The sequence below is a fragment of the Ohessyouella blattaphilus genome (assembly GCF_024721265.1).
Lineage (GTDB): Bacteria > Bacillota > Clostridia > Lachnospirales > Lachnospiraceae > Aequitasia > Aequitasia blattaphilus_A.
In genome coordinates this window covers 1-57671 of the sequence record NZ_JAMXOC010000009.1, presented here as the reverse complement: position 1 = coordinate 57671, position 57671 = coordinate 1, and the positions used below count along the sequence as shown (strand labels likewise).

Genomic DNA, 57671 nt, shown 5'->3' with positions numbered 1-57671 from the left:
CCTTTACGTAAAGGTTAAGAAGTGTACCAAAGAGGATAAAGTGTCCCTCTTTCAGATTGCGGATACCTTTAAGGCCCGAGTAATCGACTACGGCAAAGATAGCTTACTATTAGAGTTTGTGCAGACGGGGGCGAAGAACGACGCCGTTATCAAATTGATGAAGGAAGAGTATAAGACGATTGAAGTGGTACGCGGTGGTAGCGTCGGCATTGAATCGATTAGTGTAATGGAAAGATAAACAGACAGCTTGTAAGGAGAAGGAGTGTAGGAATGGAAAAGAAGCAATTAGACTGGGCAAATATCGGCTTTACTTATATACCGACCGATTATCGTTATGTAAGTAATTATAAAGATGGGGCATGGGATAAAGGGGCGCTTAGCACAGAGGCGAATATCGTTTTAAGCGAGTGCGCTGGGGTTCTGCAGTACGCGCAGACGGCCTTTGAAGGGTTAAAGGCGTATACCACTAAGGATGGCAGAATCGTGACCTTTCGGCCAGATCTCAATGCGGAGCGGATTAATAATTCGGCTAAGAGACTAGAGATGCCGCCATTGCCAGAAGGTCAGTTTCTTAACGCGGTCGATCAAGTGGTCAGTAGCAATGGGGCCTACGTACCTCCTTTTGGCTCGGGAGCGACTCTTTATTTAAGACCGTATATGTTTGGCAGTAGCCCGGTAATCGGGGTAAAGCCAGCCGAAGAGTATCAGTTCCGGGTGTTTGCCACCCCAGTTGGCCCGTATTTTAAGGGCGGGGTTAGGCCTCTTACATTAAGAATTTGTGATGAAGACCGGGCGGCACCAAACGGCACGGGGCACGTGAAAGCAGGACTTAACTACGCTATGAGTCTTCATGCGATTGTAGAAGCTCATACCTTAGGCTTTGATGAGAATATGTATCTTGATGCGGCTACAAAGTCGATGGTAGAAGAGACGGGCGGAGCGAACTTTATCTTTATTACGAAGGATAAAAAGGTGGTTACACCTAAGTCTAATACCATTTTACCGTCGATTACGAGACGTTCTCTAATGGAGGTGGCCGAAAAGTATTTAGGTCTTACTGTAGAAGAACGAGAGGTTCCAGTCTCTGAATTAGGAGAATTTGCAGAATGTGGTCTTTGTGGCACCGCAGCGGTGATTTCACCGGTAGGTAAAATCGTTGACCACGGTAAGGAGATTCTGTTGCCCAGTGGCATGGAAGGCATGGGAGAAGTAACCAAGCAGCTATACGATACGTTAACGGGTATCCAGATGGGTGAGATTGAAGCTCCAAAAGGCTGGATTCATGAGATAAAGGCATAATTAGAAGTGGTAAAATAGAATTTGCGTTCCGCAAATTCTTGCGCCTTCGGCGTGTGCTGTTGCACAAAGTTCCTATCGCCGAAGTGCGCATCCTTAGCGGAGCGCTTTTTATGTAATAGGAAAGTTCAAAGAACTTTCCTATTACACAAAAAAGGAAGGCGGTTGCCTTCTTTTTTCATTTACAAATCTGTGGTACAATATGGGGATGAACGAATATACTGACTTTGCGACAGTCTACGATCTTTTTATGGATAATGTTCCATATGAGGACTGGGCTGGGTTTATTACGAGACAATTACATAATGAGGATATAAGGCGCGGCGTAGTGGTCGATCTTGGCTGTGGAACGGGAGTTTTGACGAGGCTTATGAAAGCGCAAGGCTACCAGATGATGGGCGTTGAGGTATCGCCAGAGATGCTGAGTATTGCGGCTGGGAAAGCAGCGTCGATTCTGTATCTGAATCAGGATTTGCGGGAGCTAGAGCTTCCTGATAAGGTAGAGGCCTTTATCAGCACCTGTGATACGCTTAATTACCTGCTAAGCCCTGCCGAGCTTAAAGAGGTTTTTGCAAGAGCGTATCGGTATCTTAAAAAGGGTGGTGTGTTCTTTTTTGATTTTAATACGGTTCATAAATACCGGGATATTATTGGGGAAGAGACCATCGCTGAGAGTCGCGAGGATGGGGCTTTTATCTGGGATAATTACTACGACGAGGAAGAGCGCTTAAACGAATACGAGGTAACGTTTTTTCTTCAGGAAGAGGGGGAACTCTTTCGGCGACACCGGGAAGTCCATACCCAGAGAGCTTATGAGCTCGGGGAGATACGGTTCCTTTTAGAAGAGGTAGGGTTTACCATAAAGGGTGAGTTTGACGATTATCAGGAAGTAGAACCAAATGTTGAAAGCGAACGGATCTGCCTACTGGCACAAAAGATAAATGATAAGGAGTAGATAATAATGAACGATTATATGATTAGAGGAACTGCAGCAGGTGGCGAGATTCGCGTGTTTGCCGCTTACACCAAAGCAACGGTAGAAGAAGCTAGAGAACGTCACGGTCTAAGTCCAGTAGCGACAGCGGCGTTAGGTCGCTTGATGACAGGAGCGCTTATGATGGGCAGTATGATGAAGAATGATAGCGATGTGTTGACGCTTCAGATTCATGCAGATGGTCCTATCAATGGGCTGACGGTAACGGCAAATGCCAGAGGCGAGGTTAAGGGCTACGTAGGTAATCCAGAAGTTATGCTTCCGCCAAAGAACGGCAAATTAGACGTAGGTGGTGCCGTTGGTATTGGGCTTTTATCGGTAGTGAAGGATTTGGGACTGAAAGAGCCTTATTCGGGACAGACGATTCTCGTCAGCAGCGAAATCGGTGATGATTTGACGTATTATTTTGCCAATTCTGAGCAAGTACCTTCTTCAGTGGGCTTAGGCGTCTTAATGAATAAGGATAACACGGTTCGCCACGCCGGTGGCTTTATCATTCAGCTAATGCCTTTTGCTTCAGAAGAGACCATCAGTACCTTAGAAGCGAATATCGGCAAGATGAATTCGGTTACTCAGTACTTAGATGAGGGAATGACGCCGGTGGAACTAGCCCAGCAGGTATTAGGAGAGCTAGAGCTAGTGGTGCAAGGAGAGATGCCTGTAAAGTTCTACTGCGACTGTAATAAGGAAAAAGTAGCCGCGGCAGTAGCGAGTATTGCCAGAGAAGATATTGAAGAAATGATTGCAGATGATGAAGATATTGAAGTGAAGTGTCATTTTTGTAATACGGCTTATACCTATACTCCGGAAGACCTCCAGGGAATTTTGGATTATAGCGATAAGGAGGCGTAAGAGATGAAGGATGGATTTGTAAAAGTAGCCTGCGTCACTCCAGAAGTGAGGGTGGCAGATGTTGGTTTTAACGTAGAAGAAACGATTAAAAGAACCTTAGAAGCCGGAGCGGCGGGCGCCAAGGTAATCGTCTTTCCCGAGCTTAATTTAACTTCTTATACCTGTGGCGATCTATTCTTTCAGGAGCGGTTATTACGAAATGCTAGAGAAGGGCTTATGCGGGTAGCCGAAGCGACGAAGTCAGTAGATGCGTTAATCTTTGTGGGGCTACCTTTAGCCGTAGAAGGGGAGCTCTATAATGTGGCGGCGGCTCTTAATCACGGCCGTATTTTAGGCTTTGTGACCAAGTCTTTTCTACCGAATTACGGCGAGTTTTATGAGATGCGCCAGTTTGCCGAAGGCCCTAGTGAACCTCGTGAGATTCCCTTTGAAGGGGAAGTGGTACCTTTTGGGGCTAAGCTTTTGTTTTGCGCGTCTAAAATAGAGGGTTTGATTGTTGGGGCCGAAATATGCGAGGATTTGTGGTCGCCGATTCCCCCTAGTATTGAAATGGCCTTAGAAGGGGCTACGGTAATTGCGAATCTATCGGCTAGTAATGAGTTGGTGGGAAAAGAGGCCTACCGTGAAGAGCTAGTAAAGGGACAGGCGGCTCGGATTATCTGTGGGTATCTCTATGCTAACGCTGGTAATGGTGAGTCTACGACAGATGTGGTCTTTGGTGGACATAACTTAATTGCGGAAAACGGCAGTCTTTTAGCAGAAGGCGAGCGTTTTGTAGAAGGGATTACTTATACAGAAATCGATACGAAGCGGATACTAACAGAGCGCCAGAAGAATACGACTTTTCAAATGAGTGGTCAGAGGGTGTTAAAGCGCATTCCTTTTGAGATTGAGTTTACAGAAACGGTGCTTAGCCGTACGTTTAAGCGCTTGCCCTTTGTACCGATGGACCAGACGGAAATGAATTGTCGCTGTGAAGAGATTTTGGAGCTTCAAGCTCGTGGTCTTTGTAAGCGGCTACGTCATATCGGCGGCAAAAAGGTGGTCTTAGGGATTTCTGGTGGCCTTGACTCCACCTTAGCGCTAATGGTAGTAGCGAAAGCCTTTGATTACCTAGAGTTAGATAAAAAAGGGATTATCGCCATTACCATGCCAGCCTTTGGAACTACGGATCGCACCTATCAGAATGCCTGTGAACTGGTAAAAGGAATGGGAGCGACCTTACGGGAAATCAATATTAAGGAGGCGGTTCTTCAGCACTTTGCAGATATTAATCAGGACCCTGAGCTTCACGATGTAACCTATGAGAACTCTCAGGCCAGAGAACGGACCCAGGTCTTGATGGATGTGGCCAATCAAGAAGGTGGCTTAGTAATCGGTACTGGCGATATGTCAGAGCTTGCTCTTGGCTGGGCGACCTATAACGGGGATCATATGTCGATGTATGGGGTAAATGCTAGTATTCCCAAAACCTTAGTGCGGCATTTGGTGACGTATTATGCGGGTGTCTGGGAGGATGAGAAGATGGCGAAGGTACTCCTTGATATCGTGGATACTCCGGTTAGTCCAGAGCTGATTCCGGCAAAAGATGGTGAAATAGTCCAGAAGACCGAGGATTTAGTTGGCCCTTATGAGCTTCATGATTTCTTTCTCTATTATTTCTTGCGCTTTGGGTATGATACGGAGAAAATCCTGCGCATCGCTAAACTAGCCTTTGCCGGTGAATATGAAGAAGAAACTATCCGGAAGTGGCTTAAAATCTTTACAAGAAGATTTTTTAGCCAGCAGTTTAAGCGGTCTTGCTTACCAGATGGGGTAAAAGTGGGAAGTGTGGCCTTGTCTCCAAGAGGAGACTGGCGAATGCCTAGTGATGCAGTAAGCGATGGGTTTAGTATATAAAGAAAAAAAGAGAATTCCGGGCGGAATTCTCTTTTTTGACTAGTCTAATTTAATATCTTTAAATAAATCGCCCATGTTAAGGCTAATGTCTTCGGCTTTCGGGATATCTACTTTAAAGTTTTCTTCTCGTTCGTAACCGTCATCACCGCCTGGCTCAAGAGCCTTCATGCTTAAGCTGATTTTGCCATCTTTAATGCCGATGATTTTAACGTCTACCTTGTCGCCCTTTTTCAGAACGTCAGCTGGTGATTTCACCCGCTTACGGCTGATTTGAGAAACGTGGACGAGGCCAGAGAGACCGTTTTCTAAGACAACGAAAGCGCCGTATGTCTGAAGGCTGTCGACGGTTCCAGTGGTTACGGAACCAACTTTTACGTCTTCAAGCTTTTTCGCTTGCTCTTCTTGTTTTTTCTTTTTAAGAATCTCCACTGCCGATAAGACTAAGCGATTTTCTGCTTGGTTTACATCGATTACTTGGACTTCCATCTCTTTAAGGAGATACGTTTCTAAATCTTCCACATAGGAAAGTGAGAGCTTGGAAGCCGGGATAAAGCCGCGAATTCCTTCAACGTGAGCGATCACGCCGCCGTTTACAACACCTTCAACTTTGATATTTAGGACCGTTTTGTCCTCCATATATTTCTGTAGACGATTCCAAGGATTTGCATCATCGAAATGATCCTCTAAGTCCGCCATTGTGGTTGTTTCTTCATTTAATTCTTCGTTTTTGATTTCATCACTCATGGTTTTTATTACCTCTCTTCGTTTATCTTTATAGCGTATATTTTAATAGTATATCATATAATTGCAAAATGTGGTTGACGAAAATAATAAAAAAAGGCAAACTTATAAGGTAACCTTGAAAGAATAAGGAGTTAGACAGGAAATGAGTAAAGTAATATACGTAGTTGGTCATAAGAATCCGGATACCGATTCTATCTGCTCGGCAATCGCTTATGCCAACTTAAAGAACTTAATTAGCGACAATGAATACCTGCCCAAAAAGGCCGGTCACATTAATGATGAGACGGCTTACGTACTAAACAAATTTAAGGTGAAGGCACCGTCTACTTTGGCGAATGTACGCTTGCAGGTAAAGGATATTGATATTCACGATATCACCGGAGTGTCTCCCAGAGTTTCCATTAGAGAAGCATGGCAGCAAATGAAGCAGGAAAATGTCAAGGCCTTACCGGTTCTTGAAGGTGAAGAATTGGTAGGGATTATCTCTACAGGAGATATTGCCAGATCGTATATGGATGTATATGAAAATTCGTCTTTGGCAGATGCCGGCACTCAGTATAAAACGATTGCTCAGACCCTAGACGGAGAAGTGTTAACGGGAAACCCCCACGGGAAGTTTATGGCAGGTAAGGTGGCAATCGGGACTTCGGATACAGAACGCATTGCCGAGTTTGTGGAGAAGGATGATTTGGTGATTGTGGGCAACCGTGAAGATGCCCAGCGCTGTGCGGTAGAAGAGGATGTAAGCTGTATGGTGGTTTGTGGCAACGCTCAGGTCTCGGAAGAGGTCCGAGCCCTAGCGGAAGAGAAGTGCATTGTCATTATTCGGACCGCTTTTGATAGCTTCAATGCGGTTCGTCTGATTAACCAGAGTATTCCGGTAAAGCAATTTATGAGTAAGGGTCCCTTTGTCAGCTTTCGAATGAATGAATATGTCGATGACATTAAGGAAGTGATGGCCAGCAAAAAGTTTCGAGACTTTCCAATACTTGATAAGTCAGGGCGTTTTAAGGGCTTTATTTCCCGGAGACGCTTTATGAACTCTCGGAAAAAGAAAGTGATTCTTGTGGATCATAATGAAAAATCCCAAGCAATCGAAGGAATTGGCGAAGCGGAGATTCTAGAAATTATCGATCATCACCGTTTGGCCAGTATTGAAACTATGAATCCGGTCTATTTTCGGAATCAGCCAGTAGGCTGTACGGCGACTATCGTCTCCCAGATGTACGATGAGCACGGAATCGTTCCGGATCAAACCACGGCAGGACTTCTCTGCGCCGCTATCATCTCCGACACCTTGCTCTTTCGTTCGCCGACCTGTACACCGGTAGATGAACTGACGGCGAAAAGACTCGCTGGTCTTGCAGGAATCGATATGGCAGAGATGGCAAAGGCGATGTTTAAAGCTGGTAGCGCCTTAAATGACAAGAGCCCAGAAGAGATTGTCACGTTAGACTTTAAGCAGTTTACTGTAGATAAGACAACCTTTGGCATCGGTCAGTGTAGCTCTATGAGTTCGGAAGAGTTAGCGGATATTCGCCAGAAGGTGGAGCCGATAATGGAGAAGGTCTTAGAGAAGAAGAAACTGTCCTTATTGTACCTGATGTTAACCAATATTGTGGAGGAGACCTCCCTTGTTATCTGTGCCGGTAAAGGCGCGAAAGAGCTTTTGATCGCTTCTTTTGAGCTAGCCGAAGATGCGGAAGACGTCATCTTAAAGGGTGTGGTTTCCCGGAAGAAGCAAGTGACGCCAGCGGTTATCGAGGCGTTACAACAGTAGGGGGTATAAGTGATGAAAAAAGAATTATGGAAGCCGGGCAATATGGTCTATCCTTTGCCGGCGGTTATGGTGAGTACCGCTGATAAGGCGGGAAACGATAATATAATTACCATCGCCTGGACGGGAACGGTGTGTACGAATCCGCCATATGCGTATATTTCTGTCAGGCCAGAGCGATATTCCTATAACCTGATAAAGGAAAGTGGAGAGTTTGTGATTAACCTGACTACGGAAGCGCTTGCCATAGCTACAGACTGGTGCGGCGTACGTTCTGGCCGAGACTTCGATAAGTTTGCCGAGATGGGGCTGACTAGAGGGAAGGCCGAGAATCTAAGCTATGCGCCTACGATTGGCGAATCTCCCGTTAATATCGAGTGTAAAGTGACGGAGATTAAGGAGTTAGGATCGCACCATATGTTCTTAGCAGAGGTGGTCGGAGTACAGATTGACCCTCGGTATATGGAAGAGAGCGGTCGCTTTGCCTTAAATGAGACGGGACTAATCGCTTATTCCCACGGAGAGTACTATACCTTGGGAGAAAAGCTGGGTGGTTTTGGCCACAGTGTGAAAAAGAAATAAAATAGCGACCAACTTCTTAGAAGATAAAGAAGTGGTCGCTTTTTTGACTATTTTTGTGGTTCTTCTAAAGGCTTAATCTGTAACCGGAAGACCCGTTTTAGTAAAAAGGTACACATTATTACCGATACGATTTCCGCTAGGGGAATCGACCACCAAACGGCGCTTAGACCGATAAGCTTGGCAAAGATATAAGCCATAGGGAGAATGAAAATTAGCTGTCTAACGAAGGATATCAGCAGACTGTACAGTCCATTTCCTAGTGCTTGGAAAGTGGCGGAAGTAATAATACAAAAACCAGCAAAGATAAAACTGATACTGATCGTCCGCAGAGCAGGAACACCGATTTCTAACATTTGGTCAGAAGCGAAGAATAAGTTGGTCAAAATTGGCTCGGTACCAAACTGGAAGGCTAAAATACCGATCAACATAATCGTGATCGCAATCATTGCGCTGATTTTAATGGTTTCTTTGATACGCTTTGGATTGCGGGCACCGTAATTGTAGGCGATGATGGGAATCATACCGTTATTCAGTCCAAAGATCGGCATAAAGATAAAGCTCTGAAGCTTAAAGTAAATTCCTAGTACCGCAGCGGCGGTAGAAGAGAAGAGTAACAGGATCTTGTTTAGGCCAAAGGTCATGACAGAGCCGATGGACTGCATAATAATGGAAGGCAGACCAACTTTGTAGATATTGAGAATCGTTTGACCGTGAGGACGAAACTTGCGCATGTTTAGGTTTAGTTCTTTATTCTTAGCGAGGTTAAAGTAGATAGCTAAGCAAGCGGCGATAATCTGTCCAATAATGGTGGCAATAGCAGCACCGGATACCCCTAATTTAGGAAAGCCGAAGTAACCGAAGATTAAAATGGGGTCGAGAATGATGTTAATAATGGCCCCTATTCCCTGAGTAATCATGGTATAAAAGGTTCGTCCTGTTGACTGGAGTAAGCGCTCAAAGGTAATCTCTAAGAAGATACCAATGGAAAAGACAGAGATATAACGCATGTATGTGCTTCCCATCTCCACAATGCCTTCATGGTTAGTCTGAGTACTGAGAAAGAAGTTGGCTCCTAGTCCACAGATAACGGCGAAGGCCACAAAGCTTAAAAACCCAAGAAAGATACCGTTTCTTGCAGTTACATTGGCTTTTTCTGCTTGTTTTTCACCTAAGTGTCTAGATAAGAGAGCGTTGATACCTACACCGGTACCGGCGGCCACCGCAATCATTAGGTTCTGAATGGGGAAGACTAAGGATACCGCTGTCAGTGCATCTTCGCTTAAGCGGGCAACAAACATACTATCGACGATGTTATAGAGCGCTTGAACGAGCATGGAAAGCATAATCGGTAACGACATGCTGACTAGTAATTTGGGGATGGGCATAGTTCCCATCTTATTTTCTTTTTGTATTTCTTGTGACATTTCATTTCCTCCTGCCATATAGCATGAATAACCAACTCGGGGTGTCTATGCTTGGAAGTGGTATCTTGTGCACCGAAGTGCAAACAAGGATGTAAGTCTTCGACTTACTTTACTAGCCGTAACACTTTCGTCTTTCGAACCTGTATTGTACAGGCTGTTCGTGCCATGAAGGCGGTCTCATGCCGCCACTATCCGTTTGACCGGAATACTTTTACAGTTTAAATCTCGAAGATTAATAACCTTAGGCGATTCTAATGTTTCTCGTTTTAGCTCTAGAGAAGATGTTGGAATCGCTTTTCTCATTATGTTAGCCGCAGCGTTTACATCCGCATTTAAAATGACACCTGAACCAGAAGCATATAACCCCCTTTTGATTCGCTTACCGCTAAAAATCGTCAAAGGACTATCTGCCTGCCTTTGGGAATATACGGGCATGACATCACTCGACAGAAAATCTGCTTTTGATGTATAAGATTCTTCCTGTTCGTACACAGAGATTCCTGCCCACTCGGCTTTGTAGCGTATCATTTCTTTAAGTATGCCTAGAGGAATCTGGGTAAAGGACTGATTCATTGCCTTTCCTAGATTTGCTTCTTGCTTCCATCCCTGATTAACTCCAAGAATTAGCGTTCCTACGCCATCCTTTACACAGGCGTTGACGATATCCCTACTTACTTTGTGAAAGTAGTCTTGGATAAATAAATGGCGATCTTTACTTAACCTCGTAAGTCGCCTTGAGGACACTCTTTGCTTTACTTGATGTCCTTTTGTCATAATGGATGTAAGCCTAGCTCGTTCTTTATTAAACCATTGATTCTTTGATTTGATAATCCCGCCCTTGTATACTTGGCAAATATCACCTGTGGATACTATGGTTGCAAGATTGTTAATCCCAAAATCAATGGCTGCCACTCTTTCGCCGGTACAGACTTCTAGTACTGGAAATTCTAGTACAATGCCAAGCTTATAAGAATCGTAACACCGAGAAACCTGAACCATCTTTAGCTTGGCATCTAATGGCAAACTTGCCAGAAGATAATGTCCTTTCTTCTTAGGGAACTTAAGGTTAGCGCCTTCGGTGCAATCTTCCCTGGCGTAAAGAACACAGTCTTGATTTGTAAAAAGAAAGGAGCAGAACTCTCCCTTCTTATATCTTGGCATCTGCGGCTCCCCTAAGTATTTATGGGAATTATTCCCGTAGTCCTTCTTAGCTGCTAACCAGTTATTAAAATCCGTAACAGCTTGCTTAACTACCGCCTGCGCACTTTGCATGGGAAGTCCTGCAAAGAAATCTGGATTCTCGGTTACTCGCATTAACTTCTCAAGGAAGGTATAAGTAAGTACAGACTTAGGCTTTTGCAGATGGGGATAACGACTTAAGACTTGCCTGATTTCTTCTGCTACAAACTCTTCATTTTCTGAAAGAACTTCTTTCCTTCTGCCGGTGAAGTTTTGTCGTATACGAAACAAAGACGCATTGTAAAGACTCTTAGCAAGAAATCCTAAGTCTTCAAGGTAAGTATATAGTTCTGGCTCTTTCCTCTTAGATATTAATATTTGCTTTGATTTATACATATGGTTGAACCTCTTGATAACCCTTTGTTTCTATAGTGTAATTGTACCATTATCACAAGCGGACGCAAAGGGGAAAAGAGAACGTATGTTCAGAAATAATAATCAACCTTATTACACGAATCGGCTCGGGTTTTCTTCTTCAATATCATCTTGTTCTGGTTGCAAGGTACCGATACTTTTTGAAGTGACTCCAGGGATGGCGCCGACGGAATTTATGAATCTGCTAAAAACCAAGACAGCAAGATTTGCCAGGCGAGATTATCCTACAGAAGTAGGGAGGTTTTACTGGAAACCTTACTTTTGGTCGAGTAGTTATTTTGTTGCTACTGTTAGCGAGCAAAGCCTCTCTCTAGTACAAGAATATATTAAAAATCAGTAGCATTCACCTGCGCCCATGCAAGTTTTATGGACGTGGTACTCTGCTTTACTTTATAGCCTTTCTATCTTAACAGAGGTAATAGGGGGATGTAAAGAGAAAAGAAATCTTGTTATTTTTAAGGGAAATGATATAATAAGAACAAATGTTCAATGGAGGCAAGAAAAGATGCATGAATTTTCCCGAACGGAGCTCTTGATCGGCGAAGAAGGAATTGAGAAGTTACGAAAGGCAACGGTAATGGTTTTTGGTGTGGGAGGAGTAGGCTCTCACTGTATTGAAGCCCTAGCCAGAAGTGGGATAGGAAGGCTTATCCTGATTGATAATGATGTAGTGTCGCTGACGAATATCAATCGCCAGTCCATCGCTTATCACAGTACCATTGGCCAGCAAAAGACCTTATTAATGAAAGAACGCATTGCTGACATTTGTAAAGAGACGTGGGTTTCAACTCATGAAGTCTTTGTGTTGCCGGAAAATGTCCAGGAGCTTTTTGCCGGAGAGGACCAAGTAGACTATATTGTCGATGCTATTGATACGGTGACGGCGAAGCTCGCCTTAGTAGAGGTCGCTAAGGAAAGAAACATACCGATTATCTCTAGCATGGGTACCGGTAATAAGCTTTCGGCCCAGAACTTTCAGATTACAGACATTAGTAAGACGAGCATGGATCCTTTAGCCAAGGTGATGCGCAGAGAGTTAAAAAAGCGGGGGATTTATCATTTAAAGGTGCTTTATTCAGATGAGAAGCAGATAGACACGTCCGGACGTAGTACGGGAGAAGATAGCGGTACGCGCAGAAGTATTCCTGGTAGTTGTGCCTTTGTACCTCCGGTAGCTGGATTATTGATTGCCGGTGAAGTGGTAAGAGAGATTATAAAGAGGTGAGTATAGATGGATTTATTTGATTACGCTGCTCAGCAGAAAAAGGAAAAGGAGTCGCCCTTAGCCGCTAGGTTAAGGCCGACCACCCTTGAAGAGGTAGTAGGGCAAAGCCATATTATCGGTAAGGATAAGCTGCTCTATCGGGCGATTAAAGCGGATAAGCTTAGTTCAGTTATCTTTTACGGGCCACCAGGGACAGGAAAGACGACGCTAGCTAAGGTGATTGCAAATACTACCAGTGCCGAATTTGTCCAGATTAATGCCACGATTTCCGGGAAAAAGGAGATGGAAGGAGTGGTTGCGGGAGCCAAGGAAACCCTGGGGATGTACCAGAAGCGGACGATTCTTTTTGTGGATGAGATTCACCGTTTTAATAAGGCACAGCAGGACTATCTCTTGCCCTTTGTGGAAGACGGCACCATTATTTTGATTGGGGCGACAACGGAAAACCCTTATTTTGAGGTAAACGGGGCCCTTCTTTCAAGATCAAGTATTTTTGAACTACAGCCTTTAGATAAGGAAGATATTAAGGAACTTATTCGCCGAGCAGTCTATGATAAGGAAAAAGGACTGGGAAGCTACGACGGGGTTATCGATGAAGAGGCCTTGGATTTTTTAGCGGATATGGCTGGTGGGGATGCTAGAAGTGCTCTTAACGGTATCGAGCTAGGGATTATGACTACTGAGCGTAGCAGTGATGGCAAAATTCATATCACTCTAGATGTGGCGGCAGAATGTATTCAGAAGCGAGTGGTTCACTATGATAAGCAAGGGGATAATCACTACGATACCATTTCCGCTTTTATTAAAAGTATGCGGGGGTCGGATCCAGATGCGGCAGTGTATTATTTGGCCAAAATGCTAGCGGCCGGCGAGGACATTAAGTTTATCGCGAGAAGGATGATGATCTGTGCGTCAGAAGATGTAGGAAATGCTGACCCTATGGCTCTTAATGTGGCTGTCTCGGCTAGCCTAGCAGTAGAACGGGTTGGCATGCCAGAGGCTCAGATTATTCTCTCTCAGGCGGTACTTTATATCGCTTGTGCGCCGAAAAGCAATGCGGCAAATAACGCGATCTTTGCCGCAAATGCCAGTGTTCGTACGAAGAAGACTAGCGTACCGCCTCATTTGCAAGACGCTCACTATAAAGGAGCACCGGATTTAGGAAGAGGTACGGGCTATAAATATGCTCATGATTATCCTCATCACTACGTGGCTCAGCAGTATTTACCGGACGAGATTATTAATGAGCGGTTTTACGAGCCCAGCGATAATGGGTACGAGCAGACCATTAAAAAGTGGTTCCAGCAGATAAAGAAATAAAGGGGCGGGAGTCCCCTTTATTTTTTTTAGGTTGAGGTGTTGACAAGGAGCCTTAAGGGTGGTAAATTATAACAGAACGATATTAGCACTCCGTTTAAATGAGTGCTAACAAATAAACTAAGGAGAGTGCTATGGTGTCGGATTATGGTTTAGATGAGCGTAAACTAAAGATTTTACAAGCGATTATCAAGAATTATTTAGAGACTGGTGAACCGGTAGGTTCGCGAACGATTTCTAAATATGCTGACTTAAATCTCAGCTCCGCCACGATTCGTAATGAGATGGCAGACCTTGTGGAGATGGGTTATATCTTACAACCTCATACCTCTGCCGGTCGAATTCCTTCCGATAAAGGGTATCGTCTTTATGTAGATATGCTGATGAGTGAGAAGGAACAAGAGATCCAAGAGAAGCAAGAAGCGATGCTTGAGCGGGTGGATAAGATGGAAAAGCTCTTAAAGCAAGCCGCGAAAGTGTTGGCAACGAATACGAACTACGCCACGCTGATTACTTCGCCAGCCGCCGCCTCCAATAGAATTAAGTTTATTCAGCTCTCAAAGGTGAATGACGAACAGATTATCGCCGTTATCGTTCTTGGTGGTAACGTGATTAAGAACAAGATTATCGAAGTAGATGATAGCATTACCGACGAAATGCTTTTAAAGCTTAATATGCTTCTCAACACCACCTTAAATGGAATGGCAATCGAAAGTATTAATCTGGGCTTAATCGCCAGATTAAAGGAAGAAGCGGGTAGCCATAGCGAAGTAATCGGCTGTGTTCTCGATGCGGTGGCGGAGGCCATCTCCATCGACGACGAAATGCAAGTTTACACTAGTGGGACGACGAATCTCTTTAAGTACCCTGAACTTAGCGATAAGGAGAGTGCGGAAGAGATTATTAATGCCTTTGAAGAAAAGCAGCAGTTAGCCAATTTGGTAAGCCATACCTTGTCTCAGGAAGAAAATACGGGTATTCAGGTCTATATTGGTGATGAAGCACCGGTAGAGAATATGAAGGACTGCAGCGTTGTAACCGCCACCTATGATTTAGGAGAAGGGCTAAAAGGCAGTATCGGTATTATCGGTCCCAAGCGGATGGATTACGAACACGTGCTTAAGTCCATGAAGAAGTTACAACTTGAACTAGACAATATGTTTAATGAAAATAGAGAGAATAACGACAGTTAGAAAGGTGGCTAGTAAATTGAGTGAAGAAAAGAAGAGCCAGGAAGACATGGTGAAAGAGGCGGTAGAAGACGCCAAGGAAAATGAGCAAGTCATGTCTGAGGACGAAGAGAAAGAGTTAAAAGAAGAAGCAAGCGAAGTGAAGAAAGAGAAGAAGACGTCGAAGCGGGCGAAGAAAGATAAAAAAGATGAAAAGATTGAAGAACTTACCGATCGTCTTACCCGTCAGATGGCAGAGTTTGATAACTTTCGTAAGCGGACAGATAAAGAAAAATCTCAGATGTACGAGATTGGTGCAAAAGATGTGGTAGAAAAAATTCTTCCGGTAATCGATAACTTTGAACGAGGACTGGAAGCCGTGCCGACAGAAGATAAGGACAATTCCTTTATTCAAGGGATGGAGATGATCTATAAGCAGCTCCTTACTTCTTTGGAAGAACTCGGTGTCAAACCGATAGAGGCCGTCGGCAACCCTTTTAATCCGGACTTTCACAATGCAGTTATGCATGTGGATGATGAGAACTTCGGGGAAAACGAAGTGACGGAAGAGTTCCAAAAGGGATATATGTACAGAGACAGCGTAGTCAGACACAGTATGGTTAAAGTAGCAAACTAATAAAAATGAATGATAAATGGAGGTCATAAAAATGGGTAAAATTATAGGTATTGACTTAGGTACAACGAACAGTTGTGTAGCAGTTATGGAAGGTGGAAAACCAACGGTTATCACCAACACCGAAGGCGCGAGAACGACACCATCAGTAGTCGCTTTCACGAAAGACGGTGAAAGGCTTGTAGGTGAGCCAGCAAAGCGTCAGGCAGTAACGAACGCAGACCGTACTATCTCATCAATCAAGAGAGAAATGGGCTCGGATTATAAAGTAAAAGTAGACGACAAGAGCTACTCTCCACAAGAGATTTCGGCAATGATTTTGCAAAAATTGAAAGCAGATGCGGAAGCGTATTTAGGCGAGAAAGTAACGGAAGCGGTTATTACCGTGCCGGCTTACTTTAACGATGCGCAAAGACAAGCAACAAAAGATGCCGGAAAGATTGCCGGTCTTGATGTAAAACGTATTATTAACGAGCCAACAGCAGCAGCACTTGCCTATGGTCTCGATAATGAAAAAGAACAAAAAATTATGGTATATGACTTAGGTGGTGGTACTTTCGACGTATCGGTTATCGAAATCGGTGATGGCGTTATCGAAGTGCTTTCAACAGCGGGTAACAACCGCCTTGGTGGTGATGACTTCGATGAGAAGCTCACTCAGTATATGCTTGATGAATTTAAGAAGAATGAAGGGGTCGATTTATCAAATGATAAAATGGCGCTTCAGAGATTAAAAGAAGCAGCAGAAAAAGCGAAGAAAGAGCTTTCTAGCGCCACCACAACCAATGTGAACCTGCCGTTTATCACTGCAACAAACGAAGGACCAAAGCACTTTGATTTAAACATTACGAGAGCGAAGTTCGACGAACTTACTCACGATTTAGTTGAAAAGACTTCCGAGCCAGTAAAACGCGCTTTATCAGATGCGGGAATTAACGCTTCTGATCTTGGTCAGGTGCTCCTTGTTGGTGGTTCTACCAGAACACCAGCTGTTCAAGATGAAGTAAAACGTCTAACAGGTAAAGAGCCAAGCAAAAACTTAAACCCAGATGAATGTGTAGCTTTAGGAGCTGCTGTTCAAGGTGGTAAATTAGCCGGTGATGCTGGTGCTGGCGACATCCTTCTTCTAGATGTAACTCCACTTTCTCTTTCCATCGAGACTATGGGTGGTGTAGCAACCAGATTAATCGAGAGAAACACCACGATTCCGACGAAGAAATCTCAAACATTCTCTACCGCCGCTGATAACCAAACAGCAGTAGACATCAACGTTGTTCAAGGTGAGAGACAGTTTGCAAAAGACAATAAATCACTAGGACAATTTAGATTAGACGGAATTGCTCCAGCTCCTCGTGGAGTACCGCAGATTGAAGTTACCTTTGATATTGATGCCAACGGTATCGTAAATGTATCTGCTAAGGATCAAGGAACCGGCAAAGAGCAACACATTACCATTACAGCTGGTTCTAACATGAGCGATGAAGATATCGATAAGGCTGTTAAAGAAGCCGCTCAATTTGAGGCGGAAGATAAGAAACGTAAAGAAGGAATCGATGCGAGAAACGATGCGGATGCTTTAGTATTCCAGACCGAAAAAGCGATGACAGAAGCTGGCGATAAGCTTGACGCTGCTGATAAAGAAGCGGTAGAAGCTGATGTAAAAGCTCTTAAGGACGTCCTTGAAAAGACGAAAGAAGGCGAAGTGTCAGATGCTGAGATCGCGGAAATTAACGCCGCTAAAGAAAAATTAACAGAGAGTGCACAGAAACTCTTTACTAAGTTATACGAGCAAGCGGGAGCCGCTGCTGGTGCTGGTCCTGATATGGGCGCTGGTGAAGGTGCTGGCCCGGCGCCAGAAGGCTTTGACGGTGATGACGTTGTAGACGGCGACTATAAGGAAGTATAGAAAATGGCAGAATCTAAGAGAGATTACTATGAAGTGCTAGGCGTCAGTAAGGACGCTAGCGACGCTGACTTAAAGAAAGCGTATAGACAAGTAGCTAAAAAGTATCACCCGGATGTGAATCCGGGTGATGCTGAAGCTGAAAAGAAGTTTAAAGAAGCCTCGGAAGCCTATGCTGTTCTTAGTGATTCTGAGAAACGACGTCAATACGATCAGTTCGGTCATGCCGCCTTTGATGGTGGCGGTGGCGGCGGAGCCGGTGGCTTTGGCGGTTTTGACTTTAGCGGAGCTGACTTTAGTGATATCTTTGGCGATATCTTTGGGGATATCTTCGGGGGCGGTGGCCGTCGGGGGTACTCTAATCAAGGGCCGATGAAGGGCATGAACATCAGGAAAAGTATCCGAATTACTTTCGAAGAGGCTGTCTTTGGCACGGAAAAAGAGATGGAACTCAACTTAAAAGAGGAGTGTCCGACTTGCCACGGTACCGGGGCAAAAGCCGGTACTAGTCCAGAAACGTGTGCAAAGTGTGGCGGTAAGGGACAGGTGGTATATACCCAGCAGTCCTTCTTCGGAACGGTTCAGAACGTCCAGACGTGTCCGGATTGTCACGGAACTGGCAAGATTGTGAAAGAAAAATGCCCGGATTGTCACGGAAGTGGTTTTGTCTCCGTGAAAAAGAAAATCAAGGTGAGCATCCCGGCGGGTATTGATAATGGCCAGAGCGTGCGGATTCGGGATAAGGGCGAACCGGGAACAAACGGGGGTCCAAGAGGAGACTTACTCGTAGAAGTAGTGGTGGCTAGACATCCGATTTTCCAAAGACAGGACGTTCATCTATTCTCTACAGTACCGATTTCCTTTGCCCAAGCAGCACTTGGCGCAGATATTAAAATCAAGACTGTAGACGGCGAGGTGGTCTACACCGTGAAGGCCGGAACGAAGACCGATACGAAGGTTCGTTTAAAAGGGAAGGGTGTACCTTCCTTGCGAAATCCTAAGGTTCGGGGCGATCACTACGTTACGCTTGTGATTCAAACACCGGACAAGCTTAGTAAAGAAGCAAAAGCGGCACTTAAGAAATTCGATGAATTAAGTGGGAATACCTTAAAAAGCGCATCAAAATAATAAGAAAGCAGTCTGAGATATTTTTATCTGAGATTGCTTTTTTCTTGTAGTAAAGGGGGCTCGCGAGTATAATAGAAGTAGCGAGTTTACTTGAGAGGAAATTAATATATGCCAAATACGTATGAACAAGATTTACATATGCAACCGCTAGACGAGATAGAGGGTTTTGCTATCCGTCCAGGCTTTTATGACCAAATGGGGGCGACGCCGATTCCTGGGGGAGTCTGCTTCACCATCTCGTCAAAAGGCGCGACGGCCTGTGAGTTATTATTGTTTGAAAAGGGCGAAAAGAAGCCCTATGCTACGATTCCTTATCCCCAGAATTACCGAGTTGGGGATGTATATTCGATGATCATCTTTAATATCGACGTAGAAGAGTTTGAGTATGCCTTCCGTCTAGACGGTCCTTATCGGCCGGAGGAAGGGTTGCTTTTTGATAAAAAGAACCAGATTCTCGATCCTTACGCGAAAGCGGTAGCTGGTCAGCGGGAGTGGGGCGTGAATGTGACCTACTCGGGCTACAAGGCGCGGGTGGTTAAGAATAACTTCTTCTGGGGGGCTTACCAGAACCCTCAGATTGCCTTTAATGATTTGATTATCTACGAAATGCACGTCCGTGGCTTCACCATGATGGACGATAGCGTCGAAGCGAAGGGAACCTTTGAGGGACTAAAGGAAAAGATTCCCTACTTGAAGGAGTTAGGTGTAAACGCGGTAGAGCTGATGCCGGTGTTTGAGTTTGACGAGCTCCGGGATCGCCGAGTCCATAACGGCAAGGAATTGGTTAATTACTGGGGTTATAATACCGTTAGTTTCTTTGCTCCTAATACAAGCTTTGCTCATGCCAGAGAGTACAACCACGAAGGACGAGAGTTCAAGCAATTAGTAAAGGCCCTTCACGAAAATGGCATCGAAGTCATCCTCGATGTGGTCTTTAACCATACGGCAGAAGGTGATGAGAACGGTCCGGTTATTAATTTTAAAGGGGTCGATAATAACATTTATTACATGCTGACGCCAGATGGTCATTACTTTAATTTCTCAGGAACAGGTAATACCATGAACTGTAATCATCCGGTAGTGCGACGAATGATTGTGGATTGTCTTCGGTACTGGGTTACTAACTACCGGATTGATGGGTTTCGCTTTGATCTTGCCTCTATTCTGAGTCGAGATGAAAACGGTGCGCCGTTAATAAACCCGCCTTTGATAGAATCATTAGCTTATGATCCGATTTTATCCCACACCAAGCTGATTGCCGAGGCTTGGGATGCAGGTGGTCTTTATCAGGTAGGCTCCTTTCCTGGACATAAAAAGTGGTCTGAATGGAACGGTCGTTACCGGGACGATATGCGCTCTTATTTAAAAGGTGATTTGAACGCGGCGAATAGTGCCGCCAACCGGATTGCCGGCTCCATGGATATCTATGGTAATGATATCGGAACCCACAATCCTTCGATTAACTTTATTACCTGTCATGATGGTTTTACCCTTTATGATTTGTATTCTTATAACGAGAAGCACAATGAGGATAACGGTTGGAATTCTACGGATGGTACGGACGATAATCGAAGCTGGAACTGTGGGGTGGAAGGGGAGACCGATGACCCAGAGATTCTGCGCCTGCGCAAACGGATGATAAAAAATGCGGCTGGGGTCTTGATGTGTTCAAGGGGAGTGCCCATGTTTCTAGCTGGGGATGAATTTTGCAATACCCAGTTTGGCAATAACAACCCCTACTGCCAGGATAATGAAATATCATGGCTAGATTGGTCCTTACTTTGTAAAAATAGAGATATCTTTGAATTCTTTCAGAATGTGATTGAGTTTCGCAAGACCCATCCGGTCTTGCGGATAGAGTTAGCGCCAGCGATTAGCCGTTTCCCGGATTATAGTTTTTATAATTCCCAGGGGCGCCAGACTACGCCTTTCCAAGCAGAAAAGGCCTTTGGTGTTCTCTTTGCCGGGTACGATCGTCGGCGACGCTGTGATGATATTGTCTACGTGCTTCTAAATGCGTTCTGGGAAGAACAAGATTGCTTCTTCCCAGAGCTTCCAGAAGGTATGGAGTTGTATCTGACGATTGATACGGCGAACGAAGAGGAGAGCTTTCATCATCAAGGCATCAAAATCGAAGATCGCAACCTAAAGATTGAACCTCGTACCTTAAAGGTGTTCGTCATTAAGTAGAGGAGATTATTTATGGAGAATTTTATTTTTAACCTACCTACGGAAATCGTGTTTGGTAGAGGGGCAGAAGATTCTTTAGCCGCCCAGCTTGGTAAGCGAGGAGCCCAGAAGGTTTTAATTGTTTACGGCAGTAAGCGGATAGAAGAAAGTGGATTCTTAGACCGGGTAACGTCGCTTCTAACAGAAGCTAATATAGACTGCGTACTCTTTGGCGGCGTGGTGGCGAACCCGCGCCTTGGCCACGCCATTACGGGAATTGAAAAAGGTCTGGAGTTAGGTGTCGACTTTGTCCTTTCTATCGGTGGTGGCAGCGTGATTGATACGGGAAAAGCCATTGCCATCGGCATCGCTAATGAGCGAAAAGATATTTGGCAGTACTGGTTAGGCATAGAAGTACCAGAGCGAGCGCTACGTCACGGGTGTATTCTGACCATTCCGGCTGCCGGCAGTGAGATGAGCGATTCGGCGGTATTAACCAATGAAGAAACAAAGGTGAAGCGAGGTTTGAGTAGTGAGCTTAACCGTCCGGCATTTGCTATTCTAAATCCTGAGCTAACGCTAACATTGCCGAAGTACCAGGTAGCCAATGGAGCCGTTGATATCTTTATGCATACCGTCGAAGGGTATTTTACTCCAGTCTCTGGTGATTTGAACCAGATGACGGATGAACTGGCGGAAGGGGTCATGCGAAATACGGTGCGTAACGGGCGACTTGCCTATGAAAAACCAGGGGATTATCTGGCGATGAGCGAACTGATGTGGAGTGGTTCTCTATCTCATAATGGGATTACAAGGCTTGGCAGACCAAAGGACTTTGCCGTTCACGGTTTGGGACACGCCCTAAGTGCGCTATATGATACAACACACGGTTCTTCCCTATCAGCGGTATGGAGCTCTTGGGCGAGAACGGTATATAAATTAGATGTTCCTAGATTTGCTAGCTATGCCAGAAAAGTCTGGGGAGTAGAAGAAAAAGAGGATGAGGAGGCTGCGCTTAAAGGTATTATAGAGACCGAGCAGTTTTTTAGTAGTTTAGATATGCCGATTAGATTGACTCAGCTGGGAATGGGTGCCTTTTCGGATGGGGACTTAAGAAAACTTGCCGCTAAGGCGACTTTCGAGGATACGAGGTTGTTGGGGTCCTTGGAAATAATCAATGCGCAGAAAGCATATGAAATTTACACTAAAGCAAACGAAGAAATCTAAGCGGGTAGATTTTAACCGCAAAATATTTTATGGCCAAGTATTGGCCTTGATTGTGCCGATGGCACTGCAAAATTTAATTAACGTAGGGATTACGGGAGCCGATGTTATTATGCTCGGCCGGGTCGGCGAGAAGGTCTTATCGGGGGCGTCTTTAGCGAATCAGGTACAGTTTATTATGTTGCTGATTTTGATGGGGATTACTAGTGGAGCCACGGTATTAACGGCTCAGTACTGGGGGAAGAAGGATACGAAAGCAATTGAAAAGATTATGGGAATGGCACTTCTTTTTGGAATCGGGGTGGCCATCCTCTTTACACTAGCTGCCCTCTGCATTCCCCAGCTGTTGATGCAAATTTTTTCCCATGACCCAGAGGTTATCGCCGAAGGTGTCAAATACCTAAGGATTGTGGGCATTTCTTACGTATTGGTATCCATTACTCAGGTGTACTTATATATTGTTCGGAGCACCGAGCGTGTGCTTATCGCCACCTTTGTCTATCTGGCATCGTTTATTACCAATGTAACCATTAACGCTGTGCTAATCTTCGGACTTTTTGGCCTGCCCAAGATGGGGGTACGAGGAGCGGCTATCGGTACTTTGGTGGCTCGAATTGTGGAGATTACCATCGTCTTCTTTTACGCAAAGTTTAAGAACCGGGAGGTGCGGGTACGGATTCGCTATCTCTTTAAGCTAGATCCGCTATTGGTTCGAGATTTTATGAAGTACTCTCTACCGGTAGTGCTCAACGAATTGATGTGGGGGCTGGGCACCTCGGCGAATGCGGCGATTATCGGTCACTTGGGAAGTGGGGCGGTAGCCGCCAATTCGATTACCCAGGTTGTCCGGCAACTGGCCATGGTTATCGCCTTTGGAGTATCTAATGCGGCGGCGATTATGCTAGGTAAAACCATCGGGGAAAAACGCACGGAATTAGCGAAAAAATACGGGGATGAATTCCTGAAAATCAGTGTCATTCTGGGATTCCTAGGTGGCCTTTTAGTACTCGCTATTCGTCCTTTTATCGCGGCCAATATGGCCCTTGGAGAAGAAGCCCAGGGGTATCTTACCTTTATGTTCTACGTGATGAGCTACTTTGCCCTTTGTCAGGCGATTAACTCGACTTTAGTGGTAGGGGTCTTTCGCTCAGGCGGCGACACCAAGTTCGGTCTGATTATCGATGTGCTCTCTATGTGGTGTTGTTCGATTTTGATCGGTTTTCTAGCGGCCTTCGTCTTTAAGTGGAGCGTGCCGGTAGTCTACGTAATTCTTTTAAGTGATGAAGTTATTAAGGTACCGATTTGTCTAAAGCGGTACTTTCAATATAAATGGTTACACAATGTTACGAGAGAGGAGATTAGTTAAATGAAGGTGATATCAAAAGAAGAGATTGAGCGCTTAGTCGATCCCAATGAAATTATGGATGAAATCGAGAATGCGTATCGAATTTTTGGCAGCGGTAAGTTTTTTATGCCGGAGCGGCCCACGGTGGAGGATGCAAACAAGACGATGATGTATATGCCTTGTTACATCACCGATGAGATTATCGGGACGAAGATTCTCTCGATTTTTCCTGATAATGGGAAGCTTTCGCTACCGACGATTGACGGAGTGGTGCTACTGAATGACTACGAGACGGGAGCGCCCCGGGCGCTCTTAGACGGGCAAGCGGTTACCGCTTATCGGACCGGGGCCGTAGGGGGCGTGGCGATTCGCCATCTGGCAAAGAAGAATGCCAGGAGTGTGGGTATCTGCGGGACGGGGACTCAAGGTTTTTACCAGGCGTATTACGCTTGTTACGCCCGGGATATTAAGGATGTATATCTGTATAACCACCGGGAAAAGGACTTAAGCGAATACATCAATCGCTTACAAAAGGCCATCGGTCGCGAGGATGTAACGATTACGGTTATCAAGGATATTCGCGAGTTGGTAGCAAAAAGCGATATTATCTGCACTACCACGTTAGCGAAAGAGCCAATCCTGCCCGACGATAAAGAGCTTCTTAGAGGCAAATGTATCGTGGCTATCGGCTCTTATACCCCAGATAAACGGGAGATTCCGGATGCGATCTTCGCATTAGTGGATAAGGTGTATATTGAACTTCCTTACGCGATGGAAGAAAGTGGCGACTTAAGCATCCCCTTAGCTAGTGGCGCCCTAAAGAAAGAAAACGTGGTGCTAATGGATCAGTATTTGCAATCGCCAGCGAAAAGGGATATAACTGAAGGAGAAACAACGTATTTCAAATCCGTAGGCATGGCACTATTTGATGTCTGCGTAGCCAATAGTTTACTAAACAAAGCAAGTAAATAATTAGGAAAGTAGAGGAGTAAATCAGAAATGAGTACAGAAAAAGAATGTCAACCATCCGATTGCGAGGGCTGCGCTAGCGCTGGCAATTGCGGACAAGAACAGCAGATGAAAGGCCCTGAAAAGCTAGTCACGGGCCCTAGCACCGAGATAAAGCACGCCATTGCCATCGTTAGTGGTAAAGGCGGTGTAGGTAAATCTATGGTAACCGCTTTAATGGCTAAGCGGATGAAAACCCTAGGTAAGAAAGTAGGAATTATGGATGCGGATATTACCGGTCCCTCCATCCCGAAGATGTATGGAATCCATAAGAAAGCAATGGCGAATGAAGAGGGCATGATTCCCGAGGTCACTAGCGACGGAACGAAAATAATGTCCATCAATTTGCTGCTAGAAAATCAAGAGGACCCGGTTATCTGGCGAAGCCCGATTATCACGGGAGTGGTTCAGCAGTTCTATAAAGACGTAGTCTGGGGTGACTTAGATTATCTATTCATCGATATGCCACCAGGAACGGGTGATGTGCCCTTAACGGTGTTCCAGACGGTACCAATCGACGGTATTATTATCGTTACCTCTCCCCAGGATCTGGTTCGCTCGGTAGTAGAAAAATCGATTAACATGGCAGAGGTGATGAATGTTCCTGTCCTAGGCTTAGTAGAAAATTATAGCTACTTGAAATGTCCAGATTGTGGCAAAGAAATCGCGGTCTTTGGTGAAAGTAAGATTGAAGAGCTAGCCAAGAAGCACAAGATTCCCATCTTAGCAAAAGTACCAATCGATGCTAACATCGCTGAGCTGGTGGAAGAAGAACGGTTCGCGGAAGTGTCAGTGCCTTATCTTGACGGGGTGGAAAAGTTAATATAGTTACAGAAAGTTTAGGTAAAAGAGGACGTAAAGTGTTACGGTCCTCTTTTTTTTGCTTGCCAATCGAACGTGTGTTTGGTATAATAAATTAAAGAAACGAAGGCAAAGGGGAGGGGAGTCCGCATGCGAATTCAAGAAGAAATGAGCCTTAATGACAAGTTGAATATCTTAACAGATGCAGCAAAATATGACGTGGCGTGTACTTCTAGTGGCGTAGAGCGGAGGAACAATGGTACCGGTATGGGGAACACTAAGGTGGCAGGTCTTTGTCATTCCTTCTCTTCTGATGGAAGATGCATTTCGCTTTTAAAGATTCTCTTTACTAACGAGTGTGTCTATGACTGTAAGTATTGCCTTAACCGACGCAGTAACGATGTGAAGCGGACGTCTTTTACGCCAGATGAGGTTTGCCGGTTGACCATGGAGTTTTATCGCCGTAACTATATTGAGGGCCTCTTTTTAAGCTCAGGCGTGATGAGAAGTCCCGACTATACGATGGAGCTGATTTACGCGACCATCTATAAGCTGCGTAACGAGCATAACTTTCAAGGTTATATTCACGTTAAGGGGATTCCCGGTGCATCAAAGGAGTGGATTACACGAATTGGCTTTCTAGTGGACCGTATGAGCATTAACTTGGAGTTACCAACAGCAACATCCCTTAAGCTTTTAGCGCCTCATAAGACACGAGAGGCGATTCTTAAGCCTATGCGCCTTATTCAGAATAAGTCTCTAGAGAGTAAGCAAGAGCTTATTACGTATCGCAATGCGCCCCAGTTTGTTCCCGGTGGACAAAGTACCCAGATGATTATCGGGGCGACACCGGAGAGCGACCATCAGATTTTGCAAGTGACAGAGAGTTTGTATCAGAAGTTTCAGCTTAAAAGGGTGTTTTATTCGGCTTTTGTCCATGTTAACGAAGATAAGAACCTACCGGCGCGTACCGGGGAAGGACCGCCGCTTCTTAGAGAGCACCGCCTATATCAGGCGGATTGGCTCCTTCGTTACTATCAGTTTAAGGCTTCAGAAATTTTATCTGAGGAGGAACCGAACTTTAATGTTTTGTTTGATCCGAAGTGTAACTGGGCACTTAAGAACCTAGGACATTTTCCGGTTGAAATTAATTCAGCCAGTTATCATATGCTGCTTAGAGTCCCGGGGATTGGTTATACTTCAGCAACGCGTATCGTGAAAGCGAGGCGTTTGGGCACACTTGATTTTAATGATTTAAAGAAGATCGGCATTGTTTTAAAACGGGCACTTTATTTTATCACCTGTAATGGCAAGATGATGTATCCGACAAAGATCGATGAGGATTATATTTCTCGAAATCTCTTAAATACCAAGGAGCGATTGCCAGCGGGGATAAGTGCAGATGGGATGACGTATCGCCAAATGTCCTTATTTGATGATGTTAATTTTGGAGGGATAGCAGATGTTAAAAAAAGTTTATCGTTGTAGTGATACGGTTACAGGGATTTTCTCGGGAATTCACGACGCCTGGCTTACCAAGAATCGAAAAGAAGAAGCTGGGATTCAGATTGCCGGTGATGATGAGGTAACGCTGTTCTGTGAGTATCTGGATACGGAAGAAAGCAATAAAAAGGCGTTAGCTGTAGAAGGGATGATTAAGCGGTATTTAGGATATGCTGCTTATCACGATATCTATCAGGCTTGTCTTTCTTTCGACTTAAAGAAGGGCGAAACGATTCTGGGAACCATTGCTGCGGCTAAGGAATTAACGGATAGTAAAAAGATAATGGATCACTTAAGTAATCCTTATGTCCATACCCTTTTTTATCTGAGTCGTAATGTTGGTGGCGAAGCCCATAACTTAACCGAGTTTATTCGTTTTGGCGAGCTTGCAAACGGGGTGCTATATGCCAAAATCACTCCGAAGAATCAGGTGCTTTCTTGTATAGCGCCCCACTTTGCCGATCGTTTTCCAGAAGAGAATTTTATGATCTACGATAAGACCCATAAAATGTTTGTAGTAAAGGAAGCGAAAAAGCAGTGGGTGCTGGTTCAGGATGAATTTGGCTTTGCCGAAGCCACTCTCGAATATTCGGCGGAAGAGCAGGTTTATAGCGCCTTATGGAAAGACTTTGTCTCTTCAATCGCTATTAAAGAGCGAGAGAACAGACGGTGTCAAATGCAACATTTGCCTTTGTGGTATCGCGGGAATATGACGGAATTTTGTTAACCTTTGACGTGAATAGCCAATCACGCTATACTTAAGCAATGAGCCAAATTGAGATATCACAAAAAGAGAAACCACTAATCAGAATATCTGTCCGTCACTTAGTTGAATTTTTGGAAAAGGAAGGGGATTTAGATAATCGTCAGGGGAGTGTGGATATGGATGCCATGCAGCTTGGTGCCAAAATCCATCGTAAGATTCAAAAGAGCATGGGCTCTCATTATACCCCTGAGGTCAGTCTGAAAGAGACCTTTTCTTTTGATGCTTTTGAACTGAGTCTTGAGGGCCGAGCCGATGGTATCTTTACTGAAGATGGCGAGATTTGGGTAGATGAGATTAAGGGGATATCAAAAGATATTGCAAGCATCGAAGCGCCGGCCCATGAGCACCTTTCCCAGGCGAAGTGTTATGCTTATATATATGGTAGACAAAGTGAATACGAGAAAATCGGGGTGCAGATGACCTATTGTCAGATGGAGACAGAAGAAATACGTCGTTTCACCGAGATGTATGCCTTTCAGGAGTTAGAAGACTGGATGAAAGGCTTATTAAAGCGCTATGAAAAATGGGCGCTTTTTCGTATTGATCACGAAGAGGAGCGCAATGAATCCATCAAGGGCTTAGAGTTTCCTTATGATTATAGAGAAGGACAGCGGGATGTAGCCGTGTCGGTGTACCGCAGCATTGCTCAGGAAAAGCGCTTGTTTATTCAAGCGCCTACCGGTGTAGGAAAGACCATGGCGACGCTCTTTCCGGCAGTCAAAGCCACTGGTGAGGGCAAGGGTGAGAAGATATTTTACCTGACAGCAAAGACCGTAACGAGAACGGTAGCGACTTCGGCGGCTACTTTGCTGATGGAGCAAGGGCTGCGATATAAGACGATTGCTCTTACCGCCAAGGAGAAGATTTGCCTGATGGAAGAGTGTGAGTGTAATCCAGATAATTGTCCCTATGCGAAGGGGCATTTTGACCGAATTAATGACGCCGTTTACGACGGAATTACCACTTTAGAGGTGGTGAGTCGGGAGGTTTTGGAAGAGCATGCCAAAAAGTGGAAGGTATGTCCCTTTGAGTTAGGTCTAGATATTTCCTTGTGGTTTGATTTGATCGTCTGTGATTATAATTACGTGTTCGACCCCAATGCTCACTTAAAGCGCTTCTTTGGGGAAGGGGTTAGCGGCGATTATATTTTTCTGATTGATGAAGCCCATAACTTAGTGGAGCGAGCTAGGAGCATGTATAGTAGCGAACTGGTAAAAGAAGATGTGCTAAAGATTCGCCGTAAGGTAAAGGATGATGTAAAGCTTTATAGGGTTTTGGACGGGTGTAATAAAAAGCTGTTGAGTCTTCGGAAAGAGTGCGAGGATTACCAGGTGCTTCCCAATGCCAATGACTTATATCTAACGGTGACGAAGCTTTTACTGGAGATGGATCGCTACCTAGAGGACCACCGAAATGAGAAGATCGAGGACGAGATTCTAGAGTTTTACTTTAATATTCGTAATTTTCTCTATATTTATGAGCATTTAGATGAGGATTATTTGATTTACAGCGAGGTGTTAAAAGAAGGAAGCTTTAAGGTTCACCTTTTCTGTGTAAACCCAGCCAGGATGTTAGAGTCGTACTTGTCGAAAGGGCGAGCGACGATCTTCTTCTCCGCCACGTTTTTGCCTATTTATTATTATAAAGAGCTTTTGAACCAAGATAAGGAAGCTTATGCGATCTACGTGAATTCCCCTTTTGATAGGAGTAAGCGCTTGCTTTTACAAGGGATGGATGTGAGCACAAAGTATAGTAAAAGAGGGCCTGCGATGTACCGCAAATACGCTCAGTACATCATCCAAGTAGCCGCTTCTTACGCTGGCAACTACTTAGCCTTCTTTCCGTCCTATCAGTTTATGAACGCAGTTTATGAAGAATTTAAAGAATTAGTTTCTGACGAAGTGGAATATGCGCTACAGTCCTCTTTCATGTCTGAAGAATCTCGGGAAATCTTTTTAGAAAATTTTGAAGAGGTACGGGAGAATAGTTTTATCGGTTTCTGCGTTATGGGCGGGATTTTCTCGGAGGGTATCGATCTGGTAGAAGATAAGTTAGTAGGGGCGATTGTAATTGGCACTGGAATTCCTCAAATTGGCAGAGAACGGGGACTCCTTCAGGAGTATTTCGATCAGAACGGTCGCAGAGGGTTTGATTATGCGTATCTTTATCCGGGCATGAATAAGGTTCAGCAATCAGCGGGAAGGGTTATCCGTACCGAGGCTGATCGAGGGGTAATCTTACTCTTGGACGAGCGCTTTGGAAGACGGGAATACCAGGATATTTTTCCCCGGGAGTGGCAGGATATTAAGCCCTGTCGCCTAGAGGATGTGACGAAGCAGCTAGAAGAATTTTGGGAGGGCGAGACATCTTGAAAAAAATAGAAAATGTAGTGGCCTTTTTGGCCATGGTGCTACTTATATTTACAATTTTAATTTCCAGTTTCCAATTGGCGATTTATGGTGACTCAGAGTATAAATTTTACCGTACAGAGTACGAAAAATACGACGTCACCAGTAGTCTGGGAATGAAGCTTGAAGACGTGATGAAGGTTACAGTACAGATGATGGATTATCTGATTGACAGGGAAGAAGAACTGTCGATTACAACCATGGTAGAGGGGAAAGAGCAGGATTTCTTTAACGAACAAGATCGCCTCCATATGGCGGATGTAAAGGTATTATTCTTAGGTGGCCTAAAGCTGCGTAATTGGGCGGCGGTAGTGGCGTTAGCGCTGGTGGCCGTGCTGATACTAAGAAAAGCGGATTTAGGTAGCGTCTTATTTAAAGGGTTTATTAGAGCGTTTGTAGCTGTCTTAATTGCTGCAGGGATAATCGGCATTCTCTTTGCCACTGACTTCACTAAGTATTTTACGATCTTTCACGAAATCTTCTTTACGAATGATTTGTGGATGTTTGATCCCGCGGAGGATTATATGATTCGGATGCTTCCAGAAGGTTTTTTTGCGGATATGCTTCTGCGAATTGGGGTTACTTTTGGTGCCTTAATGGCGGTTACCTTAGTGATTATCGGATTTCTGCGCAGATTTTATAAAAACATAAGAACTAGTAATAAATCAGATTAGATATATTAATTTTACTAATGAAGATGGCTATGCTACGATTAAACGGAACGATTCATTGTTGAGCAAAATTCGGAGGAACGTAAATGAGTGTAAAAAGAGTGTATGCTGAGAAAAAGCAAGACTTTGCTGTAGCGGCTAAGGATTTGCAGGCAGAAATCAAAAGTTACTTAGGCATTAAGAGTGTAGAAGGAGTTCGTGTCCTGATTCGCTACGATGTGGAAAATGTTAGCGATGATGTCTTTAAGGCAGCGGTTAGCGGCGTGTTCGCAGAACCACCTGTAGACGAAGTTTATCTTGAGGAGCTTCCAAAGAGTGCTGAGGAAACGGTGTTTTCTGTTGAATTTTTACCGGGTCAGTACGATCAAAGAGCCGATTCGGCGGTGCAGTGTGTGCAGTTTATTAAAGAATCGGAACAGCCGGTGATAAAGACGGCTACCACTTACGTACTTAAGGGAAATCTTTCAGATAGCGAATTAGAAGCGATTAAGAGCCACTGCATCAATCCGGTGGATTCAAGAGAAGCCCAGGAAGAAAAGCCGGAGACTTTAGACACGGTTTTTAACGAACCAGCAGATGTGATCATCTTTGATGGTTTTAGTAAGATGCCAGAAGTAGAGCTTAAAGAACTCTATGACTCTTTAGGGTTAGCCATGACCTTTAAGGACTTTTTGCATATCCAGAAGTATTTTGCCCAGGAAGAGAAGCGAGACCCTTCCATGACGGAGATCAGGGTCTTAGATACGTACTGGTCAGATCATTGCCGTCATACTACCTTTTCGACGGAACTTACCGAGATTACCTTCGGTGAGGGCGACTACAATGAGCCGATGGAAGCGACTTACCAAGAGTATTTGAAAGACCACAGTGAAATCTTTGCCGGTCGGGAAGACAAATTCGTATGTTTGATGGATTTGGCTTTAATGGCGATGCGCAAGCTAAAGAAGGAAGGCAAGCTAGAAGATCAGGAAGAGTCGGATGAAATCAATGCTTGTAGTATTGTGGTACCGGTTACGGTAGACGGCAAAGAAGAAGAGTGGCTTGTGAACTTTAAGAATGAAACCCACAATCACCCTACGGAAATTGAGCCTTTTGGTGGTGCGGCTACCTGTCTTGGCGGTGCTATTCGCGACCCCTTATCAGGAAGAACTTACGTCTATCAAGCTATGCGGGTAACGGGAGCGGCAGATCCTACCGTATCGGTTAAAGAGACTTTACCAGGAAAGCTTCCTCAGAAGAAAATCGTTAGAGAGGCCGCTCATGGATATAGCTCTTACGGTAACCAAATTGGTCTAGCAACGGGGCTAGTTAAAGAAATCTATCATCCTGATTATGTGGCCAAGCGGATGGAAATCGGCGCCGTAATGGGCGCGGCTCCGCGAAGAGCCGTTCGTCGTCTGACCTCAGACCCGGGAGATATTATTGTCCTCTTAGGAGGCCGCACTGGTCGCGACGGAATCGGCGGTGCTACCGGTTCTTCGAAGGTACATACGGAAGAATCGACAAAGGAAAGCGGCGCCGAAGTACAAAAGGGAAATCCGCCTACAGAGCGTAAGATTCAGCGGTTATTTAGAAGAGAAGAAGTAAGCTTTTTAATCAAGAAATGTAATGACTTCGGTGCCGGTGGTGTATCCGTGGCAATCGGTGAATTAGCAGATGGCTTAGAAATCGATTTGGATAAAGTACCGAAGAAATACGCCGGTCTTGATGGAACCGAAATCGCTATTAGCGAATCCCAAGAACGGATGGCCGTGGTGGTCGACCCGCAAGACGTTGATGAGTTTATGGGCTATGCCGCTCAGGAGAATTTAGAAGCGGTAGTAGTGGCCGTAGTAACGGAGACTCCTCGCTTAGTTCTTAATTGGCGCGGAAAAGACATTGTTAACCTTTCAAGGGCATTCCTTGATACCAACGGTGCTCATCAAGAGACTACTGCTCACGTGCTGGTTCCGAATAAAGAAGAATCTATATTTAAAGCCGAAGAAGTGACGGACGTCAAAGAAAAGTGGCTGAGCGTCCTAGCAGATCTTAACGTGTGCTCTCAAAAAGGTTTAGTTGAGATGTTTGACGGTTCAATTGGAGCGAGTTCTGTATTTATGCCTCACGGCGGCAAGTATCAGCGGACAGAAACCCAAGCGATGGTAGCGAAATTGCCAGTCCTTGATGGGGACTGCGATGTGGTGACCATGATGAGTTATGGATACGATCCTTATCTATCGGCTTGGAGTCCTTTCCACGGTGCCGTATATGCCGTTCTGGAATCCGTATCAAAAATTGTGGCTTGCGGTGGTGACTACAAGAAGATTCGCTTTACCTTCCAGGAGTACTTTAAGCGGATGAAAGACGATCCTAAGCGCTGGGGAACACCAGTTGCCTCGCTTCTCGGTGCGTATAACGCCCAGATGGGCTTATGTTTACCATCCATCGGTGGTAAGGATAGTATGTCTGGTACCTTTGAAGAGATTGATGTACCGCCAACCTTAGTTTCCTTTGCTGTAGACACCGGTGTGGAAAAGGAGATCGTTTCTCCCGAACTGAAGGCAGCTGGTAATAAGCTGGTCTGGGTGTCCGTTCCAAAGGATGGTTACGACCTACCGAAGTACGACGAATTGATGGCTCTCTATGATCAAGTGCTGGCGGATATGCGCGCAGGTAAAGTAGTTGCTGCTTATACACTAGACCGTCACGGAGTGGCTGCGGGCTTAGCAAAGATGGCGTTTGGTAATGAACTAGGAGTTAAGCTAGACGAAGCCGTGAGCGAAAAAGAGCTCTTTGCGCCAGCTTTTGGCGACTTGGTGCTAGAAGTGGCATCCGGTAGTGAAGGGGCTTACCAAGTAATCGGTGAAGTGACGGCTGAGAAGGCGTTTACCTATAAAGAAGTGAGTATTTCCCTAGAAGAAGCGCTAGCAAGCTGGGAAGGAACGCTTGAAAAAGTCTTTCCTTCGATTGTTAAGGAAGCCAGTAAAGACAGTGTTCCTAGCGATTTATACGAAGCGAAGGATATTTATATCTGCCAGCATAAAGTGGCAAAACCACAGGTGTTTATTCCAGTAATGCCTGGTACCAACTGTGAGTACGATACGGCAAAGGCCTTTAAAAGAGCGGGTGCCACTACCGAAACCATTGTCTTTAAGAACTTAAGTGGGGCGGATATTACGGAATCCCTGGATGCTTTTGCAAGAGCCATTGACAACAGTCAAATCGTGATGTTCCCTGGTGGCTTTAGCGCTGGTGATGAACCAGACGGTTCAGCCAAATTCTTTGCTACCGCTTGCAAGCACGAGAAGCTTAAAGCCAGTGTAAGTCGTCTATTAAATGAAAGAGACGGCCTAATCCTGGGAATTTGTAACGGTTTCCAAGCCCTGATTAAACTAGGCTTATTACCAAACGGTGAGATCACGGGACAGGATGCCTCGTCACCGACGCTTACGTACAATACCATCGGTCGCCATATTTCAAAGATGGTCTATACGAAGGTGGTGTCTAACAAATCGCCTTGGTTACAAGAAGCGACTTTAGGCAATGTCTACACCAATCCAGCTTCTCACGGTGAGGGACGTTTTGTAGCGACGACGGAGTGGCTTGACAAATTAGCGGCTAACGGACAAATCGCTACCCAGTACTGCGACCTAGAAGGACGGGTTACTATGGATAGCGAATGGAATGTTAACGGTTCTTACCGGGCAATTGAAGGTATCACCAGCCCAGATGGTCGTATTTTAGGAAAAATGGCTCACTCTGAGCGCCGGGATAGAAGCGTAGCGATTAATATCTACGGTGAGCAAGATTTAAAGATCTTTGAGTCTGGTGTTAAGTATTTTAAATAATCAAATCCCTAGTTAATTCATTGGTTTGAAGAGGGTTATAGACGACTGCTAACTGTCTGGTTGGCAGTCGTTCTTTTGTCTTTAAGACGAATAAGCCCTTATCGTTTCCACTTAGGCAGTAGTCAGGTACAAAGGCGATGCCAAGATTGATTTTGGCTAGGTCTAGCAGGAGGTCGTTACTGCTGATTTCGATGGCTGGCAATAAATCAAGGCCGTTTTTTTGAAACTCGTTGTGTAAGAAAGCGCTAGTGGTGCTGTTTTTATCAAGCATTAGCAGACCCTGCTCTTGAAGCGTGTGAAAAGTAAGGGTCTTAGTGCTTAGGTCTTGATACTCACTACCAGCTACAAAGACGTCCTGAAATTCTTTTACCACTTGGGCATCGTAAGGGCTTAGATGATTTTCCTTTGTATGGTTGATGACGATTAAATCCACTTTATTCTTCTTAAGAAGCTCGAGACAACCAGCGCTGGTGGCATTGATAATCTGCAGGTGAACACCGGGATGGCGCTTATGAAAACGCTTCAAATACGGAACGAGAAAGTAACGGCAGATGGTATCGCTAGCGGCTAGGCGAATCCGACCAGCGCTTTCGTCTAACAGAATTTCCTCGCCTCGTCTAATAAATTCGATCGCTGGTTCGATATGGGTCATTAAAAGCTCGCCATCACCGGTCAGGCTAACCTTTTTCGTGCTTCTAGCAAAGAGGGTTTTGCCAAGCTTAGTTTCTAAGGCCTTTACCGACTGACTGACGGCCGATTGGGAAAGGCAAAGCTCGCTAGCCGCTTCGGAAAAACTTAAGAGCTTGGCAACGGTGTAAAAGACTTTATACAGTTCATAATTAACTTCCATATATTAGTGCTCCTTATAATTGATGAGGTAATTATAACTTGTTTCCATGAGTTTGTAAAATCGATAAAAAATGCTCATTTTATGGTTGACATCACTGGCAATCAAATAGTATAATAGCAAAGCGGGTCAGCGATAACGACCCGCAATTATATGGGATCATAGCTCAGCTGGGAGAGCACCTGCCTTACAAGCAGGGGGTCATAGGTTCGAGCCCTATTGGTCCCATTTACCAAAGTTATGCTTTGGTTAGAATTTCATATGGCGGGATAGCTCAGTTGGCTAGAGCATACGGTTCATACCCGTAGTGTCGCTGGTTCAAATCCAGTTCCCGCTACTACTGGTGCGGCTCTCTAATAAGAGGGTCGCACTATTTTATGTAACGCAAATTCTATTTTGAGCGAAGATAAGGAGATTTGTATGAGAACATATATCTTTAGAATTATCGGTTCCGTTTATCTTTTGTATTTAGGCAGTGACTTGTTTATTAAAGCCATTCGTGGCGAGAGTCCTAATCAATTGATGGGCTATGGCTTTGGTGGGGCTTTTGTAGTGATTGCGGTCGTGATCTTAGCATTTACATACCGGGAATACAAAAGAGATAAGGATAGTCAACCGACGGTCGAAGTTAAAGATGAGCCGGAAGCAAAAGCAGAGGCAGAAGTCGACGACGAAAGCGAGGAATAAATCATGCGCGTAGGATTAGGTTATGATGTTCATAAGCTTTGTGAGGGGCGGCCGCTAATTATTGGCGGGATAGAGATTCGCTATGAGTTGGGTTTGCTGGGACATTCGGATGCAGATGTATTGACTCATGCGGTTATGGATGCCCTTTTAGGAGCCGCTGGTCTTGGGGATATCGGTAAGCATTTCCCTGATACAGATGAGAGATATAAAGGCGCAGATAGCGTGATGCTTCTTCGTGAAGTGGCCAAGATGCTAGAAGAGCGCAATCTCTTTATAGGGAATATCGATGCCACCATTATTGCTCAGGCGCCGAAGATGGCTCCCTATTTAGCGGAGATGAAAAAAGTGTTAGCAGAAGCGCTACAAATTGAGGAAACACAGATGAATCTAAAGGCCACAACAGAAGAAGGTTTAGGCTTTACCGGCAAAGGAGAAGGCATTAGCGCCCAAGCGATTGCGCTTTTAGAAACGCTGGATACGTATAGCTTTGAAACCGGTAGCGGTGGCTGTGGAGGGTGTGCAGGATGTCCGAAAAAGTAAGAAAATTAGCACTTTCAGAACATAAGCGTACAAGAGAACTGTACGAGTCAGTATTTCCTGAGGATAGTGCGAGCTTTGTGGATTACTATTATCAGGAAAAGGTAATTGATAACAGTATTTATGTAATTGAAGAAGATAACCGAATTGTTTCGATGATTCATCTTAATCCGTATGCGGCGATGATTGGCGGAGTCCCTTGCACAATCCACTACATTGTGGCAGTAGCAACAGCAAAGGAATATCGTCACCGGGGGTATATGCGAAAGCTTTTAGAAACGGTGATGGCCGACCTTAGACGTGAAGGCGAGCTAATTACGTATCTAATGCCGGTAGCGGAAGCGATTTATTCGCCCTATGAGTTTTACACGGTGTACCGTAAGAAGTGGGAATATTTGTCTAGGGAGACTGCGCGCACAGAAGGCTATGAAGCCCTTACAGATAAGGAGATTCCGACTCTTGTAGAGCAGGCAAACACCTATTTTAAAGAGCGTTATCAGGTCTATACCGTACGAAGCGAAAGGTATTATCAGCGTCTGCTTAAGGAATACGCTAGTGACGGCGGTAAGTTGCTAGTGAAAAAAGCGGATGGCAAAATCCTAAAGGGGGGAATTTTGTTAGCCGGTGAAGGGTTTAAAGAGACGGTAATTATGATTCGGATTTTAGACGTTAAGCGACTTTTGTCTTTGCTTAAATTAAAAAGTCTAGTTGCTTTGTGTTTTGAAGTCGTGGATAATGATATAAAAGAGAATAATCTCTGCCTGACGATTACCGGGACGGAATACTCAGGATGTATGTTGATGGAGAGTCCTAGGGAAAACCGTGAGGGTGTAATTCCGATTGGCGTTCTTTGTGGCTTTGTATTTGGTGCCCTGAGCGTTTCTGAACTGGCGGAGCAAGAGGGAGTGAGTTTAAGCGAGCGCCTTAAGGGGGAATTAGAAAAGATTATTCCCCTTAAAGAAATAATGCTTGATGAAGTAGTTTGATTCTGAGGAGGATTATGCAGTATATTGAAGTGCGAGAGTTAGAGTTAGGAAGAGGGCCGGCCAAGATTTGTGTGCCGGTAGTGGGAAAAAAGAAGGAAGAAATTCTGGCAACGCTTGAGAAATGTGTAGCGGCAGAGGCGGATTTAGTAGAGCTGCGGATCGATCATTTTGAGAACGTAAGACATATCGAAGACGTCTTAGAACTCCTAGGTGAGGCGAGGGAGATTCTCGGGGAAATGCCACTTATCTTTACCTATCGAACGATAGAAGAAGGGGGAAAGGGCGATATGTCTACGGAAGAGTATTGTACCCTTTACCAAGAGATTCTCGAAAGCAAGACCGTGGATTTGGTGGACATCGAGGCCTTTGGCATGTCGGGAGCGGTGAGTCAGATTATGCGCAGTGCTAGAGAGCATGCGGTTATGACGATTTTGTCTAATCACAACTTCCGTAAAACGCCGAAGCAAGAGTATATTATCGAGCGCCTAGGGATTATGCACCATTTAGGAGCAGATATCTGCAAAGTGGCTTATATGCCTCTTGAAAAGGGCGATGTAGACCGACTTAAAAAGGCCGTAATCGAAGCGGATAAGCGGATGAAGAATGCTCCTTTAGTAGCCATTGCTATGGGTGATCTGGGCCTTGAAAGCCGTATCTATCCAGAGAGATTTGCTTCGTGTATGACTTTTGCCAGCATTGGAGAAGAAAGCGCCCCAGGGCAAATCTCCATTGAGGAAATGAAAGCGCTAATGATTGACAAGTAAGGGATTATCTTATAAAATCTAAGGAAATAGTGTTAACTTAAAGACTGTGAACGAAAGAGTAGCAAAAAGGAAGTTTCCAGAGAGAGATTGCATTGGCTGAGAGTAATCTTAAACAGAAAGTTTGTGAAGTGCCTTCGGGAGTCGATTCGGTGAAGGAAAAGTAGCTGAATACGTCAAAACGCACGTTACGCGTTAAAGGAGATGAAAGCGACAAAGCTTTTAAATTAGAGTGGAACCGCGGGATAACTCGCCTCTAGATAGTATCTAGAAGCGAGTTTTTTAGTGTGATGCTTTCGGTCGGATAGGAGAAGTTGATATGGGTATTATATCGTATGTAAAAGAAGAGATAGCGGTAATCAGAGAACGGGACCCGGCGATTCGTTCTAGTATGGAAGTGTTTTTATATCCTAGTTTCAAAGCGATTTTGCGCTACCGGGTAGCACATAAGCTCTTTCTGCGAGGTCATTATTTCTTGGCTCGGTGGATTTCTCAGCGAGGAGTGCGCAAGACGGGAATCGAGATTCATCCGGGGGCTCGGATTGGTAAGGGGCTTTTTATCGACCACGGTAGTGGGGTGATTATCGGAGAGACGACGATTATTGGCGATAACGTCACTTTGTATCAAGGGGTGACCCTTGGGGGAACGGGAAAAGAAAAGGGAAAGCGCCACCCAACCTTAGAAGATAACGTAATGGTTAGTGCAGGGGCAAAGATTCTCGGCTCTTTTACTATTGGTCACAACAGTAAGATAGGCGCCGGTAGCGTGGTGCTGAAAGAGGTGCCGCCGAATTGTACCGTCGTTGGTGTGCCAGGACGAATTGTGAAAAAGGGCGGTGTCAGTGTGCCGAGATCGGATATGAATCAGGTGGATTTACCGGATCCAATTAGCAATGAAATCAGTCGCCTTGATAAAGAGATAAAGAAGTTAAAAAAGCAGCTTAAAAAAGTAGAAAGCGAGGAAAAATAGAAGATGAAAGTATACAATACCTTAACGAAAAGTAAAGAAGAGTTTGTGCCTTTAGAAGAGAAGAAAGTCAAGATGTATGTGTGTGGACCCACGGTTTATAACTATATTCATATTGGTAATGCTAGACCGATGATTGTCTTTGACACGGTGCGTCGCTATTTCGAATATAGTGGTTATGAAGTGAACTACGTCTCAAACTTTACCGATGTAGACGATAAGATTATTAACCGGGCTAAGGAAGAGGGCGTATCGGCAACGGATGTTTCCACGAAGTATATAGAAGAATGTAAGAAGGATATGGCGATGATGAATGTTAAGCCAGCCACGACTCATCCCCAAGCCACAGAAGAAATCTCGGGAATGGTGGAGATGATTAAGACCTTAGTGTACAAGGGGTATGCCTACGAAAAGAACGGTACCGTCTATTATAAAACCAGGGCTTTCGATGAGTACGGCAAATTATCTCACCGTAACTTAGATGAGCTACGCTCAGGGGAACGGGATTTAAAGGTGACGGGTGCAGATGAGAAAGAAGATAATCTTGATTTTGTGCTTTGGAAACCAAAAAAAGAAGGAGAACCAGCCTGGGAGAGTCCTTGGAGCGACGGCCGTCCAGGATGGCATATTGAATGTTCAGAGATGGCAAAGCGTTACTTAGGTGAAGAAATTGATATTCACGCTGGTGGCGAGGACTTGATTTTCCCCCATCATGAAAACGAGATTGCTCAAAGTGAAGCCGCTAACGGTAAGACCTTTGCTAAATATTGGCTTCATAACGCCTTCCTTAACATTGATAATCGCAAGATGAGCAAGTCACTAGGAAACTTCCGAACGGTGCGCGAGGTGTCTAAGGAGTACGACCTTCAAGTTCTACGTTTCTTTATGCTAGGCGCTCATTATCGTAGTCCCCTTAATTTCAGCGCAGAGCTGATGGAAGCGGCGAAAACGAGCCTTGAGCGTATTGTAAACGGTGCTGCCAACCTTAAGTTCCTTAGTGAACATGCTAAAGTAACCGAGATGACAGCCCAAGAGAAAGAGCAGCTAACAGCTGCGATGAAGTATAAAGACGCTTTTAAAGCGGCCATGGATGACGATTTCAATACGGCAGATGCTGTCTCGGCGGTCTTCGAATTGGTGCGATTTGCCAATAGCAATACTGACGGGGAAAGTTCTAAGGAGTATACAGAAGCGCTTCTTAAGCTTTTAGTGGAATTAAGTGATGTCTTAGGGATTGTTGTTCTAAAAGAAGAGGAAATTCTAGCAGAAGATATCGAGAAATTAATAGCCGAGCGACAGGCAGCCAGAAAGAATAAGGACTTTAATAGGGCGGACGAGATTCGTGACGAGCTTTTAGCTGCCGGAATCGTTCTTGAAGATACTAGAGAAGGAGTCAAATGGAAAAAGAAATAGAAAAAGAGTTAAATGTTAATGAATATTCTCCCTTATCTCTTGCGTTTATCGGCGATAGTGTCTATGATTTGATTATCAAGACTAAAATAATTCGAGCGGGAAATAAGCAGGTGAAAAAGTTGCATCAGGATACTAGCCATTTGGTAAATGCTGCGGCTCAAAGTACAATGATGCGCACCCTTCAGGATTTGCTCTCCGATGAGGAAAGAGAAGTCTTTAAAAGAGGACGTAACACCAAAAGTGTATCACCAGCGAAAAACCAGAGCGTTACGGATTACCGGAGAGCCACGGGCTTTGAAGCCTTAGTGGGCTACCTGTACCTACAGGGGAAATACGAGCGGATTTCTGAATTAGTGGAAATCGGTTTAGCCAGCTTAATGGAAAAACAGAAGGAGAAATAATCAGTGAATGATTCGAAAATAGAAGGCCGTAATCCGGTCTTAGAGGCGCTACGAGCAGATAAGCCAGTGGATAAGGTGTTTATCTTAGAAGGTAGCCATGAAGGTCCCTTACAGACCATTGTTCGGGAAGCGAAAAAGCGAGATGTAATTCTAAATTTTGTAACGAAAGATCGCCTAAACGGGATGTCAGAAACGGGAAAACACCAAGGAGTAATCGCCTATGTGGCAGCTTACGAGTACGGAAGCGTAGAGGATATGCTAGCTCTTGCAAAAGAGCGAGAAGAAGATCCGTTTCTTATTCTTTTGGACGAAATCGAAGACCCTCATAACTTAGGAGCCATTATCCGAACCGCCAATCAAGCCGGGGCTCACGGAGTCATTATTCCGAAGCGAAGAGCCGCAGGACTGACAGGAGTAGTAGCGAGGACTTCGGCAGGGGCTCTTAACTATACGCCGGTGGCCAAGGTAACTAACTTAGTCCAGACGATGAAAGAACTAAAAGAAAAGGGTTTGTGGTTTGTGGGGGCAGATATGACCGGTGAGGTCATGTATCGCCAGAACTTAACAGGACCGATCGGCTTAGTAATTGGTAATGAAGGGGAAGGACTGGGAAGATTGGTCAAAGAAAACTGTGATTTTCTTGCCCAGATTCCCATGCAAGGGCAAATTGACTCTTTGAATGCCTCAGTGGCGACGGGAATATTAGCTTATGAGATTGTTAGACAGCGTTTGGGAGGTCGAAAATAAATGATTGCACCGTTAATTCTGCAAATTGTTCTGATTTTTTTAAATGCGATTTTTGCTAGCGCGGAGATTGCCGTGATTTCTATGAATGAAACAAAGCTTAAAAACATGTCAGAAAAAGGTGATAAGAGAGCCCAGCGCCTATTTGCTTTAACCGAACAGCCGGCTAAGTTCTTGGCGACTATTCAGGTGGCTATTACTTTAGCAGGACTCTTAGGCAGTGCGTTTGCCGCCGATAGCTTTGCAGGACCTTTAGCCGATGGTCTAATTGGCCTTGGAGTAGGGATTCCTCGCTCTGTTTTAAATACCATTGCCGTGGTGGTGATTACGCTGGTGTTATCTTACTTTACCTTGGTTTTTGGTGAATTAGTACCTAAGCGAATTGCCATGAAGAAAACCGAGTCGATGGCGCTAGGAATGTCGGGTTTGCTTTATGGGGTAGCGAAAGTATTTGCTCCGTTAGTATTTATCTTGACCAAGTCTACCAATGGGGTCCTGCGTCTCCTAGGTATCAACCCTAATGAAGAAGGGGAGCAGGTTACCGAAGAAGAGATTCGGATGTTAGTGCTAGAAAGCCGCTCTCAGGGGAATATCGATTCTGAAGAAACGAATTTTATCGAAAATGTCTTTGAGTTTGATGATATGGACGTAGAGCAGATCTGTACCCACCGAACGGATACGCTGCTATTGGATGCCGATGAAGACTTAGCGGCCTGGGATGAAGTAATCTATGAGAGTCATCACACCAATTACCCGGTCTTTAAAGAAAATCGGGAGAATATAATCGGCATTCTCAATACAAAGACTTATTTTCGCCTAAAGGAGCGGACGAAGGAAAAAGCGCTGACAGAGGCTCTTGAAAAGCCACATTTTGTGCCGGAGACAATGAAAGCTAATGTGCTCTTCCGCAAAATGCAAGACACCCGCCTTTATTTTGCCGTCGTCTTAGACGAATACGGTGGTCTAACGGGAATCATTACCCTTCATGATCTAGTGGAAGAGCTGGTTGGTAACCTTTATGATTTGCAGGAAGAGGTTCAGCCACAAGAAATTGAGCAGCGCTCGGAAAATGAATGGATTATCCAAGGGGCAGCGGATATTCAGTCCGTGGAAAAGGCTCTTGATATAGAGCTTCCAGAGGGAGATTACGATACCTTCGGTGGCTTTATTCTTAAAGAAATCGATCGTATACCTGAGGACCATGAAAGCTTTATTTTTGAGACCAACAACCTTGTGATTCAGGTTAAGGATGTGGAAAGTCATCGGATCATGGAAACAATTACGAAAAAAATCGAGAAAATAGAAAAATAGCATTGACAAGGGTAGACTGGCTACGGTATATTATATCTTGCAGTTTGCCTTATATGCTGCCATGGCTCAGTAGGTAGAGCGTCGCCTTGGTAAGGCGGAGGTCGGCGGTTCAAGTCCGCTTGGCAGCTTTTAAATGTGCAAGGGTTTACGAGAAATCGTAGGCCCTTTTTTTCTGGTTATTATTCGATATATTTGATATAATTTAGTCAAATATAGGCGGAACTCTATTAACCGAGAGCTAAAAAGGAGGCATGAAGATGGATCAGAGACTAAACCCATTATTCACACCATGGCAAATCGGGAATTGTGAGATTAAGAACCGGATTGTATTAACGTCCATGGGGGGAACCAATCTTTTAGGTTGGATGGAAAAGAACCACTTTGACAAGGTCGGTTCCAGATTTATTATGGATGTGGCCAAGAATCACGCGGGCTTGGTATTACCTGGATGCCAACCGGTGTATAACCCGATGTTCGGACAGTGGCTTTATAAGAACGAAAAAATGTATGAGGATTTGAAAGCCTGGATGCCGGAATTTCACAAAACAGGAGCAAAGCTATTTGTACAGTTAACCGCTGGCTTTGGTAGATCGTTTACAATTAGTAAGTTGATGGAGACTCTTTATACGAACAAAGCCTTGAGAGTTCTATCAAAACCTTTCATGGACCTTGATAAGATTACAGCCGCTCCTAGTGCTTCACCAAATCGCTGGTCGGATAAGGTGCCTTCAAGGGAGATGACGGTGGCGGAGATTCAGGAGTTTGTAGAGGCCTTTGCGAAAACGGCGAAGTTGCTTCAGTACGCAGGGGTCGACGGCGTCGAGATTCACGCGGTACATGAAGGGTATCTGCTTGATCAGTTTACCTTCAAATACGTCAATCATCGTACAGACCAATACGGCGGTTCTTTTGAAAATCGTTACCGCTTTGCCGTTGAGATAGTGCAAGCGATTAAAAAGGCGTGCGGTGCGGACTTTCCAGTGTCACTTAGGTATAGTGTGCGTTCTATGACTAAGGGCTTTAGGGAAGGAGCATTACCTGGTGAAGAGTTTGTCGAAGTAGGTCGAGATATGGCAGAGTCAGAGAAGGCGGCAAAATATCTTCAAGATGCAGGTTATGATATGCTCAACTGTGACAATGGCACGTATGATGCGTGGTACTGGGCGCATCCGCCAATTTATATGCCAGAAAACTGTAATTTGGCAGATGTTAAGCATATCAAAAAGTATGTGGATATTCCGGTAGTGTGTGCGGGACGTATGGATATTTATACGGCAGCGGAAGCAGTAGCCGCAGGGAAAATTGATGGCGCGGGCTTCGCGCGTCCGTTCTTAGCGGATACTCAGTGGCTCACAAAGACGATCGAAGACCGGGAAGAGGATATTCGCCCTTGTATTTTGTGCCATAACGGTTGTTTTAATATGTGTCACTATAAGGGCGTTCCTAACGATCAAGATTTATCCGATAGCCTGCATTTGGCAAGATGTGCGGTGAATGCCGAAGTGATGCAATGGGATAAGCATCACCTTACGAAGACTACGACTCCTAAGAAAGTACACATTATTGGGGGTGGCATTGGTGGCATGGAAACCGCACGGGTGTTAAAGCTAAGAGGGCATGAACCGATTATTTATGAGAAAGCGGAAGTTTTGGGCGGGACGTTTATTCCTGCCAGTGCGGAGTCTTATAAGGATAAGCTTCGCGATTTGCTAGCTTGGTATCGACGACAGATGGAGACCCTGAATATCGAAGTTCACTTAGGACGGGAGATTCAGAGCCTTAATGAGTTTGGCAGTGAGGAAGTTATTATCGCCACTGGTGCGATTCCAAGAATTCTAAAGAGTGTTCCCGGTCATGAGAAGATGATTGAAGCTTGTGACTATCTAAATGGTGCTCCTGTAGGTCAGTCAGTGGTGGTAGTGGGCGGCGGCTTAACCGGTTGTGAGATCGCCTATGAACTCGCTTTAGAAGGGAAGGAAACGAGCATTGTCGAGATGAAGGATGACTTAATTTCTCAGAAGGGCGTCTGTTTAGCTAATAGTTCCTATCTTCGAGAATGGTTTGCCCTTCATAAAGTCCCGGTATATTTGGACACTACTCTTAAGGAGGTAACGGATACAGGTATAACTTGCCAAACGAAAGCGGGCAATGAGATTAAAATTGATTGTGATACTGTGATAAGCTCAGCCGGGTATATCGCGAATCCAGAGCCAGCTGAAGGTAAGGGAGCTAAGTTAGTAGGCGACTGCTTGAAGGTTGGTAATTTGCGTTCTGTTATCTGGAGCGCCTACGAAGCGGCCATGAAGGTCTGAAAGGGGGCGATAAAAGATGACGAATTATAAGATGAAACTAACAGAAGCGCAAGCGGATATTCTAAAGGGAAGCGAGGGCGAGATAAAGGCCAAGGTAATGGAGACGATGATCCGTTACGGGGAGTTATTTGAGGCTACCGAGATGGTTCCTGTTACGAGCAAGTATAATCACTTGGTTACATCCTTTGGCCTAAAAGCGTTAGGTCCGGTTTATGATTTGATGGATAAGTTGATTCGCGAAGACTGTATCTCCGAACAGAAATTCACCGTTGATCCAAGACCCCTAGATAGCAATGTGCCCAGTTCCTTTATTCAAAATATCGTTTTCAAGCATTTTATGTATAGCAAGCAGGATTTCTACGAGGAGCAACTTAATAAACTGGGTCTACTGGAGAAAGATGCCTTTACTTGTGCTTGCTATTTGGATGAAGTCGGAAACACACCAAAGCAAGGCGAAATCTTATCTTGGTCGGAATCCTCGGCAGTAGTCTATGCGAACTCAGTATTAGGAGCAAGGTGTAATCGCAATTCCGGTATTATTGACTTGATGGGTGCGGTTGTAGGCTACGTTCCGTATTTTGGGCTACTTACAGATGAAGGACGTAAAGCGGATTGGATGATTGAGATTAAGACGACGAAAAAGCCGGAAGCTCAGCTTCTTGGCTCGGCCATCGGGATGAAAGTAATGGAGGAGGTTCCCTACATTGTCGGACTGGATACTTGGCTAGGAGAACCCGATGAAGCCGCCAAAACGTATTTGAAAGATATGGGAGCGGCCACTGCTTCAAATGGAGCGGTGGGCTTGTATCATGTAGAAGGGATTACGCCCGAAGCAAGGCAGGAAAAGCGGGGACTTATTAAAGATGGCGCTAAAACCTATGTCATTGATGACGAGGAACTGCAGCGGGTCTATGACAGCTATCCAGTGATTTGGAAGAACAAAGAGGACAAGCCGAAGCTATGTTTTATGGGCTGTCCTCATATGAGTTTCAACCAGCTTATCAGCTGGACAGAAAAAGTAGAGGCAGGGCTTTTAGAGTCAGGGAATAAAAAGGTAGTGATTCCCACGGTATTTACTTCGGCGCCGGCGGTGATAAAGAAATTCTCGGAAACAGAATACGCTACTCGGCTAAAAAACACAGGAATCATCCTCTCTTACATCTGTCCGCTGATGTATATGAACAACCCGCTAAGTACTAAGATGCCAATTATTACATCGAGCAATAAACTTCGTACTTATACTAGCGCTAGATACTATACAGACGAAGAAATTCTGCAAAAAATCAGCGGAAAGGGGGGAGCCTTATGAAGAGTTTTCATGGCAGAGTCGTAACTCCGGGATTGATAAGTGCACCGGCACTGGTATCTCGGGGAGGCGTGAATACCTTGGCTTCTTTTCAAAAAGCGTTACAGTTTGGTGATAAGATGGCCACGTGTGGCGACCAAAACAACACCGATTTATATGGGAAAGAGATGGCAGGAAAGGCTCTTTGCCTCCCGCAAACCATTGGCTCTACCACAGGCGGCTTAGTATTATATTGTGCTTGTGCGATGAAGCGCCAACCTGCGTGTATGCTTTTTTCAGAACCAATCGATTCTCTCGCAGGAGCGGGGGCGATTCTCGCAGATGTGTGGTTAGACGAGGTGAAGATGCCCGTTATTGATTCTTTGGGAAAGGACTTTCTCGATTTCGTAAAAGATGGTATGCTAATCGAAATCAAAGAAGATGGTGTGGTAGAAGTAAAGTGATAATTAATAATAAGTGAAAGGGAAGAGAGCTGTTTCCTAAACAGTTCTCTTTTTTTTGAACTTTTGGTGAACTGCGGATGATTCATTGACAATAGTTAAATGTTTAATTATTATGAGGTTAACATTTAAAAAAGATAAAAAGAAGGTGGACGATATTAAGACAATTACAGAAACGAAAATGATGATTGAGGAACCGGAACTTTTACATATCGATGAAGAGGCCAGCGTCTCTTATGGAGCCCACCAAGAATGGTACTCATCTTGGTTACAGCGGATGAGCGGGTGCGGGCCGACAGCGGCAGCAAACCTACTGTGGTATTTAGCGGCAACAAGACCAGAAGGGCAACTACTTTTTGCTGGAGATGGGACGAAGAAGGCGGATATGATACGGTTAATGGAAGCGTTATGGCGCTATGTGACACCGGGGCTGCGTGGAGTGGATAAGGCCTCTACCTTTACAAAAGGCGTGACTCGTTTTGGACGGGACCGGGGATACCGGATTAAAACTCAGACATTAGAAGTGCCTAAGGAGGTGGCCACGCGACCGACAGTACAGGAACTAGAAGGATTTTTAAAAGAAGCATTTGCCAGTAATCGACCAGTGGCTTTTCTTAACCTTTCCAATGGGGCTTTGCACAATCTCGATAACTGGCACTGGGTTACCTTAATCGGTCTGGAATCGGTCTCTAAGGTGACCATGTATGACCAAGGTGAGCGCACGGAAATTGACCTTGAACGTTGGTTAGCGACGACCACCGGTGGTGGCGCCTTTGTAACCATTGATAGTAGCAGAAGAAGGAGGTTTTAAGGAGTATGAAGAATACACCGAATGAATCAAAACCAGAAAAGCGACGACAAGGAGGTATCTTTCGTTGGTTTTCTCTTGGACTTATGCTAGTTCTTCTCGGCAGCATTCTATTTCCAGGCGTTATGTCTAGCCGTAATGAAGTGAGTTATAGCGAGTTTTTAAGACAGGTGGAAGCTGGCAAAGTAGCTAAGGCCGAGATTAACGAGTCGGAAATACGTTACGTTCTCGAAGGCGAAAAGAATAAAGAATACGTGACCGGGGCGATGGACAATCCTAAATTAGTAGAAACGCTAACGGCAAACAATGTGGATTTTACTCAGACCATTAATCGAAGTAATACCTTGCTATCCGTGCTTATCTCCGTGTTGCCCTTTTTATTGCTAATCGGCTTTTACGTCTTGATGATACGTGGTGCCATGCGCAGATCGGGCGGAGAAGGTGGCATGATGGGCGGTATGGGGGCCGTCGGCAAGTCAAAAGCCAAGATGTATAGTGTAGAAGAGCAAACGGGAGTTACTTTTCGCGATGTGGCGGGTCAGGATGAAGCCAAAGAGAGTTTGATGGAGATGGTGGATTATCTACACGATCCCGAAAAGTATGCCCGAATTGGTGCCAAACAGCCCAAAGGAGCCTTATTAGTGGGTCCACCGGGAACGGGTAAGACGCTTCTAGCAAAGGCTGTAGCTGGTGAGGCAAAAGTTCCCTTTTTCCATCTGTCGGGTTCGGAGTTTGTGGAAATGTTTGTAGGTGTTGGTGCTAGCCGGGTGCGGGACTTGTTTCAAAATGCGGCTAAAAATGTTCCCTGTATTGTTTTTATCGATGAGATTGATGCCATTGGTAAACGTCGGGATAATGCCCTTGGCGGAAATGATGAAAGAGAGCAGACGCTGAATCAATTGCTGTCCGAGATGGACGGCTTTGAATCCGGCAAAGGAATCCTGGTACTTGCGGCGACTAACCGCCCTGAGATTCTTGACCAAGCGTTACTGCGCCCGGGACGTTTTGATCGCCGAGTGATTGTCGATCGTCCTGATTTGCCAGGCAGAAAGAGTATCCTAAAGGTGCATGCAGCGAAGGTATTAGTGAGTGATGACGTGGATTTTGACGGAATTGCATTAGCTACAAGTGGTGCTACCGGTGCCGACTTAGCCAACATGATCAATGAGGCGGCGCTCCATGCGGTAAAAGAGGGACATCACGCGATTACCCATAGCGACCTTCTAGTAGCGGTAGAAGAGGTGATTGCAGGTAAGGAAAAGAAAGGGAGGATTCTGAATCCTCAAGAAAAGCGGATGGTGGCCTTTCATGAAGTGGGTCATGCAATGGTATCGGCCTTGCAGAAGAAAGCTCAGCCAGTGCAAAAGATTACTATTGTTCCCCGAACTATGGGAGCCTTAGGTTATACAATGAATGCCCCAGAAGAAGAGCGTTATCTTTATACGCGGAGTGAACTGAAGGGACAGATTATGACCTTACTTGGTGGTCGGGCAGCGGAAGTTGTAGAGTTTGGAGACATTACTACCGGGGCATCAAATGATATTGAACGGGCTACCGAACTGGCAAGAAAGATGATTACCCAGTATGGTATGAGTGAGAAGTTTGGTTCGATGGGACTAGAGAGCTCTAGTAGTCAATATTTAGATGGGCGAGACGTGACGACGTGTTCAGAACAAACCACGGCCTTAGTAGATGAAGAGGTGCGCCAGTTAATCGAGGCGTGTCAACAAGAGGCTACCCGTCTATTAGAGGAAAACCATAGTTCACTTACGCGGATTTCTGAATATCTAATCGAAAAGGAAAACCTTACCGGTGAAGAGTTTATGGAACTATTAAAGGAAAACACGCAAGTTGCATAGAATTCATAAAAATAAGACCTGCTTTTGGCTAGGTCTTATTTTTGTCGTTACAAAACTTGTCGGTGGAAAATTCCTCGCAAATATCGTTTAGCCGTCCAAGTAATGTGATTAATGTCTTCATGTCATCTTCGCCAAAGCGAGCGATAATGGTATTCCAGGCTTGGTCGTAGGTTTTGGCAAAGGCCTTTTCTGCCTCACAACCCTCTTTCGTAGCGGTAATCGAGAGTTTGCGCCGATCTTTAGGATCGATTTCTCTTTTAATATAGTTCTTTTTTTCCAGTGTATTTAAAATATAGGAGACAGCAGGCTTGGTGATTTGCAGCTTGATTTGAATATCGTGAACATCAAGGTTTGTCCCTTCGCCTTTGGCGCTGCAATTACCCACAATGGTACTTAAAATCGCCAATTCGTTCATCTGCATTTCGCATTCGGTAGAGAGGTTTACCATTGATTTTTTAAAGCGCATAAGTGAATAGATAAATTGATCTTTTGAATAATCCATGACAAACTCCTTTTCGTTGATTCTCATAATGAGTATACAAGATTTTAAGGGGCTTTTCAATTAGTTTGCAAACTGCTATAATTGATAGACGAATTCGATTATATTGTGGGAGGTAGGCTGTGTCAGAAGAAGTAGTATCAAGAAATTTTATTGAAGTAGAAATTGATAAAGATTTAGAAAAGGGTGTGTATAAAGAGGTGTGTACCCGTTTTCCACCAGAGCCAAATGGCTACTTACACATCGGACATGCCAAGTCGGCGCTTTTAAACTTTGGTTTGTCAAAACAATATGAGGGAACATTTCATCTGCGTTTTGATGATACGAATCCGATTAAAGAGGATGTGGAATACGTTGATTCAATTAAAGAAGACATTACGTGGCTAGGAATCGATTTTAAAGATCACCTTCACTTTGCCTCAGATTATTTTGATAAAATGTACGAATGTGCGCTGCTTCTTATCGATAAGGGGCTAGCCTATGTGGATGAGCTTTCAGCAGCGGAGATTCGTGAATACCGCGGGACGCTGACGACACCAGGGAAGGACTCTCCTTTTAGAAATAGAAGTATTGAAGAGAACAAGAAGCTTTTTGAAGAGATGAAGGCCGGTAAGTACAAAGACGGTGAGCGGGTTTTACGGGCGAAGATCGATATGGCTTCACCGAATATGAATATGCGTGATCCGGTTATTTACCGAGTGGCTCACATATCTCATCACAACACGGGGGATGCTTGGTGTATCTATCCGATGTACGATTTTGCTCACCCTCTAGAAGATGCGATAGAAGGGATTACCCATTCGATCTGTACACTAGAATTTGAAGATCATCGACCTTTGTACGATTGGTTTGTGAGAGAGTGCGAGTTCAATCCCGCACCTAGACAAATCGAGTTTGCCAAGCTAAATTTAACCAATACGATTATGGGCAAGCGTTTTATCAAGCGCTTAGTAGATGAGAAAATTGTGGATGGCTGGGATGATCCGCGTCTAGTGACGATTTCGGCCCTGCGTCGCCGGGGATATACACCAGAAGCGATTGGTGAGTTTGTGAAAATGGTAGGCGTTGCCAAAGCTAACAGCGTGGTGGACTCAGCGATGCTTGAATACTGTATTAGAGAAGATTTAAAGACGAAGAGAGCGCGAATGATGGCCATTCTCGATCCAGTAAAAGTCATTATCGATAATTATCCAGCAGGTCAGGAAGAGTTACTTTCTATTCCCAATAACTTGGAGAATCCGGAACTTGGCGAAAGAGAAGTAGCGTTTGGTAGAGAACTCTATATTGAGCGAGAAGACTTTATGATCGAACCACCGAAGAAATACTTCCGCCTGTTCCCAGGCAATGAAGTCCGTCTAATGGGTGCTTATTTCGTTACTTGTGTGGATTATACTTGTGATGAGACAGGTAAGGTGACCGAGATTCACTGTACGTACGATCCCGAGACAAAGAGTGGCAGCGGTTTTACCGGTCGGAAGGTAAAAGGCACGATTCACTGGGTAAGTGCAGCTCATGCTAAGCAAGTAGAAGTGCGACTATATGAAAACTTGATTGATGATGAAGTAGGGGCAACGAATGAAGATGGTAGTCTAAATATCAATCCTGATTCGCTCCAGGTGCTTGAAAACGCCCTGGTAGAGCCAGCGTTAATGGAGGTATCGCCATTAGACAGCTTCCAGTTTGTTAGAAATGGCTTTTTCTGTGTGGATTCGAAAGACTCTAAGCCAGGTCAGCCTGTCTTTAACCGAATTGTATCGCTAAAGAGCAGTTTCAGATTGCCAAAACAATAAATATGCGAAAAAAGCTGTGACCGCTAAAAAATGGTCACAGCTTTTTTATAACAGCTTTTGTTATTCGCTTTTTTCTGGAGTAATATCAACGTACTCGCGCTCAGGGGCTTTCAAATCGTTATCGAGCTCAAAGTCTAAATCATCGAAGTCGTCTACGAATTCTTTAGTATCATTTGCCATTAGGTATGTACGTACAAAATAAATCGCCGCCATCACCGCCGTTGCTACCGCTAATAACTTAATCATAAATTTGAAAAATTTCTTCATACTCAAGGCCCCCTTTTCTTTTCTGTTCTTATTGTAGCCTTTTTTTTCTTATTTTACAACAGTTGAGAAGAAAAAATGATTATGTTAGAATAGTGACGAAGAAGAATTGCTAGGAGATGGTATGAAGGTACAGGAAACACAGACAAGAGCAAAAAAAGGAATTACCCGAGTGATCTTTAGCAGAATTGGCATCATTGCAGCGTTACTAATTGTGCAAATTCTGATTTTGGTTGGCTCGGTTTATTATTTACGGGAATTTTTACCTTTAATCTATGGTTTGATTATTGTGATTGAGGCCTTTGCCATTGTTCACTTGATTAATAGTCCTGGAAACCCTGCCTTTAAGATGACATGGGTGTTATTGATCCTTGTTTTCCCGGTAGTTGGTGTGTTGTTTTATCTATTTACAAAAATGCAACCGGGAACCTATAGAATCAGCAATCGGTTGGCGGTCATTCATCTTGAGACTAGGAAATATCTGTCCCAGGATACGGAAGCGGTAGGGGAAATGTGGGAGAATAAGCCGGCTAATACGTTGCTTGCTCATTATTTATATAAGCAGGTTGGCTATCCCACGTATAAAAATACGGAAGTAAAGTATTTTCCCAATGGGGAAACAAAATTTGAAGAGATGAAAATTCGCCTACGAGAGGCGAAGAAGTTTATTTTTTTGGAGTACTTTATCATCACCGAAGGCCTAATGTGGGATACCATTCTTGATATCCTTAAGAAAAAAGTGGCTGAAGGTGTAGAAGTGCGCGTGCTCTACGATGGTATGGGAACACTGACAACGCTGCCATGGCATTACAACCGGGAATTAGAAGCTTGTGGTATTAAGTGCCACGTGGTGGGCAAGTTAACCCCATTTTTATCAAGTATTCAGAATAATAGAGACCATCGCAAAATTTTAGTCATTGACGGGAAGTACGGCTTTACTGGGGGCATTAACTTAGCGGATGAGTACATTAATCATATCAATCGGTTTGGTTACTGGAAGGATACAGCGGCAATGTTTACCGGTGAGGCGGTGAACAGCTTTACTACCATGTTTCTTGAGATGTGGGAACTGACTTCAGGAGTAGAGGAGAAGTATGATAAGTACTTGCTACCTCGCCAAAAAGGGTGGCAGCGAAGTAGCGGTTACGTAATCCCGTATGGGGATACGCCTTTTGATAACGAGAATGTCGGCGAAGAAGTCTATTTTCACATTATTAATCATGCCAAAAAATACGTTCATATCATGACGCCGTATTTAATTCTCGATAACGAGATGATTACTACTTTGACGCGGGCGTCAAAAAGTGGCATCGAGGTAATTATCATGATGCCTCACGTGCCAGATAAATGGTATGCGTATGCGGTGGCGAAGACGTACTATAAGGAGCTGATTACCGCAGGTGTGCAGATTTATGAGTTTAATCCAGGGTTTGTGCATGCGAAAATCTTTGTAAGTGATGATGATACTGCAACAGTGGGTACGGTAAACTTAGATTATCGCGGCCTATACTTGCATTTTGAGTGTGGTGCGTTTATCTATGATCATCCCGAAGTGCTGCGCATTGAAGATGATTTTCAGGATACACTAAAGCGCTGTCACAAAGTTAGCTTGATAGAGGTGGATAAGCGTAATGTTTTCCGGATTTTGGTGGGTAAAGTGTTACGTCTTTTGGCACCGCTTATGTAGGAAAAATCAATAGACTTTTCCCATATCTTGTAATATAATAGAGGTTGCGGTAAAAGTACAGTAATAGGAGGAATAGGGCATGGTAAAAGCGGTAGTAGGTGCAAACTGGGGTGACGAAGGTAAGGGCAAGATCACTGATATGTTAGCAACAAAGGCAGATATTGTCATTCGTTTTCAAGGTGGAGCCAATGCTGGACACACAATTATAAATGATTATGGTAAATTTGCACTTCATACATTGCCATCAGGTGTATTTTGCGATCACACAACGAGCATCATCGGAAATGGAGTTGCCCTAGATATTCCGGTACTGTTTGAGGAAGTATCTTCGATTGTAAAAGAAGGTGTGCCAACCCCGAAGATTCTGGTATCTGATAGAGCGCAGATCGTCATGAGTTATCACAAGAATTTTGATGCTTATGAAGAGGAGCGTTTAGGTAAGCAATCTTTTGGTTCGACAAAATCGGGCATCGCCCCATTTTATTCGGATAAATATGCGAAAATTGGTTTTCAAGTAAGCGAGCTTTTCGGAAGCGAAGAGTATTTACGAGAAAAGACAGCTCGGGTGGCTGAGCAAAAGAACGTATTATTAGAACACCTATATAAGAAACCGACCATTTCGGCCGATAGTCTATATCAGGAGTTAATGGAATACAAGAAGATGGTAGAGCCTTTTGTCTGCGATACTTCACTCTTTTTAGAAGATGCAATTAAAGAAGGGAAAGAAATTCTCTTAGAGGGCCAGTTAGGTTCTCTTAAAGATCCAGACCACGGAATTTACCCAATGGTAACGTCTTCGTCTACTCTTGCCGGTTACGGCAGTATCGGTGCTGGTATTCCGCCTTATGAGATTAAGCAGGTAATTACCGTATGTAAAGCCTATTCATCAGCAGTTGGTGCGGGCGCGTTCGTTAGTGAGATATTTGGTGAGGAAGCTGACGAGTTGAGAAGACGCGGCGGTGATGGCGGTGAATATGGTGCGACGACAGGACGTCCAAGAAGAATGGGATGGTTTGACTGTGTAGCGTCCAAGTACGGCTGTCGCATCCAGGGAACTACGGATGTAGCGTTCACAGTATTAGATGTGCTGGGATATTTAGATGAGATTCCGGTGTGTGTCGGTTATGAAATTGATGGCGAAGTAACCACCGAGTTTCCGACGACTGTTAGATTAGAAAAGGCAAAGCCGGTTATTAAGGTGCTAAAAGGTTGGAAAAGTGATATTAGGGGAATCACTGAGTACGACAAGTTGCCACAAGAATGCCGGGATTATATTGAGTTTATTGAAGAACAAATCGGCTATCCAATTAGTCTGATTTCCAATGGACCGGGGAGAAATGAAATTATTTTTAGAAACTTTAGATAATTTTTAGTTGAAGTCCACATGTTCTTAACAAAACTATAGTAAGATGAATGGAGTAAAATGTATTGGAGGGGTTTGAAAATGTTTACAGGGGAAAAAGAACAAAAGAAAGAATCGATATCGATTGAAGAATACCTTGAGCGAATCAAGGAAAGACAAAATAATGAAATGTATGAGCTTCTGATGACACGGGAAGCACAAAGAGCAGGCGCGTAAACGCCTGCTTTTTAATTAGTGAGGAAAGTCCAGAGGACTTTCCTCACTAATTAAAAACGCTCCGCTAGGAATGCGCACTTCGGCGCTAGGAATTTTGTGCAACAGCACACGCCGAAGGCGCAAGAATTTGCCAAGAGCAAATTCTATTGTATTAGCGGGAAAGCCCATTCCATTCTATTTTTCGTCGGAGTCGGACTTATCTTTCTCCTTCTCCTTAATCACTCGGTAAACCAGGGAATAGGCGTATAAGAATACAGGGATAATAAAGGTACAGGCGATGGAGGCTTTTAAGAGATCTTGACTCTTAGGACTATCCATCAAAGCGAAGATTAAAGTGTTAGCATACATAGCTAGCAGTATAATAGCGCCGAGTAGGGCGAAAACGCGTTTCAGTTTATCAAGCATAAGTACTCCTTTTGGTTGCATATTGATTAAGTTTATACTATTATAATTGAGAAAGAAAAATATGTAAACCGAAGAGGAGAATATAGACGTGGCAAAATCATTATTAGAACAATGGCATGAAATAGCATATAACGAAGGCGCTGACCAGGGGACACTACAAAAGTTCTGGAGCGATTATTTTGAAATAGAGAAAAATATCTATGCCGAGCTTTTAGAGGAGCCAGATACAGAAGTAAAAGGTACGGTTAAAGAGTTAGCTAAAAAATTCGGTCAAAAGCCAATTACGATGATGGGCTTTTTAGACGGCATCAACGAAAGCCTTAAGGAAGAAAATGACTTAGAGAAGGCAACGGAAGATACCGTAGTAAGCCTAGCCTTCGATAAAGAGAAGCTTTATAAGAACATGGTAGCAGCAAAAGCCGACTGGTTATATGAGTTACCACAATGGGAGCCGATTTTTAGTGAAGAGGAAAGAGCTGCTCTTTATAAGGAGCAGAAGTTATCCACCACCATTCGTAAAGAAAAGAAAGTCGGTAGAAACGATCCCTGTCCTTGCGGAAGCGGTAAGAAGTATAAAAAATGTTGCGGAAAATAGAAACCGTGCTATAATATATGGAAAGCATAAAACTGTGAAGAGAAGAGTAGCATAGGAAGGCTTTAAAGAGAGAAAAACCTTGGCTGGAAGTTTTTCAATTCTGAACTATGTGAAGACCACCTCTGAGTGATTGTAAACCAATCCGGTGATGCCGTTATCGTCAAAATGAAGTGAAAAATAGGGTGGAACCGCGAGATTATCGCCCCTTGTAGTGTATTAAGTATGCTCAGGGGGTGTTTTTTTATGTTAAAAAACGATTACAAACATAAGGTACAATATTACGAAACCGATCAAATGGGAGTCGTTCATCATTCCAATTATATCCGGTGGTTTGAAGAAGCCCGGGTAGAGTTTATGGAGTGGTGCGATATGGGCTATGCGAAGATGGAAGAGGAGGGTATTATAAGTCCGGTTCTAGAAGCTAATGCCAAGTATCTAAAAATGGTTAAGTTTGGCGAAAGCGTATTGATTCGAACGACCATTGAAGAGTATGACGGGATCCGCCTGACAGTCAGTTATGAGATTGTTAATGAGGAGACGAAAGAGGTGTGTTGTACAGGTTATACAAAGCACTGTTTTATCGGGGAAAATGGCAAGTTAGTATCACTTAAAAGAGCAAATGAAGCTTTCCACCAGATGTTTCTGGCGGAGCTGAAAAAATAAAACAAAAGAGGAGCGATATATTGTCAATAAACCACGCCCATAGTTCTATGGACGGAGCTTGTTAAAAGCTCTTGTTGACTAGCCCAAGTCTTAACTGACTACGTTATATAAGAATATATAGACACCCGTGGATGCCTGTTCTAGTCTGCGGCTCTGTGGCATATGGTTAAACAGTTTTGATGGGTAGGAACCGTGCTGTATGCGTAAAACCTTATATAACATTGGCGAAGAACAACTAACCGTCTAATGGCGGAGTTATGCATTAAGTTGCAGAAAGGAGTGTCTTATGGTTTATGTCATAAGCAGAGAAGGACAGCCACTTATGCCGACCACTAGGCACGGTAAAGTAAAACACCTTCTTAGAGAAGGTAAAGCAAAAGTAGTTAAACGCTGTCCGTTTACCATACAACTTATGTATGAGAGCACGACTCATGCGCAACCAATTGCTCTTGGAGTAGATGCAGGTAGTAAGACCGTTGGTCTTTCTGCCACAACTGAAACCGAAGAGCTGTATGCTTCGGAGACAGAGC

General features: G+C 44.4%; 52 protein-coding genes, 3 tRNA genes and 1 other annotated feature (1 of these 56 running past the window's edge). Of the genes, 48 read left to right on the top strand and 7 right to left on the bottom strand.

Annotation, left to right across the window (positions count from 1 at the left end; translation table 11 throughout):
• The 5 genes from ilvN to NHH16_RS07635 all read left to right on the top strand — a co-directional run.
• Nucleotides 1–238, top strand: the end of a protein-coding gene (gene ilvN, locus NHH16_RS07655) for an acetolactate synthase small subunit (RefSeq protein WP_262069000.1). 278 nt of this gene lie to the left of the window's left edge; only the last 238 of its 516 coding nucleotides appear in the window; its start codon lies off the left edge, out of view; it ends in the stop codon at nt 236–238.
• 32 nt (nt 239–270) lie between these two features.
• Nucleotides 271–1299, top strand: a complete 1029-nt coding sequence (locus NHH16_RS07650; RefSeq protein WP_262068999.1) for a branched-chain amino acid aminotransferase — start codon at nt 271–273, stop codon at nt 1297–1299.
• 205 nt (nt 1300–1504) lie between these two features.
• Nucleotides 1505–2251 carry a class I SAM-dependent DNA methyltransferase gene (locus tag NHH16_RS07645; RefSeq protein ID WP_262069036.1) on the top strand — a complete coding sequence of 249 codons (747 nt, stop codon included), beginning with the start codon at nt 1505–1507 and terminating at the stop codon, nt 2249–2251.
• 6 nt (nt 2252–2257) lie between these two features.
• Nucleotides 2258–3142 carry an Hsp33 family molecular chaperone HslO gene (gene hslO, locus NHH16_RS07640; protein ID WP_262068998.1) on the top strand — a complete coding sequence of 295 codons (885 nt, stop codon included), beginning with the start codon at nt 2258–2260 and terminating at the stop codon, nt 3140–3142.
• A gap of 3 nt (nt 3143–3145) precedes the next feature.
• A complete protein-coding gene (locus NHH16_RS07635) occupies nt 3146–5041 on the top strand; it encodes an NAD(+) synthase (protein WP_262068997.1) in 1896 nt (631 codons plus the stop codon).
• Nucleotides 5042–5080: 39 nt separating this feature from the next.
• On the opposite strand, the gene NHH16_RS07630 is transcribed toward NHH16_RS07635, so the two are convergent.
• Entirely contained in the window at nt 5081–5785 is a 705-nt protein-coding gene (locus tag NHH16_RS07630; protein WP_262068996.1) for a S1 RNA-binding domain-containing protein, read from the bottom strand.
• A 142-nt stretch (nt 5786–5927) separates the two neighbouring features.
• On the opposite strand from NHH16_RS07630, the gene NHH16_RS07625 reads away from it, so the two are divergent.
• Together NHH16_RS07625 and NHH16_RS07620 are read left to right on the top strand one after the other, a co-directional pair.
• The gene (locus NHH16_RS07625; RefSeq protein ID WP_262068995.1) at nt 5928–7565 is read left to right on the top strand and encodes a putative manganese-dependent inorganic diphosphatase; all 1638 of its coding nucleotides are present in this window, start codon (nt 5928–5930) and stop codon (nt 7563–7565) included.
• A gap of 12 nt (nt 7566–7577) precedes the next feature.
• A complete protein-coding gene (locus tag NHH16_RS07620) occupies nt 7578–8144 on the top strand; it encodes a flavin reductase family protein (protein WP_262068994.1) in 567 nt (188 codons plus the stop codon).
• 47 nt (nt 8145–8191) lie between these two features.
• On the opposite strand, the gene NHH16_RS07615 is transcribed toward NHH16_RS07620, so the two are convergent.
• Nucleotides 8192–9568, bottom strand: a complete 1377-nt coding sequence (locus NHH16_RS07615) for an MATE family efflux transporter (RefSeq protein WP_262068993.1) — start codon at nt 9566–9568, stop codon at nt 8192–8194.
• Between the two features lie 177 nt (nt 9569–9745).
• Complete coding sequence (locus NHH16_RS07610) at nt 9746–11143, bottom strand: RNA-guided endonuclease InsQ/TnpB family protein (RefSeq protein ID WP_262068992.1); 1398 nt, start codon at nt 11141–11143, stop codon at nt 9746–9748.
• An 85-nt stretch (nt 11144–11228) separates the two neighbouring features.
• On the opposite strand from NHH16_RS07610, the gene tnpA reads away from it, so the two are divergent.
• From tnpA to NHH16_RS07525, 17 genes are all read left to right on the top strand, one after another.
• On the top strand, nt 11229–11522 hold the full coding sequence (gene tnpA, locus NHH16_RS07605; RefSeq protein WP_262068991.1) for an IS200/IS605 family transposase: 294 nt from the start codon (nt 11229–11231) through the stop codon (nt 11520–11522).
• A 165-nt stretch (nt 11523–11687) separates the two neighbouring features.
• Nucleotides 11688–12407, top strand: coding sequence for a tRNA threonylcarbamoyladenosine dehydratase (locus tag NHH16_RS07600; RefSeq protein ID WP_262068990.1), 720 nt, complete (start codon nt 11688–11690; stop codon nt 12405–12407).
• A gap of 6 nt (nt 12408–12413) precedes the next feature.
• Nucleotides 12414–13727 (top strand): replication-associated recombination protein A, encoded by a 1314-nt coding sequence (locus NHH16_RS07595; protein WP_262068989.1) that lies wholly within the window; start codon nt 12414–12416, stop codon nt 13725–13727.
• 131 nt (nt 13728–13858) lie between these two features.
• Entirely contained in the window at nt 13859–14917 is a 1059-nt protein-coding gene (gene hrcA / locus NHH16_RS07590) for a heat-inducible transcriptional repressor HrcA (RefSeq protein ID WP_262068988.1), read from the top strand.
• Between the two features lie 46 nt (nt 14918–14963).
• On the top strand, nt 14964–15530 hold the full coding sequence (gene grpE, locus NHH16_RS07585) for a nucleotide exchange factor GrpE (protein ID WP_262069035.1): 567 nt from the start codon (nt 14964–14966) through the stop codon (nt 15528–15530).
• A gap of 31 nt (nt 15531–15561) precedes the next feature.
• Entirely contained in the window at nt 15562–17433 is a 1872-nt protein-coding gene (gene dnaK, locus NHH16_RS07580; RefSeq protein ID WP_262068987.1) for a molecular chaperone DnaK, read from the top strand.
• 3 nt (nt 17434–17436) lie between these two features.
• Nucleotides 17437–18558 (top strand): molecular chaperone DnaJ, encoded by a 1122-nt coding sequence (dnaJ, locus tag NHH16_RS07575; protein ID WP_262068986.1) that lies wholly within the window; start codon nt 17437–17439, stop codon nt 18556–18558.
• A 108-nt stretch (nt 18559–18666) separates the two neighbouring features.
• A complete protein-coding gene (gene glgX / locus NHH16_RS07570; RefSeq protein ID WP_262068985.1) occupies nt 18667–20748 on the top strand; it encodes a glycogen debranching protein GlgX in 2082 nt (693 codons plus the stop codon).
• Between the two features lie 12 nt (nt 20749–20760).
• Entirely contained in the window at nt 20761–21954 is a 1194-nt protein-coding gene (locus NHH16_RS07565) for an iron-containing alcohol dehydrogenase (RefSeq protein WP_262068984.1), read from the top strand.
• Nucleotides 21920–23317 carry an MATE family efflux transporter gene (locus tag NHH16_RS07560; protein ID WP_262068983.1) on the top strand — a complete coding sequence of 466 codons (1398 nt, stop codon included), beginning with the start codon at nt 21920–21922 and terminating at the stop codon, nt 23315–23317. The genes NHH16_RS07565 and NHH16_RS07560 overlap by 35 nt, the downstream gene beginning before the upstream one ends.
• Nucleotides 23318–24268, top strand: a complete 951-nt coding sequence (locus tag NHH16_RS07555; protein WP_262068982.1) for an ornithine cyclodeaminase family protein — start codon at nt 23318–23320, stop codon at nt 24266–24268.
• 27 nt (nt 24269–24295) lie between these two features.
• Nucleotides 24296–25132, top strand: a complete 837-nt coding sequence (locus NHH16_RS07550) for an Mrp/NBP35 family ATP-binding protein (RefSeq protein WP_262068981.1) — start codon at nt 24296–24298, stop codon at nt 25130–25132.
• 123 nt (nt 25133–25255) lie between these two features.
• Nucleotides 25256–26593 carry a putative DNA modification/repair radical SAM protein gene (locus NHH16_RS07545; RefSeq protein ID WP_262068980.1) on the top strand — a complete coding sequence of 446 codons (1338 nt, stop codon included), beginning with the start codon at nt 25256–25258 and terminating at the stop codon, nt 26591–26593.
• Complete coding sequence (locus NHH16_RS07540; protein WP_262068979.1) at nt 26568–27335, top strand: TIGR03915 family putative DNA repair protein; 768 nt, start codon at nt 26568–26570, stop codon at nt 27333–27335. Before NHH16_RS07545 ends, NHH16_RS07540 begins: the two co-directional genes overlap by 26 nt.
• Nucleotides 27336–27373: 38 nt before the next feature.
• Nucleotides 27374–29746, top strand: coding sequence for a helicase C-terminal domain-containing protein (locus NHH16_RS07535; protein WP_262068978.1), 2373 nt, complete (start codon nt 27374–27376; stop codon nt 29744–29746).
• Nucleotides 29743–30456: a TIGR01906 family membrane protein gene (locus NHH16_RS07530; RefSeq protein ID WP_262068977.1), complete on the top strand. Its 714-nt coding sequence runs from the start codon at nt 29743–29745 to the stop codon at nt 30454–30456. The genes NHH16_RS07535 and NHH16_RS07530 overlap by 4 nt, the downstream gene beginning before the upstream one ends.
• 83 nt (nt 30457–30539) lie before the next feature.
• On the top strand, nt 30540–34280 hold the full coding sequence (locus tag NHH16_RS07525) for a phosphoribosylformylglycinamidine synthase (RefSeq protein WP_262068976.1): 3741 nt from the start codon (nt 30540–30542) through the stop codon (nt 34278–34280).
• On the opposite strand, the gene NHH16_RS07520 is transcribed toward NHH16_RS07525, so the two are convergent.
• A complete protein-coding gene (locus tag NHH16_RS07520; RefSeq protein WP_262068975.1) occupies nt 34273–35130 on the bottom strand; it encodes a LysR family transcriptional regulator in 858 nt (285 codons plus the stop codon). The two genes, NHH16_RS07525 and NHH16_RS07520, sit on opposite strands and share 8 nt — an antisense overlap.
• A gap of 152 nt (nt 35131–35282) precedes the next feature.
• Between NHH16_RS07520 and NHH16_RS07515 the strand changes: the two genes are divergently transcribed.
• The 17 genes from NHH16_RS07515 to ftsH all read left to right on the top strand — a co-directional run bounded on the left by NHH16_RS07515 (nt 35283) and on the right by ftsH (nt 49659).
• Nucleotides 35283–35355: transfer RNA gene (locus NHH16_RS07515), tRNA-Val, on the top strand.
• Nucleotides 35356–35390: 35 nt separating this feature from the next.
• Nucleotides 35391–35464 (top strand) — tRNA-Met (locus NHH16_RS07510).
• Nucleotides 35465–35547: 83 nt separating this feature from the next.
• The gene (locus NHH16_RS07505) at nt 35548–35814 is read left to right on the top strand and encodes a hypothetical protein (protein ID WP_262068974.1); all 267 of its coding nucleotides are present in this window, start codon (nt 35548–35550) and stop codon (nt 35812–35814) included.
• A gap of 3 nt (nt 35815–35817) precedes the next feature.
• Nucleotides 35818–36354: a 2-C-methyl-D-erythritol 2,4-cyclodiphosphate synthase gene (ispF, locus tag NHH16_RS07500; protein WP_262068973.1), complete on the top strand. Its 537-nt coding sequence runs from the start codon at nt 35818–35820 to the stop codon at nt 36352–36354.
• Nucleotides 36339–37337: a GNAT family N-acetyltransferase gene (locus tag NHH16_RS07495; protein ID WP_262068972.1), complete on the top strand. Its 999-nt coding sequence runs from the start codon at nt 36339–36341 to the stop codon at nt 37335–37337. The genes ispF and NHH16_RS07495 overlap by 16 nt, the downstream gene beginning before the upstream one ends.
• Nucleotides 37338–37351: 14 nt before the next feature.
• Nucleotides 37352–38101, top strand: coding sequence for a type I 3-dehydroquinate dehydratase (aroD, locus tag NHH16_RS07490; RefSeq protein WP_262068971.1), 750 nt, complete (start codon nt 37352–37354; stop codon nt 38099–38101).
• A gap of 37 nt (nt 38102–38138) precedes the next feature.
• Nucleotides 38139–38359 (top strand) — a binding site (T-box leader).
• 58 nt (nt 38360–38417) lie between these two features.
• Nucleotides 38418–39068, top strand: coding sequence for a serine O-acetyltransferase EpsC (epsC, locus tag NHH16_RS07485; RefSeq protein WP_262068970.1), 651 nt, complete (start codon nt 38418–38420; stop codon nt 39066–39068).
• Between the two features lie 3 nt (nt 39069–39071).
• The gene (cysS, locus tag NHH16_RS07480; protein WP_262068969.1) at nt 39072–40478 is read left to right on the top strand and encodes a cysteine--tRNA ligase; all 1407 of its coding nucleotides are present in this window, start codon (nt 39072–39074) and stop codon (nt 40476–40478) included.
• The gene (locus NHH16_RS07475) at nt 40463–40879 is read left to right on the top strand and encodes a Mini-ribonuclease 3 (protein ID WP_262068968.1); all 417 of its coding nucleotides are present in this window, start codon (nt 40463–40465) and stop codon (nt 40877–40879) included. Before cysS ends, NHH16_RS07475 begins: the two co-directional genes overlap by 16 nt.
• 3 nt (nt 40880–40882) lie before the next feature.
• Nucleotides 40883–41626 carry a 23S rRNA (guanosine(2251)-2'-O)-methyltransferase RlmB gene (gene rlmB, locus NHH16_RS07470; protein ID WP_262068967.1) on the top strand — a complete coding sequence of 248 codons (744 nt, stop codon included), beginning with the start codon at nt 40883–40885 and terminating at the stop codon, nt 41624–41626.
• The gene (locus tag NHH16_RS07465) at nt 41627–42934 is read left to right on the top strand and encodes a hemolysin family protein (RefSeq protein WP_262068966.1); all 1308 of its coding nucleotides are present in this window, start codon (nt 41627–41629) and stop codon (nt 42932–42934) included. It abuts the gene before it with no gap.
• Nucleotides 42935–42989: 55 nt separating this feature from the next.
• Nucleotides 42990–43062 (top strand) — tRNA-Thr (locus tag NHH16_RS07460).
• Nucleotides 43063–43191: 129 nt separating this feature from the next.
• Nucleotides 43192–45246, top strand: a complete 2055-nt coding sequence (locus NHH16_RS07455; RefSeq protein WP_262068965.1) for an oxidoreductase — start codon at nt 43192–43194, stop codon at nt 45244–45246.
• A 16-nt stretch (nt 45247–45262) separates the two neighbouring features.
• Nucleotides 45263–46555: an aconitase X catalytic domain-containing protein gene (locus NHH16_RS07450; RefSeq protein WP_262068964.1), complete on the top strand. Its 1293-nt coding sequence runs from the start codon at nt 45263–45265 to the stop codon at nt 46553–46555.
• Nucleotides 46552–46995, top strand: a complete 444-nt coding sequence (locus tag NHH16_RS07445; RefSeq protein ID WP_262068963.1) for an aconitase X swivel domain-containing protein — start codon at nt 46552–46554, stop codon at nt 46993–46995. The genes NHH16_RS07450 and NHH16_RS07445 overlap by 4 nt, the downstream gene beginning before the upstream one ends.
• 85 nt (nt 46996–47080) lie before the next feature.
• A complete protein-coding gene (locus NHH16_RS07440) occupies nt 47081–47803 on the top strand; it encodes a hypothetical protein (protein WP_262068962.1) in 723 nt (240 codons plus the stop codon).
• A 5-nt stretch (nt 47804–47808) separates the two neighbouring features.
• Nucleotides 47809–49659, top strand: a complete 1851-nt coding sequence (gene ftsH / locus NHH16_RS07435; RefSeq protein WP_262068961.1) for an ATP-dependent zinc metalloprotease FtsH — start codon at nt 47809–47811, stop codon at nt 49657–49659.
• 28 nt (nt 49660–49687) lie between these two features.
• Here ftsH and NHH16_RS07430 read toward each other — a convergent pair whose 3' ends face one another.
• Entirely contained in the window at nt 49688–50161 is a 474-nt protein-coding gene (locus tag NHH16_RS07430) for a MarR family winged helix-turn-helix transcriptional regulator (RefSeq protein WP_262068960.1), read from the bottom strand.
• 119 nt (nt 50162–50280) lie between these two features.
• Here NHH16_RS07430 and NHH16_RS07425 point away from each other — a divergent pair, with 119 nt between their 5' ends.
• A complete protein-coding gene (locus NHH16_RS07425) occupies nt 50281–51948 on the top strand; it encodes a glutamine--tRNA ligase/YqeY domain fusion protein (RefSeq protein WP_262068959.1) in 1668 nt (555 codons plus the stop codon).
• Between the two features lie 60 nt (nt 51949–52008).
• Here the strand turns inward: NHH16_RS07425 and NHH16_RS07420 are convergent, their stop codons facing one another.
• Nucleotides 52009–52215: a hypothetical protein gene (locus NHH16_RS07420; RefSeq protein WP_262068958.1), complete on the bottom strand. Its 207-nt coding sequence runs from the start codon at nt 52213–52215 to the stop codon at nt 52009–52011.
• A 121-nt stretch (nt 52216–52336) separates the two neighbouring features.
• Between NHH16_RS07420 and cls the strand changes: the two genes are divergently transcribed.
• The 3 genes from cls (at nt 52337) to NHH16_RS07405 (ending at nt 55478) form a co-directional block, all read left to right on the top strand.
• The gene (gene cls, locus NHH16_RS07415) at nt 52337–53899 is read left to right on the top strand and encodes a cardiolipin synthase (protein WP_262068957.1); all 1563 of its coding nucleotides are present in this window, start codon (nt 52337–52339) and stop codon (nt 53897–53899) included.
• A 79-nt stretch (nt 53900–53978) separates the two neighbouring features.
• The gene (locus NHH16_RS07410; protein ID WP_262068956.1) at nt 53979–55265 is read left to right on the top strand and encodes an adenylosuccinate synthase; all 1287 of its coding nucleotides are present in this window, start codon (nt 53979–53981) and stop codon (nt 55263–55265) included.
• 78 nt (nt 55266–55343) lie between these two features.
• On the top strand, nt 55344–55478 hold the full coding sequence (locus NHH16_RS07405; RefSeq protein WP_262068955.1) for a hypothetical protein: 135 nt from the start codon (nt 55344–55346) through the stop codon (nt 55476–55478).
• A gap of 174 nt (nt 55479–55652) precedes the next feature.
• On the opposite strand, the gene NHH16_RS07400 is transcribed toward NHH16_RS07405, so the two are convergent.
• Complete coding sequence (locus tag NHH16_RS07400) at nt 55653–55883, bottom strand: hypothetical protein (RefSeq protein ID WP_262068954.1); 231 nt, start codon at nt 55881–55883, stop codon at nt 55653–55655.
• A gap of 88 nt (nt 55884–55971) precedes the next feature.
• Between NHH16_RS07400 and NHH16_RS07395 the strand changes: the two genes are divergently transcribed.
• From NHH16_RS07395 to NHH16_RS07385, 3 genes are all read left to right on the top strand, one after another.
• Nucleotides 55972–56478 carry an SEC-C metal-binding domain-containing protein gene (locus NHH16_RS07395; protein WP_262068953.1) on the top strand — a complete coding sequence of 169 codons (507 nt, stop codon included), beginning with the start codon at nt 55972–55974 and terminating at the stop codon, nt 56476–56478.
• Nucleotides 56479–56721: 243 nt separating this feature from the next.
• Nucleotides 56722–57141, top strand: coding sequence for an acyl-CoA thioesterase (locus NHH16_RS07390; protein WP_262068952.1), 420 nt, complete (start codon nt 56722–56724; stop codon nt 57139–57141).
• A gap of 286 nt (nt 57142–57427) precedes the next feature.
• On the top strand, nt 57428–57671 hold a 244-nt coding region (locus tag NHH16_RS07385; RefSeq protein ID WP_262068951.1), incomplete at its 3' end, for an RRXRR domain-containing protein.

Excerpts from the sequence above, each read along its gene's own strand:
- dnaJ (WP_262068986.1), top strand. The coding sequence starts at position 17,437 with ATGGCAGAATCTAAGAGAGATTACTATGAAGTGCTAGGCGTCAGTAAG.
- NHH16_RS07645 (WP_262069036.1), top strand. The coding sequence starts at position 1,505 with ATGAACGAATATACTGACTTTGCGACAGTCTACGATCTTTTTATGGAT.
- NHH16_RS07525 (WP_262068976.1), top strand. The coding sequence starts at position 30,540 with ATGAGTGTAAAAAGAGTGTATGCTGAGAAAAAGCAAGACTTTGCTGTA.
- NHH16_RS07410 (WP_262068956.1), top strand. The coding sequence starts at position 53,979 with ATGGTAAAAGCGGTAGTAGGTGCAAACTGGGGTGACGAAGGTAAGGGC.
- cls (WP_262068957.1), top strand. The coding sequence starts at position 52,337 with ATGAAGGTACAGGAAACACAGACAAGAGCAAAAAAAGGAATTACCCGA.
- NHH16_RS07465 (WP_262068966.1), top strand. The coding sequence starts at position 41,627 with ATGATTGCACCGTTAATTCTGCAAATTGTTCTGATTTTTTTAAATGCG.
- ftsH (WP_262068961.1), top strand. The coding sequence starts at position 47,809 with ATGAAGAATACACCGAATGAATCAAAACCAGAAAAGCGACGACAAGGA.
- NHH16_RS07405 (WP_262068955.1), top strand. The coding sequence starts at position 55,344 with ATGTTTACAGGGGAAAAAGAACAAAAGAAAGAATCGATATCGATTGAA.
- NHH16_RS07445 (WP_262068963.1), top strand. The coding sequence starts at position 46,552 with ATGAAGAGTTTTCATGGCAGAGTCGTAACTCCGGGATTGATAAGTGCA.
- NHH16_RS07560 (WP_262068983.1), top strand. The coding sequence starts at position 21,920 with ATGAAATTTACACTAAAGCAAACGAAGAAATCTAAGCGGGTAGATTTT.
- NHH16_RS07430 (WP_262068960.1), bottom strand. The coding sequence starts at position 50,161 with ATGGATTATTCAAAAGATCAATTTATCTATTCACTTATGCGCTTTAAA.
- grpE (WP_262069035.1), top strand. The coding sequence starts at position 14,964 with ATGGTGAAAGAGGCGGTAGAAGACGCCAAGGAAAATGAGCAAGTCATG.
- aroD (WP_262068971.1), top strand. The coding sequence starts at position 37,352 with ATGCAGTATATTGAAGTGCGAGAGTTAGAGTTAGGAAGAGGGCCGGCC.
- NHH16_RS07610 (WP_262068992.1), bottom strand. The coding sequence starts at position 11,143 with ATGTATAAATCAAAGCAAATATTAATATCTAAGAGGAAAGAGCCAGAA.
- NHH16_RS07635 (WP_262068997.1), top strand. The coding sequence starts at position 3,146 with ATGAAGGATGGATTTGTAAAAGTAGCCTGCGTCACTCCAGAAGTGAGG.
- NHH16_RS07390 (WP_262068952.1), top strand. The coding sequence starts at position 56,722 with ATGTTAAAAAACGATTACAAACATAAGGTACAATATTACGAAACCGAT.
- NHH16_RS07620 (WP_262068994.1), top strand. The coding sequence starts at position 7,578 with ATGAAAAAAGAATTATGGAAGCCGGGCAATATGGTCTATCCTTTGCCG.
- NHH16_RS07630 (WP_262068996.1), bottom strand. The coding sequence starts at position 5,785 with ATGAGTGATGAAATCAAAAACGAAGAATTAAATGAAGAAACAACCACA.
- glgX (WP_262068985.1), top strand. The coding sequence starts at position 18,667 with ATGCCAAATACGTATGAACAAGATTTACATATGCAACCGCTAGACGAG.
- NHH16_RS07535 (WP_262068978.1), top strand. The coding sequence starts at position 27,374 with ATGAGCCAAATTGAGATATCACAAAAAGAGAAACCACTAATCAGAATA.
- NHH16_RS07420 (WP_262068958.1), bottom strand. The coding sequence starts at position 52,215 with ATGAAGAAATTTTTCAAATTTATGATTAAGTTATTAGCGGTAGCAACG.
- ispF (WP_262068973.1), top strand. The coding sequence starts at position 35,818 with ATGCGCGTAGGATTAGGTTATGATGTTCATAAGCTTTGTGAGGGGCGG.
- NHH16_RS07400 (WP_262068954.1), bottom strand. The coding sequence starts at position 55,883 with ATGCTTGATAAACTGAAACGCGTTTTCGCCCTACTCGGCGCTATTATA.
- NHH16_RS07595 (WP_262068989.1), top strand. The coding sequence starts at position 12,414 with ATGGATTTATTTGATTACGCTGCTCAGCAGAAAAAGGAAAAGGAGTCG.
- NHH16_RS07545 (WP_262068980.1), top strand. The coding sequence starts at position 25,256 with ATGCGAATTCAAGAAGAAATGAGCCTTAATGACAAGTTGAATATCTTA.
- hrcA (WP_262068988.1), top strand. The coding sequence starts at position 13,859 with ATGGTGTCGGATTATGGTTTAGATGAGCGTAAACTAAAGATTTTACAA.
- NHH16_RS07520 (WP_262068975.1), bottom strand. The coding sequence starts at position 35,130 with ATGGAAGTTAATTATGAACTGTATAAAGTCTTTTACACCGTTGCCAAG.
- NHH16_RS07615 (WP_262068993.1), bottom strand. The coding sequence starts at position 9,568 with ATGTCACAAGAAATACAAAAAGAAAATAAGATGGGAACTATGCCCATC.
- NHH16_RS07625 (WP_262068995.1), top strand. The coding sequence starts at position 5,928 with ATGAGTAAAGTAATATACGTAGTTGGTCATAAGAATCCGGATACCGAT.
- NHH16_RS07650 (WP_262068999.1), top strand. The coding sequence starts at position 271 with ATGGAAAAGAAGCAATTAGACTGGGCAAATATCGGCTTTACTTATATA.
- NHH16_RS07565 (WP_262068984.1), top strand. The coding sequence starts at position 20,761 with ATGGAGAATTTTATTTTTAACCTACCTACGGAAATCGTGTTTGGTAGA.
- epsC (WP_262068970.1), top strand. The coding sequence starts at position 38,418 with ATGGGTATTATATCGTATGTAAAAGAAGAGATAGCGGTAATCAGAGAA.
- NHH16_RS07505 (WP_262068974.1), top strand. The coding sequence starts at position 35,548 with ATGAGAACATATATCTTTAGAATTATCGGTTCCGTTTATCTTTTGTAT.
- NHH16_RS07455 (WP_262068965.1), top strand. The coding sequence starts at position 43,192 with ATGGATCAGAGACTAAACCCATTATTCACACCATGGCAAATCGGGAAT.
- dnaK (WP_262068987.1), top strand. The coding sequence starts at position 15,562 with ATGGGTAAAATTATAGGTATTGACTTAGGTACAACGAACAGTTGTGTA.
- NHH16_RS07450 (WP_262068964.1), top strand. The coding sequence starts at position 45,263 with ATGACGAATTATAAGATGAAACTAACAGAAGCGCAAGCGGATATTCTA.
- tnpA (WP_262068991.1), top strand. The coding sequence starts at position 11,229 with ATGTTCAGAAATAATAATCAACCTTATTACACGAATCGGCTCGGGTTT.
- cysS (WP_262068969.1), top strand. The coding sequence starts at position 39,072 with ATGAAAGTATACAATACCTTAACGAAAAGTAAAGAAGAGTTTGTGCCT.
- NHH16_RS07600 (WP_262068990.1), top strand. The coding sequence starts at position 11,688 with ATGCATGAATTTTCCCGAACGGAGCTCTTGATCGGCGAAGAAGGAATT.
- NHH16_RS07550 (WP_262068981.1), top strand. The coding sequence starts at position 24,296 with ATGAGTACAGAAAAAGAATGTCAACCATCCGATTGCGAGGGCTGCGCT.
- NHH16_RS07555 (WP_262068982.1), top strand. The coding sequence starts at position 23,318 with ATGAAGGTGATATCAAAAGAAGAGATTGAGCGCTTAGTCGATCCCAAT.
- hslO (WP_262068998.1), top strand. The coding sequence starts at position 2,258 with ATGAACGATTATATGATTAGAGGAACTGCAGCAGGTGGCGAGATTCGC.
- NHH16_RS07495 (WP_262068972.1), top strand. The coding sequence starts at position 36,339 with ATGTCCGAAAAAGTAAGAAAATTAGCACTTTCAGAACATAAGCGTACA.
- NHH16_RS07540 (WP_262068979.1), top strand. The coding sequence starts at position 26,568 with ATGTTAAAAAAAGTTTATCGTTGTAGTGATACGGTTACAGGGATTTTC.
- NHH16_RS07475 (WP_262068968.1), top strand. The coding sequence starts at position 40,463 with ATGGAAAAAGAAATAGAAAAAGAGTTAAATGTTAATGAATATTCTCCC.